Raw genomic sequence first — 47089 nt, forward strand, 5'->3', positions numbered from 1 at the left:
GCGCCGACGACCACGTGTTCATCTGAACGAGCACCGCACGGACTCAGGTTCGAGCCGCAGCCGTGCCGCCCGGATTGGGAATCGCTTCTTAGGAGTTTTCCCTGGGCGGGGCTGTGGCCTGCGGAGACGCGGGCCACAGGGTGTCTGCCCTGGGGAAGGAATCCTCAGTGGTTCTCACGTGTTCACGGTGCTTCCCGTGCTCATGTGTGCTGAATACGTGCCGGTGGACGCTGTCCGGCAAAGGCCATGGGTTACTTGAGGACCCGGCGAGCGGCCGGAGTGAGGTGCGGGCGTCCCGTCAGACCTTCTCGACTCGCACGGAGCGGCCCGCGAGGAGTTGAACCATGTCGTCGGTGTCGGAGGTGAAGACAGTTGTCTGAGCTCCCTGGGCGGCTTCCCGCCCGGCCACAGCCGCCAGAACGGCGTCGATGGCGTACTTGTGCCCGTGCAGGCCGGCTGTCTTCAGCATGTCGCGAGCCATGGCGATCACCTGGTCGTCCGTGTGCACAACGCGGATCCGGGACAGTGTCCAGTTCCACAGCGCCTGCCTCGACGCTTCGCGCGGGTCCCATGCCTCCAGGGTGGTGAGGGCCGAGGTGACGATCGGGATGTCGAGCCGAGGGGCCGTCTTGATCAGCACGGCCATCTCCCGATCGCCCTGGACCGCCTTGGAGAGAGCCTCGGAGTCGAACACGAAGACGCGCTGCCGTGGCCGGGACAACTTCGCTCGGACAGCGCGGCTCACGCGGCCTCGCCCGAAGCCGACCGCTGTTCGTCATGCCAGCCGTCGATGGCGGCGATGCGATCCAGTGCTGCCTGCTGCTCGTCGTCCGTCACGGTGCCGTGCTCTTCCTCGAGACGATCGGCCAACTCGCGCAGTCGGTCCATCGCGTCCTGATGAGCGGCGGCGGCCGCGATGTAGCCGGACACTCCGCGTGCGTCGACGCGCTCCTTGATCGATTCCACCAGCTCTTCCGGCACGGTGATGGTGATCTTCCGGGTTGCCATACTTCAAGTATGCCAGGCTCTGGGTGGCGCGGCCTGCTCTTCTCGGAGAAACCGGTTCCGAAGTGCAGGAACGTGCGAGATACCCACGACCCCGAACACGACGAAGGGCCGGCTCGGTAGGAAACCCCTCTGAGCCGGCCCTTCTCTTCTGTGCCCCGGCAGGGTTCGAACCTGCGACACCCGCTTGAAGGGAGGGGCTGGGGTGTCTGGCCGGTGACCTGCTGCTTCGCCGGCCGAGTCGGCGGGCACAGATGCACCCGCCGACCACCCCTGTTGCCCGTGACTGCCCCTGCACCTGGCACGGCTGTGGCACGCGGTGACTGTGCGTCCGCCCATCGACCCTGAGCCGGCCTCAGTCCGGGGGTCGGTCATCGACCGGAGGGCTATCTCTCGTGCTCCGGAAGGTTGAGACCGCTGAGCTTGTAACGTACCGAGACCTCATCGGCCTGTTGTTGGACCTGGTCCCGCAGTTGAGCCAAAGCCTCATTGAACCTGCTGTCGGATCCGGGGCCGAAACGTCTGCCGTTAGGGCCGCCCGCTTCGATGAAGTTCGTGAAGGCCTGACGCATGGCGCGTAACCAGATGCGCAGGTCGCTTCCTGGCTTCTTCAGCTGGGTCAGGTACTCGGACAATTGAGTGCGGCACTCGGCGGCCGATGCGAGGCAGGCTGTGGCCTCGGCCTGTGGGCGCGCGTGCCCGATCGTCAACACGCGTTTGTCAGTCAGGAAGTCCATGACCTCCTGGGCGATGGCCCTGTCCGACTTCGTGAACTCCCAGTTGACGCCAAAACCGAAAGCGCTGAACGCCGTTGGCCGGATGCCCATCCGTCCCCCTCCCGTCGATGGCCTATGTCTATCAACCTTGAAGCATCGATGCGGCACAACCACGATCACCAGCCAGGGTAGTCAGCATGAGCCGCTGCAGTCCCGGGAGAGGAAGATCCCGGCTAAGAAGCTTTCCGCTTTCCGAACGTGAGCGGTTGGTTCGGCCGGTAGAGGCATAAACAGCACCCGGCGACGGGAGTGATGCGGGCGGTTCGTTCCGTTCGTGTCGCTCGTGGAGGTGCCTGTGCCGTCGGTGATCGGTTTGCTGGAAGCCCGTGAGAAGAAGGTCCGCGAAGAAGTCGCCCGTCTTCGGGCGGAGGCCGAACGCGTGCAGGCCGCGCTGGATGCCGCCGAACACTCCCTGAACCGTCTTGCCGATGCCCGGGCGATGGTCGCCGAGGTCCTGGCCGCCGAGCAGACCGCCCCGGCCGCGGGTCCGCCAAAGCGGGTGGTGCCGGGCCGGATCGTGCCGCCGTGGTCCCCGGGCATCGACGCCGGGGTGCTGGCGGTGGAGTATCAGCGGATCCTGTCGATCCTCTCCGCGGCACCCGACGGCGGATTGCGCGTGCCGGAGATCCTCGGCCGGATCGGCGGCGAGGTGACTGCGTCGAGGCTGGAGGGCGTGCGGGCCAGAGTGCGACGCCTGGCCGACCGGGGCTGGGTGCGGGAGGTGACCCCGAATGTCTTCGGCCGCCTCACCACCGAGACGCCGGCTGTCGCGGGATGAGCCCAGTGCGCCGGCGGCCGCCCGCGAGCCGGCGGCTCATGAGCATCGTCATGGACCAGAACACCATCGCCTCATGCATCTGCGGCAAGGTCTCGTAGTCACGGACGAGACGGCGTGAACGCATCAGCCAGCTCAGGGTCCGCTCCACCACCCAGCGGCGCGGCAGGACGGTGAACCCCCGGGCGGCGTCGGAACGTCGGACGATGTCGAGGACGAGACCGAGCCGGTCGGCCGCCCAGCCGACCAGGCTCCCGGAGTAGCCGCCGTCGGCCCAGACCCGCTCCAGGGAGTAATAGGCTGTCCGTCCCCGCTCGAGCAGAGAGACGGCGGCGTCACGGTCCTGGACACTGGCCGCGGTGACGGAGACCGCCAGGAGCATGCCGAGGCAGTCGACCAAAAGATGCCTCTTGCGGCCCCCGACCCTCTTCCCGCCGTCCCATCCGGATGTGGTGCGGGAAATGTTCGCCGCCGCCCGCACCGACTGCGAGTCGATGATGCCCGCGGACGGATCGACACCACGGCCCTCTCGTTCACGGACCCGATCGCGGAGCCGGTCGTGGAGTTCGACGAGGAGACCGGTCCTCTGCCAGCGGCGGGCGAACGCATGGACGCGGCGGAACGGCGGGAAGTCCACCGGCAGATTCGCCCACTTCACACCGTTGTCGGTGACGTAGAAGACGGCATCGATCATCTGCCGGTTGGCAGTAGCCCTCCGGACGGCCGCCTCGTCCTTCCAGCCAGACCGGAACGGGGAAAGCCGCACGGACCACCGCCCACTCCGCGTCCGTCATGTCGGAGGCGTAGCGCGGAGCCCGCTCGGGCCGGTCAGCCGCGTTCCCGAACGTGTGGGCGAGGCAGTCACACCTGCGGGCGGCCGCAGTGGACTCGCTGCATGTCGGCAGGACAGACTGGGACAACAGGGCCTCCTGGTGCTTCGGTTCGGTCTCGCAACCTCCGAGCTACCAAGGGGCCCTTCTTCTATGCGCTGCAGCTGACGCTGTCACCCGAACAGGAACCGTGTTCGATGATCAGGACCGCTGACCGGTAAGCGGATGACTTCTTACTTACGTGGAGCGACTTCGTGTCGCACACTGGGCGCTTCGGTTGGCGGGCTTCGCCAACTGAAGCGCCCAGCGCGGAGCGTGTCCGTTACCGTCTCGGTCCTGCTGCGGCGTACAGCACGGTACCGGTCGCCAGCAGGACCCACGCGGTCGCGGCGGACGCCGTCGTAGCGGGGGAAATGATCATCCAGTTGCTCACCTCTCCCGCGATGCCGGGCGGAACCGGGACGAGGAGGGTGAACGCGAGCCAGCCGATCGGCAGGGTCCATGCGAACTGTGCCCCGCAGAGCACCGCCCCGAGCGCGGCCAGGCCGACCAAGCCCGCGCTGTCGCGGACGACGAGCGCGGCCGGGGCGAGCTTGGCTCCCGCCGCCTGGACCGCCAGCAGCGCCGCCCCGGCGACCGCGCCGGCCAACAGCACGTGCGCCGCCCGCCGGGGCATCCACCGGATCGCGGCCGTCCGATCCAGCGCGGCGTCCTGCCCACCGAGCCCGACGGAAGCGGCCGCCACGTTCGCGGTCAGGATCAGGACCGCGGTCCCCAGGCTCATCGGGCCCGCGCCGTCCTGGTTGAAGGTCCACGCCGCCAGCGCGACGAGCGCGACCGCTGCGGCCGAGGTGGGCACCTGTCGTGAACGGGCGTACAGGATCAGCCACCTCATTGCGACGCCTTCCCCGCCAACACCTCGGTGTACCCCGTGCAGGAGAGGGCGGCGGCGTGCACCTCGGCCATCCGCGAGCGTTGCTCGGCCGGTGACAGCGCCATCAGCCGCTGCCAGACGATGTCGGCGTCCGCCTGTGTACGCTGCGAGTACGCGTAGGAGTCCGGCGTCTGCAGCGGTTTGAACTGGTGATCGCCCAGGGCCCAGCTCGCGGCGATGCTCTGTACGGGGATGTCGACCTGCCCCCCGCCCTCCCAAGGGGTACGCGGTGCGCAGTTCGGTACCAGGCCCTCGGCGACCAGGAGGCGGGTCAGTTCCGCCCCCGTCGCATGGGCGATCAGCGGGTCGTCGAAGTCGACCAGCACCGCGTCGCCGGAGAGTTGGCGGTCGTCGCCGAGCGCGCGCAGCTGGGTGTCCTCCCGCACCGAGTCCGGTGCCTTGTCGCCCAAGGCGTCGTGCAGCACGCGCAGCGTGTCCTTGCCGCGCGACGCGAGTTCGGGCAGGTGTGAGCGGTTTGCCTGCGTCACGCACACCGGCCCGTCGCAGACCAGGGTGGCGGCGGCCTTGTCGATGACGTAGGTGTCGCGCGGAGTGGCCGGGAGGATCAGCAGGGCCAGGGCCGCGCCGGCCAGGACGGGGGCCACCGCGAGCAGTCGGCCTCGGAGGGTCGCGGCCGACAGCAGTGCGAAACCGGTGGCGAGCAGGCCGAGCAGCCAGAGCGTCTGGCCGAGGTGCACGGAACCGGACAGGGTCAGCAGCATCTCCCGCGGCTCCGCAGTCGCCGGAAACAGCAGAGCGAGCCGGTTCGGCGCGACGCTCGACGGCAGTGCCTCATCATTGTTCTGCCGCAGGGAGAGGGTCGTCAGCAAGAGGAACACTGTCAGGGCCGGCGGGGTGAGCGCAGAAGGCACGGCCCGCGCGAGGCCCATGCCGAACACGGCCCCCGCGACGAGGGACAACGCCGCCACCAGCGAGATCGGCAGCCAGCCGAGACTCGTGTAGGCGGTGGCGCCGAGGGCCACCTGGACTCCGCCCACGAGGACCAGGAGGCCGAAGCCGGACGCCAGCACGAGTGCCGTTGCGCCGGCCGGCAGCGCCGTACGGCGCCAGGCCGGCAGCGGCGTGGTCGTCAGCAGTTCGGTCATCCGCGAGCGGGAGTCGCGCAGCCCGTACACCGCCCCCAGGCCCACCACGAGCGGCCACCAGAAGCTCAGCAGGTACCGGGTCCACAGGGCCATGGAGGTCCACTGGGCCGTCCATCCCGCGTCACCCTGCCACCAGATCCCGTCGATCAGTAGGAGGACCGCCAGGCTGCCTGCCAGGACGACGGCGCCGGGCCACGGGGCGATGGAGCGCTTCAGCTCGATGCGCAGGACACGTGCGTTCACCAGGTGCCTCCCGGCTGCTCGGAGCCCTGGAGCAGCGCCGAGTAGCCGCGCTCCAGGGGGCTGCCGCCCGGGTGTTCGGGGCCGCCCGCCGCGGCCAGGTCGTCCGGCGTGCCCTGGAAGACGAGGCGGCCGTCGGCGAAGAGCACCACGTCGGAGCAGGCGGCCGCGACGTCCTCGACCAGATGGGTGGAGACGACCACACACGTGTCGCGGCCCAGTCCCTGCAACAGCTCGCGGAAGCGCAACCGCTGCGCCGGGTCCAGGCCGACTGTCGGCTCGTCCAACAGCAGCACCGCGGGATCGTTGACGATGGCCTGAGCGATGCCGGCCCGCCGCACCATGCCCCCGGACAGGGTCTTCATCCGATGGTCGGCGCGGTCCGCCAGGCCCACCCGTTCCACGGCCCGCTGGACGGCCGCGGGGACGGCTGCCTTCGGAACCTCCTTCAACCAGGCCATGTACTCGACGAACTCACGCACTGTGAAGCGCTTGTAGTAGCTGAAATCCTGCGGCAGGTAGCCGATCCGGCGGCGCAGGGCCCGGTAGTCAGCCATCGCGCCCACGCAGGTGCCGAGCATCTCCAGTTCGCCCTCGGTGGGGCGCAGCACGGTGGCCAGCGTCCGGATCAGGGTGGTCTTTCCCGCTCCGTTGGGTCCCAGGAGGCCGTGGGTGCCGATGCCCAGGCAGAGGTCGAGTCCGTCGACGGCCATCTTCTTGCGTCCGACGCGTACTCTCAGGCCGCTGGCCCGGATCTCCCAGGCGTAGGTTTTCGGCGCGGTGTCGGCCGCGTTTGTGGTGGGCATAGCGCGGTGGTCCCTTTCGAAGGTCGACGATGGTTTCACAGCGTTGAGTACGCGTTTCTGCGGGCGATCACGGCGCCGATGCCGAGCGCGAGGAGCAGCCCCCACACGGGCAGTTGGTCGGGCTGGAAAACAATTCGCAGGGCAAGGGGGGCGTGGCCGGTGACCCACGTGGGCGCCACGACGACGACGCCCCACGCGACCGCCAGCCCGGTGGCGGCGCGGGTCACGCCGACCAGGCTGCCCAGCGCCAGGGCGGTGGAGGTGAAGGCCAGGGAGGGCAACAGCCACTGCGCGGCCGTCATGGTTCCGGTCAGCCAGCCCTCCACCAGGAGCCCGGGCAGGACCACCACGAGAACCGCCGTGGTGCGCCTGAGGAGCAGGGGCAGGCCGGCTCGGGCGGTCGAGGCCGTCAGTTCGTACGCCGGGTCCAGGCCGCGCGACCACGATGCGGCGACACCACACAGCGGCAGCACGGGTGCGATCGCCAGCACGGGAGGGATGTCGCCGAAGAACGTAGGCGGCGCGAGCGAGTCCAGCAGCAGCGCCATCAGGGTAACCACGACGGTCATGGCCAGCCACGGGGCCATGGCCGGCGTCAGCCAGGCCGACAGCCACCTCGGGCGGTGTCGCCGCGAGGGTGTCCTGACGGCCGCGTCCAGCTGCGGTTCCAGACCGGCCCGGACGGTGTCGAGGAGCGTGGCGATGCCGGGCACCTCGGTGGCCACGGAGGCCGCCAGACGACTCCGGCACATCGCGCACGTCTCCAGATGGGCCTCCAACGCCCACACCGCGTCCACGGCCATCTCCGTATCACCACGTGCGTAGTCGTCGAGCAGCCGCATCGACGCGTGTTCCCCGCTCATGCCAGCGCCTCCCGCATCGCGATCCGGGCCCGGCGGGCGCGGGTCTTGACCGTGCCTTCGGGCAGTCTGAGCAGGACGGCGGTCTCCCGCACGGAGAACCCGTCCAGCACCATGGCCTGCAGGACCTCTCGAAGTTCCGGCGCCAGTCGCCGAAGAGCGTCACCGACGTCCCCGTCGACGGTCCCGGCCAGTGCCTCGTCCTCCGCCGCGGGCACCACCGCCCGCTCGGCGGCGGCGACCGGCGGCTCGGCATGGTGGGCACGGCGCCGGAACGCGTCGACGAGGCGGCGCGCCGCGATCGTCCACAACCATCCGACGGCCGTCCCGCCAACCGCGCTCCCGGCGAACGCGCCGGCCGCGCGCCACACCGCCAGATAGGTCTCCTGCATGACCTCGGCGACGATCTGCTCGTCCGCGCAGCGGCGGCGCAACCGCACAGCCAGCCACGGCGACGTGCGCCGGTACAACTCGTCGAACGCCCCGCGGTCACCTCTGGCCACCAGCCGGACGAGGCGCTCCTCGTCCAGCTCGTCCAGTGCTCTGACACGTGATCTCACACCAGCCAGACGCCCGATGGTGCGCACAGGTTCTACGTCTGACGTGGTGTGCGTCACAGTGCCACGCGTGGAGGATTCCGATCCCCGTGAACCCCGGTCGCCGGTTGCGATCCGGCTCGGCGGAGGCGTCCGGGTTGCTTGCGACCGCGTACCGGACGTCGGTGAGCCTGTTGCTGAAGCGAGCCGACCAGGGCAACGCCTGGCTTGCGGCCGGTCGGGCCATGGCCGAGGCGGAGCGGTCCGGGGACCCTGTCGTCCTCGCCGCCAGTGTCCGCGTTCACGCCCACGTGCTCGTGCGGGAGAAGCACACAGCCCAGGCCGTGAACATGGTCCGCCACACTGCCGACCAGCTCACCGGCTCCTACGACCAGCGCTCGCCCCGGTACCTGGCAGCGGTCGGCCTGCTGTTGCTCCGCGGGGCGACCGCCGCCAGCAGGAACGGCGACCGCGCCACCACCCAGGACTTCCTCACCGAGGCCCAGGAGGTGGCCCGCTACGTCGCCTTCGACCGGCCGGACGCCTGGGCGAACTTCAGCCCCACCAACGTCGCCCTGCACGAGGTCAGTGCGGCCGTCTCCTTCGGCGACGCCGGCATCGCTCTGCACACCGCGCGCCCGCTCATGCGGCGGCACATTCCCGTCCGCGAGCGCCGGGCCGCGCTCTGGGTCGAGGCCGCACGCGCCTACAGTCAGCAGGGCAGGCTCGCCGACGGCTACCAGGCCCTGCGCATCGCCGAGAGCTGCGCGGCACAGGATGTCCGCCGCCCGGCCGTACGCGAACTGGTCGCCGACATGGCAGCCCGCGACCGCCGCCGGGCACTGCCCGAGCTGCACCACGTCAGCCGCCAACGGGGAGTGCCCGCGTGAGTGATCAGCACGACAAGCCGTTCCTCCAGATCGTGGTCTGCGCGGCCGGGGTCGTTGCCGACGTCGGCCGACTGATCACCGCGGCACAGGAGCGTCACTGGGACGTCGGCGTCATCGCCACCCCCAAGGACTCGGCTTCCTGGAAACGGAGGCGGTCGAGGCCCAGACCGGCCGCCCCATCCGCTCGGCCTGGCGATCATCGGGCGAACCGCGCCCGACTCGGCCCGCGGATGCGATCGCGGTCGCCCCGGCCAGCTTCAACACGGTCAACAAGTGGGCCGCCGGGATCTCCGACAACCTCGCGCTGGGCATCCTGTGAAGCGCCCGCCATGGGCGTCCCGATCGCTGTACTGCCGTACCTGAACTCCGCGCAGGCCGCCCACCCGGCATACCGCCAGAGCCTGGACCGGCTACGAGAGATGGGTGTACTGATCGGCTCGTACGAGCCTCACCGGCCGAAGGCCGGCGGCGGGGCCGACCGCTACCGCTGGGAGGACTGGAGGGGCCTCGGCCACCTCAGGCTCACGCCGCACAAGCTGCGTCACATGGCGGCCTCCCTTGCCATTGCCAGCGGCGCGGACGTCAACGTCGTCCAGAGCATGCTCGGCCACAAGTCCGCGACCTTGACGCTGGACACGTACGGACACCTCTTCCCCGACCGCCTCGATGAGGTTTCGAAGAAGATGCACAAGCGCCGTGCCAAGCAGTTGGCCAAGGCGAAGACTGAGCTGGCGAAGGCGGAGAGGAAGGCCCGCAAGGCTGCCGAGGCGGTGGCGGTCCTGGAGGACGTCACAGCATGATGGGTGCCTGATCTGTGCCGAGGCACAGGAACCGATGGAGCCGGAACACCGCACCGGTGAGGGCTCGCCGCTCAGAACGGGAGGTCTGCGACGTCACCCGGCGCGAGATCCCATCCGGCCGACGACGACGTCGCGGTCGGCGCGTCGCACACCGCGAACGGGTTCCGTCGGACTTCCAGGCCCGTCGTGTCCTCGCCCCACGCGGAGAGGGCCTCGACGGCCCGCTCCTGGTACTGCCACAGGGCGCTGACGGCCAGCTTCTCTCTCAACAGCGGGGCCGTGGCCGTCCAATGGTGGCGCAGGTGAGGGTCGTCCAGCAGGGGGATGCAAGCGGCGAGGGCTGCTTCACGGACATGTGGATCGTGGTCGTCGAAGCAGGCGGAGACGGCGGAGAAGAGCAGCGGGCGGATCTCGCGGGTCCGGATGAACGGGGGGTGGTCCTCGGGTGGGAAACCGAAGCGGCGCATCGTCGCCTCGGCCTGGTCGTCGGCGGCGTCGGCCACTGAGTTCAGCCATCCCAGCAGTTCGGCGCGCAGCGGGCCGGGGAAGTCGTGGGGCCTCTTGTCGACGGGCAGGGCGGTGCGCGGGTCGAGGAGGATGGCGGCCACGTAGAGCGCGGCCGGGACCGTCGCGGCGTAGAGGGTGTTCTGGTGGTGCACCACGTGGTGCAGGTGGTCCAGGGCCTGGGATCTCGTGTGTTGGTCGTCGGCGAAGAGCGCGATGAGCTGCGCGGGGGTGTCCTCTGTCGTCCCGTAGGCGTGTTCCAGGGCGCCCCAGTCGGTCTTGGCCAGTACCGCGGCGGGCTCGGGCAGGATCGCCGGGCTCACGGATGCTCTCGCCTGGCCCGGTCCATCGCCTTGACCGTCGCGTTCTCGGCGAGCTGCTGGATCTCCTCGGGCACCTCGCGCTTGTCGAGGACGAAGAGCCGGTCCCCGACAAGCCTGGTGGCCGGCTTGGCTTTATCGAGCAGTAGTGACGTCGCATGTCGATGAGTTTGGGAGGTGCCTATTTCCACGGAGGGGTGATGTCGACGAGTTCGGGAGGCACCAGGGTTCTTGCCAGGGCAGCATCGAGGTGCTCCTGGTGAAAGGTCCTGGTCATGCCGCGGATGTCGAAGGTCGAGCTGTACGCGGCGATCCGGCGTGACCATCGCGACGGCATGTCGATGCGGGAGCTCGGAGGTGCCGCTACCGCCGACCACTGTTCCGTTGGTCCCCGAGGCCGGAGTACCGCCCGGGCGCCCGACGCCGCCGGACGACCACCTGATTCGGCCGGCCCCGAATGTACGGGGCAGGTGTCCTCGCCGTCAGGCGACGCCGTGGCGTTGGGCAGCCAGTCGGACCTCGGCGACCGCGCCCGGTTGTTCCAGCAGCATCGTTCCGGCTTCCTGCCCCAGGTGGTGAATGCGCAGGCGGGGACCGTCGACGATCACCCGGAGCTCGGGCCAGGGGTGCTTCCAGAGCAGCTCGGCGCGTTCCCACATCTCCACGCCGCGTGAGGTGACACGGAGGTGGTACTGCGCCCCTTCATGGGGCGAGGGCGGGGTGTGCTCGGTGTACGGGGGCCGCACCGCGTAGGTGCCGATCACGCGTTCCCCGGGTTCCAGCCGGGCAGCGCGGATGCCGTCGATACGGCCGATCTTTGATCCGGCCCAGCCCGCGAGTCCGGTCGCGGGCAGGGCGAGTGCCAGTACCTGCCACCAGGGCAGCACCCCCGCACCGAGACCGATCACCGTCGCGCCCGCGATGCCCGCGGACACGGTGGCCCGGACTGTCCTAGTGCGCCGTATGACGGCGTTGTCCTCGTCCATCCCCGTTCCCCCTGGTCCCTGGCCGCCCACGGGGTCGGCTCAGGGCGTCGTCGTCGCTGTCACCCTACTGCGGGCGGCCATGGCGCCGCCTGGCGGCTCTCTCAACTGATCGCTTGTGAGGGGCGGTAAGCGGAAGCTGCCCTACCGTGAATGACTGTACGGAGGGCCCCAAGGCCGTGCTCCCACCTTCGACGGCCAGACACAACAGTGCCGTCGTTTGTCATCGACATCCGCAAGCTGGGTGATCACCAACCGCCTCCGGAACCGGTCAACAAACGCTGTTCCTAGAGATCAATGAAGCCACCGGCTTCCAGCCGAGGCAGCGGCCCGCCTCCAGAGCGGCACGCCGGACGTCCTTGAGGTCGCCCATCTCCGCCAGGTCGTCGCTGCTCAGGATCAACTGTCCGTGATAGCCCTGGTACTCGGGCTTGAGGGCGGCCTGCAGCAGCGACTGGAGGTGGTCGATCAGCTTCTCGTACCGGTGCCGGGCCAGCTCATCCTTGTCGGGCATCCTGCACAGCTCCCCACCATCCGCGCGCACGGCATGTGTGCCATATGTGTGCTGCAAGCACAGGAGCCCTCCCATCCGCTGGACGGAAGGGCCCCTGACCTGGTGTTTCTCTGTGCCCCCGGCAGGATTCGAACCTGCGACACCCGCTTTAGGAGTTTTCCCTGGGCGGGGCGTTGACCTGCGGAAACGTCGATCTTGGGGTGTCTGGCCGGGGAAAACACCCCTTTGGGGTTCTCGTGGGTTCGCGAGGTTTCCCGGCCTCATGTGTGCTGAATCCGTTCCGGGCCGACTGCGGGGGGAGGCCTCTTGCCGCAGGTCGTGGGCGGGTGCGGCGCGGCCAGGGGGAAGCGCACTCTGCGCTATGAGGGGAAGGACGGGCCGCTCGGTCGCGAACTCCCGAGAGGCGCGGCAGACGGCACGCAGAGCATGCCCCGGCTCTGGGGCGGCCTGCCGCGCGCGGCGCAGGCGGGCGGCGAGTTCGCCGAAGCCGTCGATGGCGACGGCGCTCACGAAGGCGTCCTTGCCGTTGAAGTGGCTGTACAGCACCGGCTGGCTGTACTCGACGCGTTCAGCCAGCCGTCGCGTCGTCACCGCCTCCCGGCCTTCGGCCTCCGCGAGTTCGCGCGCGGCTGTGATGATCAGCTGATGACGGTGGGCGCGTTCACGTTCACAGCGCTCGTTGATGGCGGACACGACAACGCCCTAGCAAGGCTAGTCAAGCTGTCGAGGCTAGAACTATCGTCGCTGTCACTTCTGGCGTCGCCAGGAATCGCTGCGGGCGCTGCCACCGGGAGGGGAAGCAACCCATGCTCACCAACGTCGCCACCGTGCTCGCCGGACTGATCGGCGCAGGCATCATCTTCGTCGGCGCACGAGCCTTTTGGGCACCGCAGGCCGCGGTTGGCTTCGGCATCCCCGGCACGCCGACCGGGGACCGGAACTTCCAGGCCTGGCTGTCCGTCAAGGCCGTGCGCGACATGGCCTCGGGGCTCTTCATCTTCATCCTGCTGGCTGGAGCGACACCCCACTTGCTGGGCTGGTTCATGCTGGCCGCCACCGGCATACCCGTCGGCGACGCGCTGATCGTGCTGCGCAACAACGGGCCCAAGGCGGCCGTTTACGGCATTCACGGGACCACCGCCGTGGTGATGCCGGCGATCAGCGTGCTCCTGCTCGTTGCGTAACCGCCTGTCACGCCGCTTGGGCCGGGTAGTGCGTCCACCGACGGACGGGCGGGTCCAGGGTGAAACCGGTCTTCGGTTCGGCGCGGGTGTTGAGGCAATGACGCGGATGGAGCACAGCAGTTCGCGGGCCGCGCTGATCTGTCAACACATGACCAGTGACCGTGACCGGGCCATAGCCGACCGGTTCGGGGCCATGATCCGCAGCGGTGGGGGGGAGGCCTGTCCGGCTCCAGCGGATCGGGTGATGCGCCGACGTGGTGACGTCGGGAGGAGCTCGGGGCGAGCGTGCTGCGGCACGTGCAGGAGCCCGCCGGGGAGTGGGGTGATGGCGGATCCGGAGGAGGACGACTACTGCGTGGTGCAGCGGACCGGGTCTGCTCGGTGGGGTATGACCCACCTGCGGCGCCTGCCATGCCTTCGTGTTGCGCGAGCGCGGACGCCCTCGTCGTAGGTCCCGCTACCCTTGCGGGCACGCTGGCCCGACGATCATGACGGCCGGCTTCGCAAGCGACACCGGTACCCGCTCGACGTACCCGAGTACGTGCATCCCGGGGCCGGTTGGGAGGAGGTCCCGTGAAAGAGAAACCACCTGTGCCCGCCGAATCGCCTGTGCCCGCCGAACCGCCTGAGCGGTCCCGGCAGTCGGGGCGAATACCTGAGGGAGAGGCCGCGGACACGGGAAGAGCGCAGAGGGCGGGAACACCACCGAAGGGCAGGTCGCGCGCGACGACGGACACGCGGCCCGGCGAAGCCCCCAGCCTCGTGTACGCGGGCGCCCACGGCCTCTGGTTCACCGACCTGCGCCGCGGATCACCCTCCATCGTGGGCACCGCCGTCCTCTGGGCGGCGCTCGCCACCGGCGTGCTCAGCATGACGCTCCTCAGCGACGGTGTGGGCGTCAATCTGTTACTCGTCGCCCTGCCGGCCACGCTCACCGCGTACTTCGCCGCGCGCCAGGCAGGCCGGGTGCAGGCCCGCTCCTGGACGCTCGCCTGGGGCCTCGGAGGGATCGCCCTCTTGCTGGTTCCGGCGCTGCGCGCCGCCCAGTGGCCTTCTCTCCTCGCCGTGGCCACCGCCATCGGTCTCGCATCGCTCGCCCTCCACGGCTCGCGGACCTGGGCCGGCGTCGTCCTCAGCCCCTTCGGGCTGGTCGACTCGTTGTTCAAGGGCGCCGGGTGGGGCTGGCGAGGAGTGCGCGCCCGGGCCGGTAACGCCTCCGGCAACGTGGGTTCCGCGCTGCGCGCCCTTGTGGTGACGGCCGTGCTCCTCCTCGTCTTCGGCGCACTGTTCGCCGGGGCCGACGCGGCCTTCGCCGACCTGCTGAGCAGGCTGGCCCCGGACACGTCCGTCGGCGACGGCCCCTGGCGGCTGGTGCTGTTCGCCCTCGGGCTCCTCGGTGCCCTCGCGGCGGCACACAGCGCCGCCGCCCCTCTGTGGTGGGACAGTTTCAAGACCGGTCCGGGCCACGCCCGCGGCCGGGGCGAATGGGCGCTTCCCCTGCTCCTGCTGTGCGTGCTGTTCGCCGTCTTCAACGCCATCCAGCTCGCCGTCCTGTTCGGCGGATACAAGGCCGTCCTGGACAAGACCGGCCAGACCTACTCCGAGTACGCGCGGCAGGGCTTCTGGCAGCTCCTCATCGCCACGCTGCTCACCCTCCTGGTCATCGTCCTCGCACTGCGCTGGGCACCACGCGGCGGGCCCGGTGACCGGAACCTGGTGCGGGGAGTCCTCGGCACCCTGTGCGCACTCACCCTGATCGTGGTCGCTTCGGCGGTACGGCGCATGGACATGTACGTCGAGGCGTACGGGCTGACCCGGCTGCGGATCTCCGTCGTGACCGTGGAGCTGTGGCTCGGCCTGGTCATCCTGCTGATCATGGCCGCCGGAGTCTGGGGCGCACGCTGGCTGCCCCGCGCTGCCGCCGCGTCGGCCGCTGCCGGGGCCCTCGCCTTCGGCCTGGCCGCTCCCGACGGGCTGATCGCCGAGAACAACGTGCGGCGATACGAGAAGATCCACAAGTTCGACCTGGACTACGCGCGTGGCCTCTCGGCGGACGCGGTCCCGGCTCTGGACAGACTGGAAGAGCCCATGCGGTCCTGCGTCCTCGGCCCCCTGGCGGAGAAACTCGGTCCGGCAACGGCGTCCTGGTACGAGATCAGCTGGGGAGAGGTTCACGCCCGGCGGATCCTCGAGGAACGGCCGCCGGTGACGACCGGCCCGGGAACCTGCAGCAGCAGCGGGGAGAGCCTCGAGTACTACCGCTGACCGGGAGGCCCCGTTCCGCCGGGGCGGGCGGCCGGCCGGGCCGGCCGCGGTGTCCGGGATCTTCGGGCCCCTCACCCGCCGCCGGCCCGGGTGTCGGTTGTGCTGATGACGTCGCCGCGCCGACGGCTGCCGACCTTCCCGCCCTTCTCTGCGACGGCCTTCAGCGCCGCGAGCTCGGTCACTTCTTCGAGTGGCACACGGTCGACCTATAGTTTGGCCTCATGAGCCGTTGGAGCGAGTTGACCGGGGAGACGTCCGGAGAGGATTACGCCGCACGGTTCGCGGCCCTGGCCCGTAGCGGGGAGGACGTGCACGGTGAGGCACGGTTCTGCGCAGCTCTCGTGCCTGCCGGAGCGCGGGTGCTGGACGCGGGGTGCGGCACCGGACGGGTCATGATCCGGCTTGCGGAGCTCGGGTACGACTGTGTCGGGGTGGATCTCGACGCGTCGATGCTGGCAGTGGCGCAGCAGCAGGCGCCGGAACTGCCCTGGTTCCAGGTCGATCTGGCCGGATTCGAGCCGGACCTGCTCGGCATCGCAGCGGACTTCGATCTTGTGGTCGCTGCAGGGAACGTTTTCCCGTTGCTCGCCGCCGGCACCGAGGCCATGGTGGTCAAGCGCCTGGCCGCGGTCCTGCGTCCGGGCGGTCTGATGGTCACCGGCTTCGGCCTGGACGAAGCCCACCTGCCCGTGCCGCCCAGCATCACGCTGCCGGAGTACGACGACTGCTGCGCCGCAGCCGGCCTCACCCTCGTCGACCGCTTCGCCACCTGGGACGCCGCCCCTTACGACGGCGGCGGCTATGCCGTCAGCGTCCACCGCCGGTGAGGATGTGCGGGACATCTTGATCACCCGCGCCCACCAGGGGGCCGGCAGCTTCTCCGAGCAGTCCGCGAGCAGTTCCCTTGGTCACTCGGGTGATGGGTCCGGTGGCTCACGCCGGCCGTCGGGCGCCCGGAGGGTGATGTTCCGGTGCTGGAGCGGGTGCGCCTGAGCGAGGAGTGGCGCGGGTTCGGGCTGGGGCCGGTCCTGGCGGCGGAGACGATCCGGCGGCTGTCCGCGGGATGCTGTGCTGTGGTCACGGATCCGGGCATGGCCGACGACTGGTACTGGCCGGACGAGGCGGAGGGCCGGCCCGTGCTGCGGCGCGGGGACGCCGGGGGGAGGCTCGCCGTCCTGTGCGGGAGCATCGGGCTCCGGCCCTTCCGGGACGGCGTCCACCTTCTCGATCTCTCCCGGCGCGGGCCGGCCGAACCGCACGTGCCGGGGCGCGAACACCTGCGGGCCCTGTCGCACGGCTACTACGAGGCCGGCCGCGCCGAGGAATGACCGGGGCGCTGTCACGTTGTTGGACATGGGGTCTCTTCCTCGACCACGTGGCGAGGGACCGCCTGTACGCGCTGTTCCACCTGATCGCGTTCCGCGGGCTGCGACGGGGCGAGGCGTGCGGGCAGAAGTGGACCGACACCCACCTGGACGCCGGTCTCATCACCGTCGCCAAGCAACTCGTCGTGGACGGCTGGGAGGTGTACGAGGACGACCCCAAGACCGATGCCGGCGCGCGGACCATCGCGCTGGACTCCGACACATCCCGGCCCTCGAGCGGCACCGCGCCCAGCAGGACATGGACCGCGAGGAATGGGGGAGCGCCCGGGTGGAGACCGGCCGCGTCTTCACCCAGGAGAACGGCGAGATGCTCCACCCCGTCAACGTCACCCGACGGTTCGTCGAACTGTACGAGGAGATCGGCCTCCCACCGGTCCGGCTCCACGACCTCCGCCACGGGGCCGCGACGCCGGCCCACGCGGCCGGGGCCGACCCGAAGGACATCCAGGAGATGCTCGGCCACTCCTCGATCACCATTACGGCCGACACGTACACGAGCCTGCTGCCCGAGGCGGATCTGGCGATCGCCGAGGCCGCGGCCCGGCTCGTCCCGCGTGCCCGCGCCGCCTCCGAGAGCACCGCTCCCGAAACGGAGCCAGAGCCCGATGACGCGGAGAAGCCCGGTCCGGAGTCCGTGCCGGATGACGCTGATCCGTTGGGGGAGATTTCGGAGATCAACTCTCCGACCGCTCACGCACCGCTCACGCACCGCTCACGCAAACGGCCCCGGACGAGGAGTCCGAGGCCGAATAGAGCGCCTCCCCTGGGGGAGAAGCCCCAGGTCAGAGCGGTAAGGCGTTGTGCCCCCGGCAGGATTCGAACCTGCGACACCCGCTTTAGGAGTTTTCCCCGGGCTGGGCTGTGACCTGCGGAGATGCGGGCCGCAATGTGTCTGACCAGGGGAAACGCCCCTCCGTAGTTCTCACGGGTTCACGGGGTTTCCCGTCCTCATGTGTGCTGAATCCGTTCGGGGGACCTGTCTGGCGGGCGTCGAATCGAGCGCGTGCCTGTCGGTCGGCGCGGTACGGATTCCTTCTCTTCCCCCTGGGTGATGACGTCACCCGACGCAGCGAGAGTGTCCGCCGCAACAAGCGCGGGTCACCAACTGCTCTTGCTCACGCCGGAGAGTTCGCCCGCGTAGGCCATCTCGCGTACGCGGATGCGGGACAGGCCGAAGGCGCGCAGGTGGCTGCGGGGGCGTCCGTCCACAGCGTCGCGGTTGCGGAGGCGGGTGGTGCTGGCGTCGCGGGGCTGTCGGCGCAGTTCCCTCTGGGCGGCGGCGCGTTCGTCGTCGGATGTCTGGGGGTGAGATGATCGCCTTCAGTTCGGCGCGGTGCGCGGCATGCATGTCGCTGCAGGCAAACCCACGCATCGGCAGCACCACCCGAAAACAGCCAAGTCGACCCGGACGGTGTCGGTTCCCTCGTTCACCGCCGAGGGCTACGGCAGCAGCTCGTGCTCCTTGCGCATGAGGGTCCCGAGCACCTGATCTTCTTCAGCCGGAACGGCACGCCACCGACCACGAACAACATCAGGCGTCGTCTGCGTGCGGTGCTGGACGAGGCTGGAATCGCGGGCGTGACACCGCATTCATTCCGGTGCACCGTGGCCACGGTGATCGATTGCGCGGGCGGCGTCGACCTCGCGGCAGAGATGCTCAGGCACATGTCCTCGAAGATCATCAAGCAGCACTACATCGAGCCCGACGAGACCGTGAATCCGGTGACGGTGGAGATTCTGGAGTCCCTTGCGCCGCGGCAACCAGAAGCCTGATCTCGAGGGTTTGCTGATCTGCGGCGAGACCGAGGAGTAGACGGGTCCTCGATGTAGCGCCACCATCGTGTCGTGACGGGGAGCGCCTACGTCGTTGTGGCGGGCCTGCGCTCGCTCGACCTCGCCTCAGTGAGACCGTGCTGTCGCTCGAACTCATCAAGCCAGGTCAGGCAGTTGACCGCCCAGGCGATCTCCGACTCGGCGCGCTGCAGATCGCCACCGTAGGCCATCTCGCGCAGCGCAAGCACGAGTTCCTTCTGGACCTCGGTCGGTGCGTCTGCGATGCGCTGCTCGATTCGAGGGTGCTGCCGACTCCTCATGACGTCGACGAAGTCTTGGATGTTCTTGCGACGTGCCTCGAAGTGTGCGAGATGAGTCTCGAAATGGCGTCGGATGTCCTTGACGTCGTTGTGGTCGCCGAAGATCAGCTTCAGGCGCTCACTGTCCCGGTTCGGCGGGTACGTCGGCGGCTCGCTCGCCCACTGGCGGACGGCTGAGCGGCCCTCGTCGGTGATGGAGTAGACGCGCTTCTCGAGCTTCGAGCCGACGGTGACCGCCTCCGAGGTGATCAGGCCCTTCGTCTCGAGCTCCTTCAGGCGTGGGTAGATCTGGCTGTGTGCCGCGCCCCAGAACCAGCTGAGGCCAAGATCCATCTGCCTGACGAGGTCGTACCCGGAGCCCGGCCCGGTGGAGAGCCACCCAAGGATCGCGTAGTTCAACGACATAGGGACGAATGCTACCTGCCGAAGTCTATACCTCGCGACATGTAAGAACTTTCATGAAAGGACTTGCATGATTCGGTCGAGTCGGCCTAGGTTGCGGCTCATGTCACAGACGCCCGTCTCACTCGTTGTTGGTGGTACTTCAGGCATTGGAGCCGGGGTCTCTCGGCTCCTGTCGGCTCGCGGCAACACGGTTGTCGTCTCCGGCTCGCGGTCCGAAGCCGACGCCGCGCCGCTGCTCGCAGATCTCGATCGCGCCATCTACCTGCAAGCCGACATGCAGGAGCCCGAGAGCCCGGCGAAGCTGATCGCCGCGATTCAGGCTGCACACGGCCGCCTGGACGACGTCATCTACTCGGCCGGCGCGACCGTGAAGATCCCGCACGCCGATCTGGAGGCGGTCACCGACGACGTCTGGGAACGGATCCTCGGCATGAACGTGGTGGCCCCGTGGCGCCTGGTGAAGGCAGCGGCTCCGGCCCTGCGCGCCAGCGGCAACGGCACACTGACGTTCGTCGGCGCGCTGGCCGGCGTGGACGTCGGTGGCAGCAGCATCCCGTACGCCGTCTCGAAGGCGGCCCTGCACCACATGGTGAAGCTGCTCGGCGGCGTCCTCGGCCCGGAGGTCCGCATCAACGCTGTCGCGCCGGGTCTCATCGAGACCCCCTGGACGAGCGGTGATGCGTGGGATGCCCTCTACGACCACGTCCGCGAGGTCGCCCCGCTCAAGCGGGTGGGTCGCCCGGAGGACGTCGCCGAGCTCATCGTCGCCCTGATGAAGGCCGGCTACACCACTGGCCAGACCGTCGTCGCCGACGGTGGCCTCTCGCTCATCCCCTGAAGAAGTCTTAAGAAGGAACGCCCATGTCTACAGCCAGCACCGAGCACTCCGTCACCCTCGGGCGGGGCGTCGAGCCCGATCCCAGCACCCGGCGCTTCCGTCGCATCGTTACCGGCGTGAACGAGGCCGGGAAGTCTGTGATCGTCTCCGACGGCGAGACGTCCTCGATCCAGACGGTCGCCAACACCCCGACGTTCGTTGTCACCAACCTGTGGCAGCACACGGAGGTCCCGGTGAACAACGACGGCCCGGTCGACGACGGTGTCGGCGGCGCGGTGAGCCTTGACCCGCCGCCGGGCGGCTCGGTCTTCCGCATGGTCGAGTTCCCGCCGGACAGCCACTGGCGCGACCGCGAGGACGGCCCGGCCGACCAGGTCCACGCCACCCCCTCGCTCGACTACGCGATCGTCATGGAGGGCGAGATCTGGGCAGTGCTCGATGGCGAAGAGACCCTCATGCGACCCGGCGAAGTACTGATCCAGCGCGGCACCCGCCACGCCTGGTCGAACCGATCCGACCAGCAGGCCGTGGTCGCCTTCGTCCTCATCGGCGGCACCGTACCGGCCGGCCACTGAGAGACCACAGAGACAAGGAGAACAACGTCATGGCACAGGTTGTCGGCACCATCAGCCTTTCTCACTCACCTCTGTGGAACCTCGCGCCGGACCCGGCGACGGGCGAGCCGGGCGCGGAGTTCGTCGAGTCCGTCGAGCACGCCCGGGGGATCCTCGACTCGCTGCGTCCGGACGCCGTTGTGATCTTCGGGCCCGACCACGCCCGCGGCGTGTTCTACGACCTGCTCCCTCCCTTCACGATCGGGATCGAGCGTGTCGAAGGTGTCGGCGACTACTGCACCCCGAAGGGTGAACTCCCGCTCGCGACCGGTCTCGCCAAGGCCATCTTCGAGGGTGTCACCAAGCGTGGCTTCGACCCGGCCATCTCGCTCGACATGCGCATCGACCACGGCCTCACCCAGGTCTACGCGCGGCTGGTTCCCCACCTCGACATCCCGATCGTTCCGGTCATCGTGAACTCCGGCTGCCCGCCGCTCCCGTCCTTCGAGCGCAGCTACGACTTCGGCAATGCGGTCGGTGAGGCGATCGCGGAGAGCACGGGTTTCGAGCGCGTCGTCACCATCGGCTCGGGTGGCATGTCGCACTGGCCGGCCTCCATCGACGCCTACGACGAGACCATCACCCCGGAGTGGCGCGACTTCCTGATCCACGGTCGCCCTCGCGTCGACGAGGTCGAGGCCGGCCGCGTCGCGAGGGCGCAGGCACTCGCTGACGGCAACGCCACCGGCGAGGTCGCCGATGGATGGGACACCGCGCTCCTGAGGCGGCTGGCAGCCGACCCGGCCACGCTGCGCACTCTGGACGGCGAGGACGTCGTGGGCCTCGCCGGCCCGGGCGCCTGCGAGTTGCGCACCTGGGCGGCCGCGAGCGCGGCTTGGGGTGGTGAGCTGGCGTGGACGGCGTACGAGTCGGTACCGAAGTGGATCACCGGCATGGGCGTCGTTGCCAGCCTTGCTCCCGTGAAGGCGGCGATCTGACCGTGATGGGCACTACCGACTACAGGACCGACCCGTTCTTCGGCCTCGAGGACGTATGGCTTCCCACCGCAGAGGGCGAGATCACTCATCTGCATGACGTTGGGGAAGGGACTCCGGTCGTCTTCCTCCACGGTTCCGGCACCGGTGTCTCCGCCGCCGCCAACTGGTGGTTGACGCTTCCGGCGGTGCAGGGCGATGTCCGTGCGATCGCACCGGACATCATCGGGTTCGGGGCGACCGTGCAGGCACCCGACGCGACCTACGGAATCCGTGAGTGGGGAGCCCACACGCTCCGCGTACTCGACGCGCTCGGCATCGAGAAGGCCTGGCTGGTCGGCAACTCGCTCGGCGGGTGGATCGCCCTCCAGCTTGCCATCGAGCACCCCGACCGGGTACTCGGTGTGATCTCGATGGGCACGGGAGGAAGCGCCCCGACCGCGGCCATCAAGGCGCACGCCACGCCGAACACGGAGCTCGCCGCCCTACGCCGCTCGTTCGAAGGCTTCGTGACCGATCCCCACCTCGTCACCGACGCCATGGTCGCCGCCCGCCAGGTGGTTGCCGAGTACGAGGTCGCGTCGGGGCGTCTGGACCACGTCATCGAAGCCAGGGAGCGCGACCGTGCGGCACTGCCGTTGGACGGCGACGCGCTCGCCAGGCTCGAGCTGCCGGTACTGCTGGTGCACGGTCTGGCCGATCACGTGATCCCGCCGGCTCGCACCTGGGAACTGGTCAACGTCATCCCGACAGCCGATGCGGTGCTCCTTCAGGGATGCGGCCATTGGTCTCAGATCGAGCGGGCCGACGCGTTCGCACAGCTGGTCACGGATTTCATCGCGGGGCGGTGGCGGAGCAGGGACTCCCGAGCGGCAAACATGTAACGACTTACATGGAAACTCTTGCAGAGTAACGGGGGGCGCATTAGCGTTCGGCGGGAGTCACGCCAAGGCATTCGGGGATTGCCCGGACTACTCACCAGGCGCCGCAGAAGGCGCTGGATCGGACTTTCGGAGGACTCAATGAAGATCCTGGTCGACCTGGACAAGTGCCAGGGGTACGGCAACTGCGTGATGGCTGCGCCGGAGGTGTTCGATCTCTCCGAAGCGGGCAAGGTCGTCGTCCTCGACACCGACACGTCCGACGTGGCCTCCCTGCGGCAGGGCGTACGCGAGTGCCCGGCGCATGCGCTGGAGCTGGCGGAATGACCCGGCCGGCGGATCGGCCCGTGGTCGTTGTCGGTGGGTCGCTGGGTGGTGTCCGCGTCGTCCAGGCGTTGCGCGACCAAGGCTACCGAGGGCGAGTCGTCCTGATCGGCGCCGAGACCGAGCTGCCGTACGATCGTCCGCCGCTCTCGAAGGAACTGCTGCGCTCCGGTGACGGACCCAACCTCCTGATCACCGCTGACCAGCTTGCGGCGCTCGACATCGAGGTGCGCCTCGGCGTCCGGGCGACGGCCCTCGACTCAGCGGCCAAGACGGTGACCTTGAGCAGCGGAGACGAGCTCGGCTTCAGCTCACTTGTGATCGCGACAGGCAGTACTCCGCGGTACTTCCCCGAGTGGGGAAACTTCGCCGGCGTGCACCAGTTGCGTACGTTCGCGGACTGCGCCGGATTGCGCGAAGAGCTGCGGCCAGGCACGCGACTCGTCATCGTCGGTGCCGGCTTCATCGGCGCCGAGGTGGCCTACAGCGCCCGGCAGCTCGGCGTCGAGGTGGTGATCCTCGACAACACCGAGGCCCCGCTGGCCCAAGCGATCGGATCGTTCTTCGGCGACATGACCAGGGCCATCCATGAGGACGCCGGCGTCGAACTCCACCACGGGATCACGGTCGTCGGCTTCGAAGGTGACGCGCGGGTGCGCGGCGTGCGGCTCGCCGACGGTTCCTTCATCGAGGCCGACACCGTCCTGGTCTGCATCGGCGCGCGACCCGCCGTCGACTGGCTCCAGGGCTCGGGGCTCGAACTGGAGAACGGCGTGGTGTGCGACGCCACGCTGACCGCAGCCCCGGACGTCTACTCCATCGGTGACGTCTCGAACTTCCACAACATGCTGCTCGACGAGCGCATGCGCGTGGAGCACTGGACGAACGTGGGAGAGCAGGCCGCGTACGTCGCCAAGGTGATCGCCACCGGTAAGAAGGGCGACGGCTTCGGCTCGCTCCCGTTCGTCTGGTCCGAGCAGTTCGGCATCAAGATCGAAGTCGTCGGCCGCCCCCGACCCACCGACGCGGTCCGCATCGTCGAGGGCTCCCGCGAGGACCGGCAGTTCCTCGCGGTCTACGAGCGCGACGGCAGGGAGGTAGCGGCCATCGCCTTCAACTCGCCGCGGAGCATGTTCCAGCTCCGTCGCCGCTTCCTCGCAGAACTCAACGCAGCCCGTGCCTCGGTCACGGTCGGCTGAAGCCCAACACCACTCTCCATTCGGCACCGCCGCCGGGGCATGGAAGGAACAGGAAAGAAATGACCGCAGTACAGCACGGCAAGGACGGCGTCGACGCCTTCCTCACCAACGTGGCCACCGACCTTGACAACGGTGTGCTTCCGATTCGCGCGTTCTCCGACCCCGAGCTGCACCAGCTCGAGCTCGAGCGCGTTTTCGCCAAGAGCTGGGTGTACGTCGGCCACGTGACCGAGATTCCCCACCCGGGCGACTATGTCCTCCGCTACGTCGGCAAGGACCAGTTCATCCTGGCCCGCGACGAGAACGGCGAGATCAACCTCCTGTTCAACAGCTGCATGCACCGGGCTACCGCCGTCTGCCACGCGGAAAAGGGCAACAGCTCCCACTTCCGCTGCCCGTACCACGGCTGGATCTACAAGAACAACGGCGACTGGAACGGCGCTCCCCACCGCGTGAACGCGTACCCGCGCACCATGGACCCCAAGCAGTGGGGCCTGCGCAAAGCGCCTCACCTCGACACATACCAGGGCCTCATCTTCGTCAATCTCGACCCCGACGCCATCACGCTGAAGGAGTACCTCGGCGACATGGCGTGGTACCTCGATGTCACGTTCGGGCTCAACTCCAGCGGCATGCGAGTCGTCGGCGATCCCCAGCGGTGGATCGCTGGTGCCAACTGGAAGTCCGGCGCCGAGAACTTCGGCGGCGACGCCTATCACGTCCCGCACCTGCACCGTTCGGGTGAAGAGACGGGCGTGTTCCCCCGCATCGACGCCGCCCTCTCGGGTCAGTTCCACATCGCCGTCGACGGCGGCCACAGCATCGTGGCCAGCCGCGGCTTCCTCCCGGAACCGTGGGTGCTCGGCGGCTGGCCGCCGGAGGTCGCCGCCATCTTCGAGCTTGACAAGCTCAGCCCCGACCAGCGGGAGTTCGTCGAGAACGGCTGGTGCGCCACCGTGTTCACGATCTTCCCGAACCTCTCGATCATCCACGCTCCCGGCGTGTATGACGCCCAGTCGACCCCGCCTGTGCTCATGACCGCGCTGCGGCAGTGGCAGCCGTTCGCCCACGACAGAACAGAGATCTGGAACTGGCCGATGGAGTGGATCGACGCTCCAGCCGAGTTCAACCGCCTGTCCTACGACACCGCGATCAACTCGTTCGGTCCGGCCGGCATGTTCGAGCAGGACGACACCGTGGCCTGGGAGGGCCCCGCCGACGTCGGTACGTCGGTGTTCGCCCGCCAGACCATGAAGCTCAACTACCAGCTCGGCCAGGGCACCCCCGGCGGATTCGGCCTGGTGGAGGACTGGAAATTCCCCGGGGTCGCGACCAAGACCTCATACGACGAGTACAACCAGCTTCGTTTCTGGAAGCACTGGCAGAAGGTGGTGTCGGGACAGTGACCATGCAGTCCTTCGAAGTAACAACGGGCGTGACCCTTCCTCCACTGGTGGGCCTGCAGACCGAGCGCGAGGTGACCCGGCTGCTCTACACCGAGGCCGAACTGCTCGACCAGACCCGCTACGTCGACTGGTTCAACACATGCCTGGCCGAGGGCTTGGAGTACCTCGTCCCGGTCCGCACCACACGTGAGCGCAAGCCGGGAGCATCGGAGTTCGCCACCGACAGCTACCACATGCGCGAGACCTACAACACGATGAAGGCCCGCGTGAACCGGCTCCTCACCGAGCACGCCTGGGCCGAGGACCCCGCCTCGCGTACACGTCGCGTCGTGAGCAACATTCGCATCGAGGAGACCGGCCCCGACGAACTCCTCGTCAAGAGCTACCTGAACCTCTACCGCTCCCAGTGGGACACCGCAGACTACGACCTCCTCGTGGCTGAGCGCGTCGACACGGTGAAGAAGGTGGCCGGCCAGTGGAAGATCGCCCGGCGCGAGGTCTTCTTCACCCACACGGTCCTCGGGACCCCGAACCTCGGAGTGTTCCTGTGAGCGCACAGAACGTCACGACGGGGACGAGCGACGAGGTCGTGTCCGAGGGGCCGGTCATCACGATCGTCAACGAGTTCGCCGACATCAGGATCCAGAAGGTGTACACCCGCAACGGGGAGCGCCTTCGCGTCGTGTCGTACCGGCGCGGGACGGAGATCCTGCTGGACGCGATTCAGCTCGAGAGCCTCACCTGGCAGTCGCCTGACGATTTCTCCCGGCTGCTCACCGCATCCGTCGGCCCCGACACCACCGGCTTCGACTCGTCCCTCGGCTAAGTCCTGGTTAGGAACGTCATGACCAAACACCTCATCACCCATCTGCGCTACGCCGCGCTGGCGACGCCGGACCTCCAGCAGCAGCTCGACTTCTACACCAACGTCTGGGGTCTGAAGGAGGTCGACAACGACAGCGGCCTCCACTTTCTCGCCGCCGAGGGATCGCCGGAGAACTATGTGATCCGCCTCCGCCAGGGCGACAAGCGGATGGACCTCGTCTCCTTCGGCGCCGCGAACCCGGCCGACGTCGATGAACTCGCCGGCCGCCTCATCGCCAAGGGCGTGAAGCTCATCCACGAGCCGCGCGCCCTCGACACCCCCGGCGGCGGATACGGCATCCGGTTCTTCGACGGTGACGGCCGCACCGTCGAGGTCTCCGCCGACGTGGCCACCCGCAAGCACCGCAAGATCGAGGAGCGCGAGGGCATCCCGGTCAAGTTGTCGCACTTCGTCGTCAACTCTCCGAGCCCCGAGGCAACGGTGAAGTGGTACATCGACCACCTCGACTTCCGCCTCTCCGACTCACTCAGCCTCCCGCACATGGGGGAGATGATGTGGTTCCTGCGCTGCAACCCGCAGCACCACAGCTTCGCGGTCGGCCGGGCGCCGCACGTCGCGTGGCACCACGCCTCCTTCGAGCTGCGTGATGTCGACACCTTCATGTTCGGCACCGGCCGTGTCCTGCGCGCCGGCGGCGAGAAGGTCTGGGGGACCGGCCGCCACCACGCGGGCGACAACACCTACACCTACTTCATGGACCGCGGTGGCAACTGCGTCGAGTACACCACCGAGTTGGAGATCATCCAGGACGAGGACCTCTGGCATCCGTCCGTCTACGACCTCAGCGTGCCCGAGAACATCGACCTCTGGGGCACCTCCGACCCGTTCACCGAGCTCGTTTCGAAAAAGCAGTTCAACGACCCCGACAAGAGCCTTTTCATGGCTCCTCCCGTCTGATGTGAGTTCTCCGACGAAGCCGGTCCAGCGGGCACGCGTGTGCGACACCACAACAATCAGAACGGGAACACCTCATGTCTTTGCTCGCCAACCACGTCGTCCTTCTGTCCGGCGGCGGCTCCGGAATGGGCCGCGGAGTGGCACGCCACTTCCTCAGCGAGGGCGCCCAGCTCGCGATCCTCGAAATCGTCCCGGAGAAGGTCGAGTCACTGAAGGAGGAGTTCGGCGACGAGGTGCTCGTCATCCAGGGCGACGCCACCAAGTTGGCCGACCTCGATGCCACCAAGCACGCCGTGCTCGAGCGCTTCGGCCGGATCGACTCCTACGTCGGCTGCCAGGGCGTCTTCGACGGCAACATCCCGCTGAAGGACATGCCTGTCGAAAAGATCGAGAGCACCTTCGACGAGCTCTTCCACATCAACGTGATGTCCTACATCCTCGCGGCCCGCGTCTTCGTCGACGAGCTCGAGAAGACCGAAGGCTCCATCGTCCTGACCGCATCCGTCGCCGCGTTCATGGCCGATGGCGGTGGGCTCTTCTACACCGCCACGAAGGGCGCCGTTCGCAGCGTCATCGGTCAGCTGGGCCTGGAGTTCGCTCCGAAGGTGCGGGTCAACGGCATCGCGCCGGCGGGGTTTGCCGGGAGCGAGCTGCGCGGCCCCAAGGCCCTGGCCCTGGACGGTCAAAAGCAGTCCGACATCCCGAAGGAGGCCTTCCTCAACCTGTTCCAGGAGGTCAGCCTTCTGCAGGAGCTCCCGACGCCGGAGGATCACGGTCCGTTCTACGCCCTCCTCGCCTCGAAGACGAACAAAATCGCCACGGGCCAGGTCTTCGTCGTGGATCAGGGCGCGCTCAACCGCCCCTTCCTCAGCGCGCCGCACCGCCCCACCAGCGGCGGCATCGGCTGAGACCCCAAGGAGCATCGAATGTTTCAGTACTTCCCGACCAACTACGTCTGGAACCTGTCGGTCAACATCGCCTTGACGTGCGGCGCCAAAATCGGCGAGATCGACCAAATCTGCAAGCCGCTTATCGAGGTCTCCAAGCAGGGCGACGACACCGGAACCACACAGTTCTTCAAGTCCTGGGTGGAGAAGGCCGACTCGATGGTCAAGCGGGCCGAGGACGACCTCAGGCGTGGCCGCACGCTCGGCGCCGGCGCGCTGTTCAACCGCGCGTGGATCTACTACCTCGTGGCCGAGCGCATGCAGAGCCCTGACTACCCCGAGCGACAGGGCGCCTACGACAAGATGGTCGACACGTTCGCCAAGGCGGTCGAGTACGCCCAACTGCCCGTCGAGTCCGTCGAGATCCCCTACGAGGGGACGTCCTTCCCCGCGCTGTTCATCCCCGCCGAAGGCGTCAACGGCCCGGCCCGCACCATGATCTTCTGCAATGGCCTGGACAGCATGAAGGAGATGCTCTTCGGCACCGGCATCGCCCACGAGTTCGCTCGACGCGGCATCAGCACCCTGATCGTGGACCAGCCCGGCACCGGCGGCGCCATCCGCCGGCGCGGCCTTTACGGCCGCTATGACAGTGAGGTCTGGGCAGGCGCCGCGGTCGACTACCTGCAGACCAGGCGGGACGTCGATGGCGACAAGATCGGCATGATGGGCGTCTCCCTCGGCGGCTACTTCGCACCCCGCGCGGTGGCCTTCGAGAAGCGGCTCAAGCTGTGCGCCGTGTGGGGAGCGAACTACAACTGGGGCGAGCTGCAGAAGCGGCGCCTCCAGCGCGAGGGTGAGAACCCGGTGCCGCACTACTGGCAGCACGTCCAGTGGGTGTTCGGCAAGGACTCGCTGGAGGAGTTCATGGCCTGGGCGCCGAACATGACGCTGGAGGGCGTGGTCGACAAGATCTCCGTCCCCTTCCTCGTCACCCACGGGGAGGACGACAAGCAGATCCCCATGGAGTTCGCGACACCGCAGTACGAGAACGCCGTCAACAGCTCCTTCCGGGAGTTCCACCTCTTCACCATCGACGAGGGCGGCTCGGCCCACGCCGGCGCAGACAATGAGGCCATCGGCGCCTCGTTCATCCCGGACTGGGTCAACGAACACCTCTGAGACCGCGAAGGTCCCGGCGATCACCGCCGAGTCCGTGGTCCGGGCCGCGGACCGGCTCATGACGGCGACCTCCTCGGGCCAGCCCTGTGAGCCGGTCCGCCACCCGATCGGGCGCGACGACGTGCGCGGCTTACGCCGTCCAGTCCCGCATCACTGCGGGGCGGATTGCCGCCGACGCGACCGTCGTCGGCCGCAAGATCGGGCTCACCTCCGAGGCGGTGCAGGCACAGCTCGGAGTCGACCAACCCGACTTCGGCGTCCTTTTCAACGACATGGAGTACGTCGGCGGCGACACGCTTCCGGCAGATGCCGTGCTCCAGCCTCGGGCGGAAGCGGAGATCGCCTTCATTCTGAAGGAAGACCTTTCCGAGGGGGCCTTGGACTACGACCAAGTCAGGGCCGCGATCGACTATGCCGTAGCTGCGATCGAAATCTGCGGCAGCCGCATCGCGGGATGGGACATCAGCTTCGGCGACACCGTCGCTGACAACGCCTCGGCAGGTGCGTTCGTTCTAGGGCCTCAGCGCAAGCGTCTCGACGAGTTCGAGCCCCTCGAGGCCACGATGACGATGAGCATCGACGGCCAGGAGGTCTCGACCGGCACGGGCGCAGCCTGTATGGGCGACCCGATCAATGCCCTCGTGTGGCTGGCCCGCCAGGCCCGTGACCTCGGGGAGCCACTCCAGGCCGGCCAGGTCATTCTCTCCGGCGCGCTCGGTCCCATGCGGCCGATCGCGCCCGGCAACGTCGTGCGCAGCACGGTGGCGGGCCTCGGCTCCGTCACCTTCACAGTAGGAGAGCAGTCGTGACGAAGACGAAGGTCGCGATCATCGGCTCGGGCAACATCGGCACCGACCTGATGATCAAGGTGATGCGCACCAGCCAGCACCTCGAGATGGGTGTCGTGGTCGGAATCGACGCTGAGTCCGACGGCCTCGCGCGCGCCGCGCGCTTCGGCTTCGCGACGACCCACGAAGGCGTCGACGGCCTGATGGCGATGCCGGAGTTCGCGGACGTCGAGATCGTCTTCGACGCCACGTCGGCGAAGGCGCACGAGTACAACGCCAGCAAACTGCAGCCGTTCGGCAAACGGCTGATCGATCTGACGCCGGCCGCGATCGGCCCCTACGTCATCCCGGCGGTCAACCTCGACGAGCACATCGACGCGCCGAACGTGAACATGGTGACGTGCGGCGGCCAGGCGACGATCCCGATCGTCGCCGCGATCTCTCGCGTCGTCCCGGTGGCGTACGCCGAGATCGTGGCCTCCATCGCCTCGAAGTCGGCCGGCCCCGGCACCCGGGCCAACATCGACGAGTTCACCGAGACCACCTCGGCGGCGATCGCCCAGGTCGGCGGGGCCCGGCGCGGCAAGGCGATCATCATCCTCAACCCTGCCGAACCGCCGCTGATCATGCGCGACACCGTGTTCGCGCTGGTCAACGCCCCGGGCCCCAGCACCCTTGAGGAGATCTGCCAGTCGGTGGAGAAGATGGCGGGCGACGTGGCCGCCTACGTGCCGGGCTACCGCCTCAAGCAGCAGGTGCAGGTCACCGAGATCCCGGCCGACCAGCCGGTCGAGAGCCTGCTCGAAGCAGGCGCCGAACGCCCGACCCACCAGGTGTCAGTGTTCCTCGAGGTGGAGGGCGCCGCGCACTACCTCCCGGCATACGCCGGCAACCTCGACATCATGACCTCTGCCGCGCTGCAGATGGCTGAGCGGATCGCGGCCGCGAAGGGCGACAACAACTGATGAGCACTCCCCTCTTCATCCAAGACGTCACGCTGCGCGACGGTATGCACGCCGTCCGCCACCGGATCACCCCCGAGGACGTGCAGCGCATCGTCCTCGCTCTCGACGAGGCCGGCGTCGACGCCATCGAGGTCGCCCACGGTGACGGCCTCGCCGGCTCGTCGGTCAACTACGGCCCGGGCTCCCACACCGACTGGCAGTGGATCGAGGCGGCAGCCGCCGTACTCAAGCGGGCGCGGCTCACCACACTCCTCCTTCCCGGCGTCGGCACCATCCACGAACTCAAGCACGCCTACTCGCTGGGTGTCCGGTCCGTGCGCGTCGCGACCCACTGCACGGAGGCCGACGTCTCCGCGCAGCACATCGCCGCGGCCCGCGGGATGGGCATGGACGTCTCCGGATTCCTGATGCTCTCGCACATGGCGCCCCCGGAGGAGTTGGCGAAGCAGGCGAAGCTGATGGAGTCCTATGGCGCCCACTGCGTCTACGTCACCGACTCCGGCGGTCGGCTGACGATGAACGACGTCGCCGCCCGGGTAAAGGCATACCGCGACGTGCTCGACCCGCAGACCGAGATCGGCATCCACGCCCACGAGAACCTCTCGCTCTCGGTCGCCAACTCCGTCGTCGCCGTCGAGAACGGCGTCTACCGTGTCGACGCCTCACTCGCCGGCCACGGCGCGGGCGCGGGCAACTGCCCGATCGAGCCCTTCATCGCGGTCGCCGACCTGATGGACTTCAAGCACGGCTGCGACCTGTTCAAGCTGCAGGACGCCGCCGACGGCATCGTCCGGCCACTGCAGGACCGCCCGGTGCGGGTCGACCGGGAGACACTGACCCTCGGCTACGCCGGCGTCTACTCGTCCTTCCTGCGGCACGCGGAGAACGCCGCCCAGCAGTACGGCGTCGACGTCCGCGACATCCTCATGGAGTGCGGTCGCCGCCGGCTGGTCGGCGGCCAGGAGGACATGATCATCGACATCGCTCTCAACCTGCTCGCCCAGCAGGAATGATCCCGCCTCCACCTGAACCGCTCCGGATCTGATGGGGCATCTCCAGCGAACGCTGACGGTTCAGACGGCCGGTCAGCGGCTGGCGCGGATCATCACGGTGAGGACCGGCGAGGCCGGTGACGGTTGGCTCTGGCCGATGTCTTCGTACCCCCACGACTTGTAGAGCGCGTGGACCTTTCCGTCGCCGGCGGCCGGGTTGACCATGAGTGTGACGTACGGCTCGCCGCGCGCGGCGAGGAGCGCGTCGTGGATGCGGCGGGCGGTGCCGGTCTTCCGCCAGGCCGGCCGGACGCCGATCTCCTTCAGGGCCATGGCAGGGAGCTCGGTGTACTCCTCCGCCGGGGCCGGGCTGGTGCGCTGCCAGTAGCGGTCGCCGTGCGCGATGGTGTTGCCGTAGGCGTAGCCGACCGGATGTCCGTTCGTATACGCGAGGACGGCCGTGAACCCCGGGTCGGTGCCGTGCCGGTCCAAGCGCTCGCCGAACGCGGTGACCGCGTAGTTCGGCAGGTGGAGCAGCGGGGCGCGCACGTCGGCGTACACGTCGAGGAGGTCGCCGCGGACGGTGTCGAGGGTGGTGAACCTGCGCAGTTCGATGGCGGGCGCCGTGGTCATGCGGCCATCCTCCAGGCGGCGGCGTGCTCGGTCCAGGTCTGCACGCTGGGGCTGCCCGGCGCGATGGCACGCAGCGCGGCCCCGAACTCCTGCAGCATGCGTGTGACCCGAGCGTGCTGGGTGGCGGCGTCGGCGGGGACCTTCATCGCGGTGGCCGTGGCGGATTCGGGGGCGCCCTGCGCGAGCTGGGCGTGTGCGAGCCGGGTCGTGGTGATGGCCAGGGACCGCACCATGTGAGGCCGGAGGGCGGACAGGCAGCGGTGGGCGTGGTACTCGGCGGTCGGGTAGTCGCCGAGTGCCAAGTGCGCGGAGAGGGCCAGGGCGTCCAGCTCGGCCTGGTCGTAGAAGGCGAGCATCCACACCGGCCGGTAGTCGGCGGGGTCGGCGCGCAGCATGGCGTCCTGCGCCTGCTCGAACGCGCGCCGGGTTCCGGTGCGGTCCTGCGCCGCGCCGTGGATGGCCCCCTGCCGGGCCAGGCCGAGGGACGCGAACAGGGGGTCACGGCGTGTGAGGTGCAGGTTGCGGGCGACGTCGTTGGCGGCGAGCGCGTCGGCGGGACGGCCCATGTGCCGGTACATGGTTCCCGCGTGACTCCAGATGCGGAACTTGATCGCCTGATCGCCGGACATCTCGGCGAGGGCTTGGGCCTCACGCATGTGCGCCTTGGCGATGTCGTAGCGCCGGCCGTCGATGGCGGCCCACATCGCCGACGAACGGAACGCCGCTGCGGAGGCGTAGAGGCTGCTGCGTACACGCTGGCTGGCGCTGCCGGCGTTCTGGAGGTTCAGTGCCTCGTCGGCGAGCGCGGCGGCCCGCTGCTCGATGCCGAGTTGGCCGCCGTGGCGGTGGTCGCTGGCGATGATTTCGGCGAAGCGCTTCTGCAGACGGTCGACGTCGCTCATGCCGATACGGCGCGGCGATGCGGTGCCGGGAGCGGCGGCTGCCGCGGCAGCCGCCGCTGCGATGCCGCCGACGAGGGTACGGCGCTTCATGTCGGGGTCCTCCTGCTGCGGTGGGGCTGGGGTGGACGGAGTCCGGCCCCGTGGGACGAACCCTAGAGCGATGGCGGGCAGACCGCTGACGTCTTCAAGTGCCTTGCGAGTAGCCGATTTTGGCCACATGACCCGGCCTGCCTTCCAGGCCCGGACTGATGAGCCGTCGAGGCCACCAGGTCGCCCGGTCAGCTGCTCTAAGGCCTTGTTCACAGCGTCAGAAAGGCTGTTGGAGCTGTAGCCGTGTTCGGCCATCCACGCCTCAAGAACGGTGTTGCGCGTGGTGTCCATGTCCGCACGGTAGCTCTCACGCCCCCACACTCACCAGGTAAACAGAAGGTCAAATCGCCCTAGGTCCTTCCGCGGGAGGGACGGCTGATCGCCCTAATCGCCTTGCTCGAAAAGGGAGTTGTCTTGTTGTCGGTCGCCCGCCACGCCCCACCGTACGGGCGGCTGCTGACGGCCCGGCCCGCCCCTGAGGTTCCCCCGCAGGGGTGGGCCGGGCGCAGAGACAACCCGAAGGCTCCCCCTGATGACGAGTCTCACCAAGCAAGTTCACGTCGCCTCTGTGGGTCATCCCGCCTATAGCCAGACCTTCCCCTGCGAGCCGTCCACGGCCGAGATCGGCCGCCGGCTCCTCCGGGACGTCCTCGGCATATGGCATCTCGACAACCTCGCCGACCAGGCCGCGCTGATCGTCACAGAGCTGATCGCGAACGCCGCCAGGCACACTCCGTGCCACGAGATCCGCCTGTTGGTCGAGCGGCCGAGCGCGACACGGCTGCGTGTCGGGGTGTTGGACCGGGCGCCGGCGCGCTTGCCGGCTCTCAGCCAGGCCGATGGCGATGACGAGTCGGGCCGCGGGTTGCTCCTCATCGACGCAGTCGCCGACTGCTGGGGATACGACCTGCACGGCTCGGGCAGGCGCCCATGGGGCAAAGAAGTCTGGGCCGAACTCCGCGTCAAGGACGGCGCGTGAAGACCCCGGCCACGGCGAGCCCGCCGCTCCCGCACGTCGCCCACCTCCGCCCCGCCAGCAGATGGCCATGGACTGTGCCCTCTGCGCCCGCCCGCTGGGAGCGAGTGGCCGGGTGCTGGGTGAGGTACGCCACCGGGGCCTGCCGTTCCGGCTCTGGGCCTGCATACCCGACTGCCAAAGGGTCGGATCGGCCATCCCGACCACCTGAGAGAAGGAGACATTCTCCCGTGGAGTGGCCATGGCTCACCGGTGATTGCCGGCTCGGCTGTGAGCGCACCGGAGTCCTGGTGATCTGGCTCGGCCCGGTGCAGTGGGATGGGCAGCACGCCCTCTTCTGCGCGTGCGAGCCGTGCCTCGACCGCCTCAAGGCTCAGGCACTCGCCTACTTCATGGAGCGGCAGCCGGCGTCCGCTTGATCAGACTGCCGGCACACGACTTCCCGGCGTGAGGCAAGCAGCCCGCGAGGACTTCCTGCGCGGGGCACGTCCCCTCGTGCCGGGAGGCCAGGAACCGTCCAGGGAGCCAGCCGTTCGGCAGCTCTCCGCTTGATGGGGCCTGGTGTGCACCAAAGTCCAGCAACACACCAGCAATTACGAGGAGTTGGAGCATGACCCGTAACACCGTAGTTCCCAGCCTTACCGAAGTGCGTCCCCAGATCCCGGGGGCATCGGACGGCTTCGATTTGGACGTCTCCCTCGTCGAGATCGCCGACCCGGCGGGCCTGGTCAACCTGACCGACGACAACTGCGGGTCCACCTGTGGCGCCTGCACCACCAACGTCGCCTGACCCGGACCGCAGGTCACCCTGGTCTGGTGCCGCCGCGTCCCGGCGCGGCGGCACCAGCCGCCCGTCCCCTCGCCCTACGGAGGTAGTGGTGGTTGCTCAGCCCGCAGCGTTCCGAACCGGCTCCACCGCTCTCATGCGCGCCGTGGCCCGGCCGTCCCTGCCGGTTCCTCCGTGCCCTGCCCTCGATGACCGCTCGCCCAGCGGTTCGGCGGCCTGCGTGGCGTGGCTGCGCGCGATCTGGGCGAACACGGACATCACCGAAGCACTGCAACACTCCAGCCCGGTTCTGGCCGCGCAAGTACGGGCCCTGTACAGGGCCGAGCGTCCTCTCCTACGGGATGTGCGGCGCGCGGCGCTGTCTGTGGCCCGTTACCTGCTGCGGGCCCAGCACCGGGCGACGCCCTTCGGTCTGTTCGCCGGCGTGGCCACCGCGGAGTTCGGCCCGCAGGCACGTGCAGACTGGGGCGAGAAGCACGTGGCCGTCGGCCGCGCGGGGGCAGAGTGGTTGGCCGCCGTGGTCGAACGGTTGGAGACGTGCCCGGACCTCCTCGACCTGCTGCCCGTCGTCGTCAACAACACCGTGACGAGCCGGGGAGACCGGCTGATCGTGCCGTTCCAGCCCGACGTCCAGGACGACCGGACTCGCGCGGTCGAGGCGTCCCTGGCCCTGACCGAACCGGTGCGCGCGGTCCTGGCCGCGACCCGGGCGCCGATCCGGTTCGGCACCCTCGTGGACAAGCTCCGGGCGGAGTTCCCCGAGGCCGGACTGGAGAAGGCGCGTCGCCTGCTGGAGGAACTGATCCAGCGGCGGGTGCTGATCACGAGCCTGCACGCGCCGAGCACCGAGACCGACGCCCTCCGGTACCTGCTCAGCCAACTCGACGCGGTCGACGCCCGAAGCCTTGCCCTGGTCGCGGAGACGGTACGCGAGCTGCATGCGGTCCAGGCGGACCTGGAGGAGTGCGCCACGCACGCCGGCAGGGACAGCGTCGCGGCACGGATGCGGACTCTTGTTCCTGGCCTGCGCCGCCATCCCATCGCGTTCGACCTGCGCCTGGACGCACAGATCGTGCTACCGGACGAAGTAGCCCGGGAGATCGAGCGCGCCGCCCTCATCCTGACCCGGGTGAGCACCCGCCCGTACGGGACCGCCGCGTGGGACGAGTACCACCAGCGGTTCTACGAGCGGTACGGCATCGGCACGATGGTGCCGCTCGCGGAGGTCGTGGCGGACAGCGGCACGGGATATCCCGATGGCTACCCGGGCACTCCGGTCGGCGTGCGTCAGCCTCGCGTCTCCGCTCGGGATGACGCCCTCGTACGGCTGGCGCAGGCCGCCGCGCTCGACGGACTCGACGAGGTGGTCCTCACCGACGAACTGATCGCGGCCCTGGACGTGGGGCCCGATGAACCCCGGGTGCCACCGCACTTGGAGGTGGGGGTGCGGGTGCACTCAGCCAGTCTGGGGGACTTGCAGCATGGGCAATTCCGGCTGGAGGTCGTGAGCGTGTCCCGAGGCGCCGGAGTGTCCACGGGGCGGTTCCTCAGCGTGCTGGCCTCCACCGACCGCGAGGTCCTGGCCGCAGAGCTCGCCGATCTCCCGGCCGCGGACGGCAACACCGTGCCCGCACAGCTCTCCTTCCCGCCGCTACTTCCCGAGAGTGCCCACGTCACCCGCGCTCCACAGGTCCTCCCCACTGTGGTCAGCCTCCAGGAGCACCGCGCCCCGGCGGACGCCGTCCTTACCCCGGAGGATTTGGCAGTGGGGTGCGACGGCCGTCGCATGTACCTCGCCGTCCCGGAGCGAGGCCACCGTGTTGAGGCCATCGGGATCAACGCGCTGAACCTGCACACGCACACGCCGCCGCTGGCGCGCTTCCTCACGGAGCTGTCCCGCGCCCAGTGCGCGCAGGTCACCGTGTTCGACTGGGGCGCCGCAGCAGCGATGCCGTTCCTGCCGCGCCTGCGGTACGGGCGCATCGTGCTGGCCCCGGCACGCTGGCGGCTGGAGACAGCCGACCTGCCAGGCCGCGCTCGCCCCCGGGCCGAGTGGGACGCCGCCGTCATCGACTGGCGAGCCCGGCGACGGCTGCCGCGCCGCGTCCACCTCGTCGAGGACGACCGACGTCTCTTCCTTGACCTCGACGAAGCCGGCCACCGGACGCTCCTGCGCCAACACCTCGACCGTACCCGCCTGGCCGTGCTCACCGAGGCCCCGGAACCGGAGGCGTACGGCTGGTGCGACGGGCGAACCCACGAGGTCGTAGTGCCCCTCAAGGCGACCCGGCCGCCGGCGTGGCCGCCCACGCCCGCCCCAACCCGAGCCCGTTCCCTCTCCCCGGCACAGATCCAGACCCCGGCCTCCTCCCCGGCGCTTTTGGCCACCCTGTATGGAGACCCCCGCCGCCAAGACACCCTGCTGTCCCAGCACCTTCCTGGCCTCCTCGAACAACTCGGCAACCCACCGTGGTGGTTCATCCGCTTCCGCGACCCGGACCAGCACCTCCGCCTACGCATCGCCCTCCCCGACCCGGGAGCTTTCGCCCGGACGGCCCGCACGGTGAGCGCGTGGGCCGACGAACTGCGCGGCGCCGGCCTGCTGGCCGACCTGCGCTACCCCACCTCCTACCGCGAGATGGGTCGCTGGGGCTCCGGCGCCGCATGGGACGCGGCCGAGGAGGTGTTCCGGGCGGACTCGCGCGCCGTCCTGGCCCAGCTCGCGCAGCCGCAGCGCCCCAACCAGCGCACGCTGGTGGCGGCCCACACCGTCGCCGTCGCCTCCGCGTTCCTCGGCAGCGCCGAAGCGGCAATGAGGTGGCTGATCGACCACATCCCGCCGACCGCCCCCGTGCCCATTCCGCGCCCGCAGTTCACCGAGGCCGTACGGCTTGCCGACCCCCGCGACGACTGGGCGGCGCTGCGCGGTGTCCCGGGAGGGGACGCCATCGTGTCGGGATGGGCAGACCGGGATACGGCGCTCGCCGCATACCGGCCGCACCTGCCGGGCCCGGACACCCAGGGCATCGCCGTCGACGACGTCCTGACTTCCCTGCTGCATGTCCATTTCGTGCGGCACGTCGCGGTCAACTTCCCCGAGGAAGAGGTGTGCCTCTATCTGGCGCGTGCCACCGCCTGGCCTGGACCGCCCGCACCACCAAGAGGCCGTCGTGACCGCCCGTCCCGCTCTCGACCTGGTCGACGCCGTTGCATCTCAGCTTGCCGACCCCGATACGGCGTTCCGCAGGCCCCGGGCAGCATCCTCCTACCGGCAGCACCTCGCCTACGGCCCTCCCGGCATCGCGCTCCTGCACATCGAGCGGGCAGCGGCCGGTCTGGGATCGTGGCAGCGCGCCCACGACTGGCTCGCCGCCGCCTCGCAGAAGCCGTTGACCAGCGGCCCCGACAGTCACCCCTTCTATGGAATGCCTGCCTTCGCCCACGCCCTGGCCTGCGCCGCCAACCACCTACCCGGCTCCTACCATCGCGCCCTGAACACGATGGACCGACAGATCGAGGTCGACGTCGCGCGCCGTCTCGACGCCGCACACCGCCGCATCGACGCTGGACGCCTGCCGCGGCTCGCCGAGTTCGACACCATCCGGGGCCTCACCGGATACGGTGCCTACCTCCTGCGCCGCAACCCCGGCAGCTCCACGACGCACGCCGTTCTCGACTACTGCGTGCGCCTCACCGAACCGATCACCCACCACGGCGAGACCCTGCCGGGTTGGTGGACGGAGACTGGGCCTTCGGGCAGCCCGGACGACCGATTCCCCGGCGGGCACGCCAACACCGGCATGGCCCACGGCATCGGCGGCGTGCTCGCGCTCCTGGCCCTCGCCGCCCGGAGCGGCGCCTTCACCGACGGGCATCACGCGGCACTGCGCACCATCCTGGCGTGGCTGGATCGCTGGCAGCAGGAGACCGGCCGCGGACCGGCCTGGCCCTACTGGATCACCCGGGACGAGTTGCGGACCGGTCGCCTCGCTCCGTCCGCGCCCCGGCGGCCGTCCTGGTGCTACGGAACCGCCGGCCTTGCCCGCGCCCAGCAACTCGCCGCGCTCGCCCTCGGCGATACCGGCCGCCAGGTCGACGCGGAGAACGCCCTCGTGGTCGCCCTCACCGATCCCGACCAGCTGAAGGCCACAACCGACACCGGTCTGTGCCACGGCTTCGCCGGCCTTGCCCACATTGCCGCCCGTACGGCCGACGACGCCCACCCCTCGACCGTGGGCCGACTCCGCGCCGTGATCCCGGCGTTCCTGACTGCGGTCCATCCACCGGGCACCGACCCCGATCTCGCCGCCACGGCGCTCATTCAGGACGAGGAACGGGGCCCCGGTCTGCTTGACGGCGCCGCCGGCAGAGCCTTGGCGCTCCTCGCGTCCAGCACCGCCGCACCGCCCCGGCCCGCCTGGGACACCTGCCTGCTCATCGCCTGATCCGCCGACCGAAGGACCCCTATGCCCTCTGACCGCTGGCAGCAGCACAACATCACCTTCGCCGACCGCGGGAGCGCCCGCCGCGCCATTGCCGAACGCCTCGGTCCCGCCCTGATCGCGGCCGAGGCCGACGGGCAGCTCACCGGCTGGTGGTTCATGAACAAGCAGCCCTGGCCACTGCGGTACCGCGCTGAGGAGCCCTCACCGGTCATCGAGTTGCTACTGAGCGATCTCGTCGACGACGGCGTAGCCGTGTCGTGGCTGCCCTGCATCTACGAGCCCGAGGTCGACACGTTCGGCGGCCCGGACGTCATGGACGTCACCCACGAACTGTTCCACAGCGACTCGCGCCACCTGCTCACCTACCAGCCGGGCCCGGAACACCTGGGACGCAGGGAGACCGCCGTCCTGCTGACGAGCGCCATGATGCGGGGTGCCGGACTCGACTGGTTCGAACAGGGCGACGTGTGGGCAAAGGTCGCTGCCCTCCGCCCGACCGCCAGCCCTCCACCACCCGAACGAGCCGCCGAACTGGCCTCGGCCATACGGAAGTTAATGACCGCCGATGTCCGCGGCCTCTGCCGCCAGGGAGGCCCGATGCCCGCGCACGACGCATGGGTGAGCGCCTTCGAACGGGCGGGAGCCACGCTCGCCGACCTCGCCAACCGAGGCGCTCTCACCCGCGGCCTGCGAGCCATCCTCGCCCATCACGTGATCTTCCACGCCAACCGTGCCGGTCTCCCCCGGGACGACCAAAGCGCCCTGTCCCACATCGCACGAGAGGTCATCATGGGAACGAGTGACAGCACCGCGTCGCCCGCCGAGGCAACGGCCGACGCCGATAGCGTCGGCGCGGTGAACACCGACACGATCGCCACCCCCACGGCGGACGCCGAGCGCCTCCGCAACGCCCTGGTCGACCAGCTTCGCGCGGACGGACATGCCCGTACGAGCGCCGTCGAGAACGCGTTGCGGACCGTGCCGCGCCACGTGTTCGTGCCCGATGCTTCGCTCGAAGACGCCTACGCCAACGCCCCGGTGCACATCAAGTACGACACCGACGGCACGTCCATCTCCTGCGCCTCCCAGCCGAGTGTCGTCGCCCTCATGCTGGACCAGCTCGGCGCCCAGTCCGGCGAGAACATCCTCGAACTCGGCGCAGGCACCGGCTACAACGCCGGTCTGCTTGCCCATCTGGTCGGCGAGAGCGGACACGTGACCACCCTCGACGTCGACGACGACCTCGTGGAGGGCACCCGCGCGCACCTCGCCGCCGCCGGCATCGCCAACGTCGAGGCCGTGACTCGCGACGGAGCCCTCGGCCACGCCGAAGGAGCGCCGTACGACCGGATCATCGCCACCGTGGGCGCCCACGGAGTGCCGCACGCCTGGCTGCAGCAGCTCGCCCCCAGCGGCCGGCTGCTCATCCCCCAGCGCCTCAAGGGCACGGTCTCTCGCTCCATCGCCTACGAGCGGCGCGACGGCCGATGGGTGTCCCTCGGCAGCGAGATGAACACCTTCATGCCACTCCGGCGGGGCATCGCTGACGACGACCGTCGTGTCGTCCCACTCAGCGCGGACGGTACCGTCCGGCTTCAGGTCCCCGCCGGCCAGAACGTCGACGCCGACGCCCTTGCCGGTGTCCTGGACCAGCCGCGTACCGAGGAGTGGACTGGCATGACGGTCCGCGCCATGGAGTCGCCGGAGTGGATGGAACTGTTCGTCACCTGCTCCCTTCCCTCTGGCCTGATCCGGATGCTGTTCCCCCACAGCGCCAAGGGCACTCTGCTCACCGAGGATCCATACCCCTCGTCGACGGCGGCCGTCGACAAGGGAGCCGTCACGTACCTGGCGCGCCGCTTGTCGCAGGATAAGACCCCCGAGAGCGGCAAGCTCTGGGAGTTCGGCGTCATCGGCCACGGCCCCGGCAGCGACGGACTGGCCACGAAGGTCGCCGACGCCATCCGTACCTGGGACCGGGAGTACCGCGGCCGTGAGGCCACGTTCGAGATCCAGCCCCTTGACGCCTCCGCCATCGAGCAGCGCCCCGGCCTCTTCGCCCTCGACACCCCGCTGAACCGCATCGTTGTCGACTGGCAGTGACGCCCCGCACGTAGTGGACGGTGCCCGTCGGCGTACGGCTGGCGGGCACCGTCACCTCAACAGTTCCCACTCACGCCCGGGGGGCCCATGGACCCGCACGGACCCACAGCCCAGCGCTTTCCGCTCGTCGCCCGATTCCGGCCCGCCTGCCTGCCCCTGCCCGAGCGCGTGCGCGCGCTCGTCGACCTGGCCGACAGCGCGGTGAAGAAGACTGAGCAGGGCCTCGCCTCGGCCGTCTACAACCAGGCGGCGCTCCTCGCCTCCGATCTCGGCCTTCCCGACCTCGCGCGCGAGATGTGCCACCAACACGCCGCCGCCTACCTCCATGCCTGCCCCTTGCCCGGCATGAGCGCGATCCGAGGACTGGAACCGGTCGTCAACCTCGCCCGCCTCCAGATCCGCGCCGGCCGCGTGGACGAAGGCCGCCGACGACTGCTCGACCTGTACGAGGCAGTCGAGGCGGGCACAGCTGCTCGGTTCGAGGGCATCGCGGTACCGGCGGACCTCACCGAGACCGACGAGGACCGCCACGAGGTCCGTGCGTGGCTGTGGCGCGTACTCCTCGCCGACGGCACACGCACCCTCACCACCGAGGGACGATGGGCGGAGGCCCTGGCTCACATCGAAGCTCACCGTGGCGTGGGCAGGCGGATGCTCGACGGGCGCCAAGTCGCCGTACTCGCCGTTCTTGTCGCGGGTGACACGGCAGAGGCCGCTGTTCTCCTCGCCGACACGATGCCCGGGGACACGTGGGAGCAGGCCGTCACGGCATGTCTGGCCACTCTGTTCCGCCGCGACGCCGGGCTGCCGGTCGACGGTCATCTGACCGACCTGGTGACCACCTACTTTGAGCGGAAGACCGAACCTGGGATGACCGTCTTCGATGTCAGGCTCGGGCTCACCGTTCTCGACGCGATCGGCTCCACCCAGGCGCCCGGTGCGCGCCGCATCGTCGAGGAACTGCACCGTAGGACGACGGATGCCGAAGACGGCTACGCGGCCCGCGAGAACCTGGCGAACCCCCTGTTCACCGCGCTCGCCACAGACCGGCAGGAGCAGGACTGCCGCGCTCTGGTGCGTGCTTGTGCCCTTGGCACAGGGGCCATTTCGGACAAGCTGCAAGCCGAACTGACAATGGCTGTGCGCGCCAGCGACAGTGTGATCCGCGAAAGCCTCGCATGCTCAGAGCAGTTGGCTCCCTGAGTGCTGCCCCGGAAGGTTGTCAGTCCTCGTTCATAGGATCACGGCATGTCCGATGCCTTCACCGTCCTGTGGACCCATGACACATGCCGTGCTCTGCGCAAGGAGGGGCGCACGGGCGAGCGCCCGCCGGTTGCTTTCAGCGGTGTGCATTCTTCCCTGCCTGCCTGGTCAGGTGCCCGTGCTGGGGACGAGGTGTACGCGCTGCACGTCAACCGGGGCGTCGTGTTCGTGGTGAGCCGGATGCGGGTGATCGACAGGGAACGGCGTGACTGCTGCGGCACCGCCCCGGCAACATGGCAGGACCCGGCCTTTTCCGGGCACGGCGACTGGTCGATGCTCGGTGCCAACGGTTGCGGCGCAGCGGCAGTGCACGTGGACGCGACGCCCGTACGCTTCGACATGCCGATCCCCGGCGATCTCCTGGCAGGGCTTACCTGGCGAAACCGCCGAGGCCAAACCCGTGGTCTGAAGTACGTGATGGACGGCCGTCTCGAGCGTTCGATCAGCCTCCAGGGGTTCTACCGCCTGACCTCCGAGTCGGCCGGCGAATTGGCGAAGATCGTCGACACCCCTGCCCCTTGACGCTGACGCCTGTGGACGAGCAGGCGACCGGATCACCCGCGCTGGGGCCATTCCTCCTGTAGCACCGATCCGTTTTTCGTCGCCCAGCACGTTGCAGTCGTCGGCTCCCCGGCTGTGCGTGAGGTCGTGATCAGTGACGCCGGTCTTGTGTCGACTGCGGGGGCAGGGCGGTTGCTGCCGGGTGGAGCGGGGCACTGGGGCGCTGTGCTGTGCTGCGGGCCTGTGCGGCGCGGGCGCGTGCGCTCGGTACCGGTCTGGTGCTGAGGCGTTGGATGCGCCAGGTCAGGACCCGCGCAGGGCGGTGGGCGTCGGCCAGGGCACGCTGGTCGGCGGCTTGCTGGAGAAGCCGTTCCGGGTCGTGGCCGGCTGCTTCGGCTTTGGTGAGAGCGCTGGTCAGGGCGTTGAAGGCGGGGTCTTCGATGATGTGCTCGGCGTGGTCGGGCACGGCCCGACGGATGTGGTGGATGTGCCGGTCCACCGTCTGCTGGGGAGGCCGACGCTGGGCGAGGGTGGCCAATGGTGCTGCTGCGGCCTGGTCGTAGGCGGCCTGGAGGTGCAGCAGCGTCTGGTGGGCGGCGGCAACCTGCTGGTTGTGGTGCCGAAGCCGGTGCCAGCGGGCGGCGGCGATGACGACGAGGACCGCGACGTCCAGGAACATCGCCAGGGTGTTGCCGTCCCGGGGAGCGGGCTCGCGGAGCATCGCCCGCACGGCGCCGCGCAGGGCGCGGGCGTGGTGGTGTTCCGCCTGGACGCGGGAGCGGGTGGCGCGCTCGAACGCGGCTGCTGCCTCCTGGAGTCGGGGGCGCAAAGCGTGGGGTGCGAGGAAGGGGAGGACGTCGAGAACTTCGCCGAAGGCGGCGAGGTGGGCCTGGGCGGCTTCGCCGTCGGCTTGGTCGAGGTGGCGAGGGATGCGTTCCGCGGAGGCGGCGGCCTGGTGCCAAGGGCTGGCCCTGTGCCGGTCCGGTCGGCCGCTGGACTGCGGGGCAGTGCTCTCCAGGCGTTTTTGGATCTTGGGGAAGGATAGGTCTGGGGCGAGTTCGGAGCCGGAGAACCAGACGGGCTCGTTGTCAGCAGTGGTGGTGTCTTTGCTGGCGACCTTATAGCCGCGTACGTCGCCGGAAGGGAAGTACACGACTTCGACCAGCATGCCGTCGGTGTGGCTGAGCAGGCGGATGAACTCCTCGGTGCTGGTGGTGGCGGCCACTGCGGTGCGGACGATGGTGCGTAGGCGTTCACGAGCCGGCTTGTCCTGGCCTTGGCGGCGGGCCTTTTCCTGTTCGGCGCGGGTGGGGCGCTTGGCGGCGGTGCGGTCTCCGCGGGTGACTTGGAAGAGGCCGTATTCCTTTTCGATGGTGGCGAGTTCGCGGTCGGCGGTGAGGTAGTCGTTCCAGTGGCGCGCGGTGCGCAGGTCGCCGCGGACCTTGGTGGCGGCGATGTGGATGTGGTCGGGTGCGTGGCGGACGGCGACCCAACGGCAGCCGTCCGGGTCGTCCTGGGGCGCGATGCCGGTGGCGGCCACAACGCGGCGGGCGATGTCGGCCCACTCCTCGTCGCTGAGGTGGCGGTCGGTTGTGGCGGCGCGGAGGGAACAGTGCCAGACGTGCCGCTCGGGGGCTCGGCCGAGTCGGCGGGCTTGCTTGACGCGGAGGTCGAGGTCGGCCACGAGGAGCTTCTTTGTGGCGGTGAAGTCGTCGGTGCGGCCGGGGTCGGGGGCGAAGCCGTCCCAGGAGGCGACGAGGTGGGGGTCGGTGTGGTCTTTGGCCTTCTTGGTGTCGAACAGGTAGCGGATCAGGCCGGCTGTGTCCTTGCCGCTGCTGATCTTGGCGATCACCGGGCCGCCTTCTTGGTGACGGTCTGGTTCGCCGCTGCCGCGATCGCGCTGATGGCAGCGCGGACCGCGCCCAGGGTGCGTTCGGTCTGGGCCAGGGTGGCGGTATCCCCAGGATGTGGATGACCGCCGGAGTTGAGCTTCCGAGCGATCTGATTGGCGTTGTTGCCGATCTTGGCGACCTGCTCACGCAGGGCGGTCAGCTCGTCGATGTAGTCGTCGAGCGGCGTGCGCTGGCCGGGTAGGGCGAGGTCGCCGTGGATGTGGGCCATGACGACGGCGCCGACGTAGTGGGCGCCGGCGATGTTGAGCGACCGGGCCTTGGTGAGGATGGAGGTCTTCTCTTCGACGCTGTAGCGCACATCGACGCGTTCCTTGCGCTGGGTGTCTTTGCGCTTTCGGCGACGGGCGATGCGGTGAAGGGCGGCGGCTTCGGAGGCGCGCGGCAGGAAGACGGCCGCGGCCTTGGCGGGCTGTTCCCCCTCGGGTGCCCCCTGGCGCCCGAGGATCTCCGCCACCCCTGGGGCGGAGCCCCCATTGGACCGGCCCTTGGACGGTCCAACGGCATACCTTGCTGCTGTTCGGTGGGCCGGCCTGGAGGGTTCCCTGCGGTGGCCGGAGGGGGCGTCGTCTGTGGGGTTGTCGTGCACAGTGTGCTCCGGTGGCAGGTGGGCAGGGCTTCGTCACGTCCGTCCCGTGGCTGGTCAGGACAGGTACGGACAGGCATGCAGGTACGGATCGATCCGTTGCGGCGAGGAAGTCCGTCCCCGCGCTGACCTGCGCGGGGACGGATGGGACGGACTGAGACGGTCCCAGAGGGAGGCGAGTCAGCGGGCGCGCTTGAGGCCGGTGGTGCCGGGCAGGCCCACGGGTAGCGACCCGGTCGGAGGGGCAGGCGGTTTGCTCTGGGTTGGACGTGCGGGCGCGGACTCGTGTCCATCTGCGCTGGCTGGCCGGGCGGTGGTGGGGTCGGGGCAGTAGCGGGCCCAGGCGTCGAGGAACTGGTTGCGGGCGTATGCCTTGGCCTGGCGGCCCTGTTCGAAGTGGGAGTTGGCCGGGCGGATGTCGAAGTCCCTGAGTAGCGCCGACAAATGGTAGGCATTCAGCCCTTTGGTGCCGTAGTCCGGCCATGGAGATTCGGCGTCTGCCAGTAGCGCGGCGAGCAGGTCCTGCGAGCGCAGGGCCTCTTTGTTTCCTTCCTGTTCGAAGACGCGGCGGATGTCACGCAGCAGCCGTGTCTTCAGGGTCGTCTGCTCGTCTTGGACGGCCTCGTGCTGAGCCATCGCCAGGCAGGCGGTACGGGCGCTGGTGGGCCAGTGGCCGCCGGCCAGGTCGGCGACGATGATCAGCGGCTCCCAGGTGTCCGCAGCCCGGTCCTCGACCGGCATCGCCGGCACCAGACCGGCAGCCGCGCCACGCAGCGGGGTCAGCCACGCGGTCAGTGCGTTGTGGCAAACCGGATCTCGTTCGAGGTGTGCGGCGCGGGTGGCCATCTGGACGGAGGTTCGGGTGCGGCCACGGGCATGAAAGAACGG

General features: G+C 69.2%; 50 protein-coding genes and 6 pseudogenes. 33 read left to right on the forward strand and 23 right to left on the reverse strand.

Annotated elements, in window-relative coordinates; all coding sequences use genetic code 11:
* Positions 1 to 298 precede the first annotated feature (298 nt).
* The 3 genes from ACFYQA_RS32675 to ACFYQA_RS32685 form a co-directional block, all read right to left on the reverse strand.
* Positions 299 to 745: a hypothetical protein gene (locus ACFYQA_RS32675; RefSeq protein ID WP_388925772.1), complete on the reverse strand. Its 447-nt coding sequence runs from the start codon at positions 743 to 745 to the stop codon at positions 299 to 301.
* Complete coding sequence (locus ACFYQA_RS32680) at positions 742 to 1008, reverse strand: hypothetical protein (RefSeq protein ID WP_355244376.1); 267 nt, start codon at positions 1006 to 1008, stop codon at positions 742 to 744. Before ACFYQA_RS32680 ends, ACFYQA_RS32675 begins: the two co-directional genes overlap by 4 nt.
* Positions 1009 to 1391: 383 nt before the next feature.
* Positions 1392 to 1832 carry a DUF6650 family protein gene (locus ACFYQA_RS32685; protein WP_388925775.1) on the reverse strand — a complete coding sequence of 147 codons (441 nt, stop codon included), beginning with the start codon at positions 1830 to 1832 and terminating at the stop codon, positions 1392 to 1394.
* Between the two features lie 253 nt (positions 1833 to 2085).
* Between ACFYQA_RS32685 and ACFYQA_RS32690 the strand changes: the two genes are divergently transcribed.
* Entirely contained in the window at positions 2086 to 2559 is a 474-nt protein-coding gene (locus ACFYQA_RS32690; protein ID WP_388925778.1) for a hypothetical protein, read from the forward strand.
* Here ACFYQA_RS32690 and ACFYQA_RS32695 read toward each other — a convergent pair.
* The 6 genes from ACFYQA_RS32695 to ACFYQA_RS32720 all read right to left on the reverse strand — a co-directional run bounded on the left by ACFYQA_RS32695 (position 2528) and on the right by ACFYQA_RS32720 (position 7892).
* Positions 2528 to 3250 (reverse strand): IS5 family transposase, encoded by a 723-nt coding sequence (locus ACFYQA_RS32695; RefSeq protein WP_388925781.1) that lies wholly within the window; start codon positions 3248 to 3250, stop codon positions 2528 to 2530. The genes ACFYQA_RS32690 and ACFYQA_RS32695 overlap by 32 nt on opposite strands.
* A 458-nt stretch (positions 3251 to 3708) precedes the next feature.
* The gene (locus ACFYQA_RS32700) at positions 3709 to 4281 is read right to left on the reverse strand and encodes a hypothetical protein (RefSeq protein ID WP_381369712.1); all 573 of its coding nucleotides are present in this window, start codon (positions 4279 to 4281) and stop codon (positions 3709 to 3711) included.
* Positions 4278 to 5669 carry a hypothetical protein gene (locus ACFYQA_RS32705; RefSeq protein ID WP_388925784.1) on the reverse strand — a complete coding sequence of 464 codons (1392 nt, stop codon included), beginning with the start codon at positions 5667 to 5669 and terminating at the stop codon, positions 4278 to 4280. Before ACFYQA_RS32705 ends, ACFYQA_RS32700 begins: the two co-directional genes overlap by 4 nt.
* Positions 5666 to 6472 carry an ABC transporter ATP-binding protein gene (locus ACFYQA_RS32710; protein ID WP_055593274.1) on the reverse strand — a complete coding sequence of 269 codons (807 nt, stop codon included), beginning with the start codon at positions 6470 to 6472 and terminating at the stop codon, positions 5666 to 5668. The genes ACFYQA_RS32705 and ACFYQA_RS32710 overlap by 4 nt, the downstream gene beginning before the upstream one ends.
* Positions 6473 to 6507: 35 nt before the next feature.
* Positions 6508 to 7335, reverse strand: coding sequence for a zf-HC2 domain-containing protein (locus ACFYQA_RS32715; protein WP_388925787.1), 828 nt, complete (start codon positions 7333 to 7335; stop codon positions 6508 to 6510).
* On the reverse strand, positions 7332 to 7892 hold the full coding sequence (locus ACFYQA_RS32720) for an RNA polymerase sigma factor (protein WP_055593282.1): 561 nt from the start codon (positions 7890 to 7892) through the stop codon (positions 7332 to 7334). Before ACFYQA_RS32720 ends, ACFYQA_RS32715 begins: the two co-directional genes overlap by 4 nt.
* A gap of 110 nt (positions 7893 to 8002) precedes the next feature.
* On the opposite strand from ACFYQA_RS32720, the pseudogene ACFYQA_RS32725 reads away from it, so the two are divergent.
* The 3 pseudogenes from ACFYQA_RS32725 to ACFYQA_RS32735 all read left to right on the forward strand — a co-directional run.
* Positions 8003 to 8758, forward strand: a pseudogene (locus tag ACFYQA_RS32725) (transcriptional regulator); the annotation flags it as partial.
* A pseudogene (locus ACFYQA_RS32730) lies at positions 8755 to 9255 on the forward strand (flavoprotein); the annotation flags it as partial. The pseudogenes ACFYQA_RS32725 and ACFYQA_RS32730, both read left to right, overlap by 4 nt.
* Before the next feature lie 30 nt (positions 9256 to 9285).
* A pseudogene (locus ACFYQA_RS32735) lies at positions 9286 to 9558 on the forward strand (tyrosine-type recombinase/integrase); the annotation flags it as partial.
* A gap of 71 nt (positions 9559 to 9629) precedes the next feature.
* On the opposite strand, the gene ACFYQA_RS32740 reads toward ACFYQA_RS32735, so the two are convergent.
* The 6 genes and pseudogenes from ACFYQA_RS32740 to ACFYQA_RS32765 form a co-directional block, all read right to left on the reverse strand.
* Positions 9630 to 10385: a hypothetical protein gene (locus ACFYQA_RS32740; protein WP_388925789.1), complete on the reverse strand. Its 756-nt coding sequence runs from the start codon at positions 10383 to 10385 to the stop codon at positions 9630 to 9632.
* Entirely contained in the window at positions 10382 to 10573 is a 192-nt protein-coding gene (locus ACFYQA_RS32745; RefSeq protein ID WP_388925792.1) for a hypothetical protein, read from the reverse strand. The genes ACFYQA_RS32740 and ACFYQA_RS32745 overlap by 4 nt, the downstream gene beginning before the upstream one ends.
* Positions 10564 to 10719, reverse strand: coding sequence for a hypothetical protein (locus ACFYQA_RS32750; protein WP_388925795.1), 156 nt, complete (start codon positions 10717 to 10719; stop codon positions 10564 to 10566). Before ACFYQA_RS32750 ends, ACFYQA_RS32745 begins: the two co-directional genes overlap by 10 nt.
* A 145-nt stretch (positions 10720 to 10864) precedes the next feature.
* Positions 10865 to 11368 carry a hypothetical protein gene (locus ACFYQA_RS32755; RefSeq protein ID WP_388925798.1) on the reverse strand — a complete coding sequence of 168 codons (504 nt, stop codon included), beginning with the start codon at positions 11366 to 11368 and terminating at the stop codon, positions 10865 to 10867.
* Positions 11369 to 11636: 268 nt separating this feature from the next.
* Entirely contained in the window at positions 11637 to 11879 is a 243-nt protein-coding gene (locus ACFYQA_RS32760) for a hypothetical protein (RefSeq protein ID WP_388925860.1), read from the reverse strand.
* 369 nt (positions 11880 to 12248) lie between these two features.
* Positions 12249 to 12572 (reverse strand): annotated as a pseudogene (locus ACFYQA_RS32765) (TetR/AcrR family transcriptional regulator); the annotation flags it as partial.
* Positions 12573 to 12685: 113 nt separating this feature from the next.
* Between ACFYQA_RS32765 and ACFYQA_RS32770 the strand changes: the two are divergent.
* Together ACFYQA_RS32770 and ACFYQA_RS32775 are read left to right on the forward strand one after the other, a co-directional pair.
* Positions 12686 to 13063, forward strand: a complete 378-nt coding sequence (locus ACFYQA_RS32770) for a DUF4267 domain-containing protein (RefSeq protein ID WP_388925800.1) — start codon at positions 12686 to 12688, stop codon at positions 13061 to 13063.
* Between the two features lie 762 nt (positions 13064 to 13825).
* A complete protein-coding gene (locus ACFYQA_RS32775; protein ID WP_388925803.1) occupies positions 13826 to 15328 on the forward strand; it encodes a DUF4173 domain-containing protein in 1503 nt (500 codons plus the stop codon).
* A gap of 71 nt (positions 15329 to 15399) precedes the next feature.
* On the opposite strand, the gene ACFYQA_RS32780 is transcribed toward ACFYQA_RS32775, so the two are convergent.
* Positions 15400 to 15525, reverse strand: coding sequence for a hypothetical protein (locus ACFYQA_RS32780; RefSeq protein ID WP_388925806.1), 126 nt, complete (start codon positions 15523 to 15525; stop codon positions 15400 to 15402).
* Positions 15526 to 15549: 24 nt separating this feature from the next.
* On the opposite strand from ACFYQA_RS32780, the gene ACFYQA_RS32785 reads away from it, so the two are divergent.
* The 3 genes from ACFYQA_RS32785 to ACFYQA_RS32795 all read left to right on the forward strand — a co-directional run bounded on the left by ACFYQA_RS32785 (position 15550) and on the right by ACFYQA_RS32795 (position 17578).
* The gene (locus tag ACFYQA_RS32785; protein ID WP_388925808.1) at positions 15550 to 16155 is read left to right on the forward strand and encodes a class I SAM-dependent methyltransferase; all 606 of its coding nucleotides are present in this window, start codon (positions 15550 to 15552) and stop codon (positions 16153 to 16155) included.
* 144 nt (positions 16156 to 16299) lie between these two features.
* Positions 16300 to 16656: a hypothetical protein gene (locus ACFYQA_RS32790; RefSeq protein WP_388925811.1), complete on the forward strand. Its 357-nt coding sequence runs from the start codon at positions 16300 to 16302 to the stop codon at positions 16654 to 16656.
* Between the two features lie 295 nt (positions 16657 to 16951).
* A complete protein-coding gene (locus ACFYQA_RS32795; protein WP_388925814.1) occupies positions 16952 to 17578 on the forward strand; it encodes a tyrosine-type recombinase/integrase in 627 nt (208 codons plus the stop codon).
* A gap of 233 nt (positions 17579 to 17811) precedes the next feature.
* Here the strand turns inward: ACFYQA_RS32795 and rpsN are convergent.
* A pseudogene (rpsN, locus tag ACFYQA_RS32800) lies at positions 17812 to 18085 on the reverse strand (30S ribosomal protein S14).
* Positions 18086 to 18168: 83 nt separating this feature from the next.
* Between rpsN and ACFYQA_RS32805 the strand changes: the two are divergent.
* Complete coding sequence (locus tag ACFYQA_RS32805; protein ID WP_360034802.1) at positions 18169 to 18486, forward strand: tyrosine-type recombinase/integrase; 318 nt, start codon at positions 18169 to 18171, stop codon at positions 18484 to 18486.
* An 86-nt stretch (positions 18487 to 18572) separates the two neighbouring features.
* Here ACFYQA_RS32805 and ACFYQA_RS32810 read toward each other — a convergent pair whose 3' ends face one another.
* Complete coding sequence (locus ACFYQA_RS32810) at positions 18573 to 19211, reverse strand: PadR family transcriptional regulator (protein WP_388925817.1); 639 nt, start codon at positions 19209 to 19211, stop codon at positions 18573 to 18575.
* Between the two features lie 100 nt (positions 19212 to 19311).
* Here ACFYQA_RS32810 and ACFYQA_RS32815 point away from each other — a divergent pair, with 100 nt between their 5' ends.
* The 15 genes from ACFYQA_RS32815 to dmpG all read left to right on the forward strand — a co-directional run bounded on the left by ACFYQA_RS32815 (position 19312) and on the right by dmpG (position 32026).
* The gene (locus ACFYQA_RS32815; RefSeq protein WP_360034808.1) at positions 19312 to 20049 is read left to right on the forward strand and encodes an SDR family oxidoreductase; all 738 of its coding nucleotides are present in this window, start codon (positions 19312 to 19314) and stop codon (positions 20047 to 20049) included.
* Positions 20050 to 20072: 23 nt separating this feature from the next.
* Positions 20073 to 20624 carry a cupin domain-containing protein gene (locus ACFYQA_RS32820; RefSeq protein WP_360034811.1) on the forward strand — a complete coding sequence of 184 codons (552 nt, stop codon included), beginning with the start codon at positions 20073 to 20075 and terminating at the stop codon, positions 20622 to 20624.
* A gap of 29 nt (positions 20625 to 20653) precedes the next feature.
* A complete protein-coding gene (locus ACFYQA_RS32825; protein WP_388925821.1) occupies positions 20654 to 21601 on the forward strand; it encodes a hypothetical protein in 948 nt (315 codons plus the stop codon).
* A gap of 5 nt (positions 21602 to 21606) precedes the next feature.
* On the forward strand, positions 21607 to 22482 hold the full coding sequence (locus ACFYQA_RS32830) for an alpha/beta fold hydrolase (RefSeq protein WP_388925823.1): 876 nt from the start codon (positions 21607 to 21609) through the stop codon (positions 22480 to 22482).
* Between the two features lie 138 nt (positions 22483 to 22620).
* A complete protein-coding gene (locus ACFYQA_RS32835; protein WP_360034820.1) occupies positions 22621 to 22806 on the forward strand; it encodes a ferredoxin in 186 nt (61 codons plus the stop codon).
* A 20-nt stretch (positions 22807 to 22826) separates the two neighbouring features.
* Positions 22827 to 24002 (forward strand): FAD-dependent oxidoreductase, encoded by a 1176-nt coding sequence (locus tag ACFYQA_RS32840; RefSeq protein ID WP_360034823.1) that lies wholly within the window; start codon positions 22827 to 22829, stop codon positions 24000 to 24002.
* A gap of 59 nt (positions 24003 to 24061) precedes the next feature.
* A complete protein-coding gene (locus ACFYQA_RS32845; RefSeq protein WP_388925826.1) occupies positions 24062 to 25408 on the forward strand; it encodes a Rieske 2Fe-2S domain-containing protein in 1347 nt (448 codons plus the stop codon).
* A 2-nt stretch (positions 25409 to 25410) separates the two neighbouring features.
* Positions 25411 to 25959 carry an aromatic-ring-hydroxylating dioxygenase subunit beta gene (locus ACFYQA_RS32850; protein WP_360034856.1) on the forward strand — a complete coding sequence of 183 codons (549 nt, stop codon included), beginning with the start codon at positions 25411 to 25413 and terminating at the stop codon, positions 25957 to 25959.
* Positions 25956 to 26234 (forward strand): dihydrodiol dehydrogenase, encoded by a 279-nt coding sequence (locus ACFYQA_RS32855; RefSeq protein WP_360034829.1) that lies wholly within the window; start codon positions 25956 to 25958, stop codon positions 26232 to 26234. The genes ACFYQA_RS32850 and ACFYQA_RS32855 overlap by 4 nt, the downstream gene beginning before the upstream one ends.
* An 18-nt stretch (positions 26235 to 26252) precedes the next feature.
* Positions 26253 to 27191 carry a VOC family protein gene (locus ACFYQA_RS32860; RefSeq protein ID WP_360034832.1) on the forward strand — a complete coding sequence of 313 codons (939 nt, stop codon included), beginning with the start codon at positions 26253 to 26255 and terminating at the stop codon, positions 27189 to 27191.
* 74 nt (positions 27192 to 27265) lie between these two features.
* Positions 27266 to 28099 (forward strand): SDR family oxidoreductase, encoded by an 834-nt coding sequence (locus tag ACFYQA_RS32865; protein ID WP_360034835.1) that lies wholly within the window; start codon positions 27266 to 27268, stop codon positions 28097 to 28099.
* 18 nt (positions 28100 to 28117) lie between these two features.
* Positions 28118 to 29260 (forward strand): prolyl oligopeptidase family serine peptidase, encoded by a 1143-nt coding sequence (locus ACFYQA_RS32870; protein ID WP_360034838.1) that lies wholly within the window; start codon positions 28118 to 28120, stop codon positions 29258 to 29260.
* Between the two features lie 86 nt (positions 29261 to 29346).
* Positions 29347 to 30069, forward strand: coding sequence for a fumarylacetoacetate hydrolase family protein (locus tag ACFYQA_RS32875; protein ID WP_360034841.1), 723 nt, complete (start codon positions 29347 to 29349; stop codon positions 30067 to 30069).
* Entirely contained in the window at positions 30066 to 31013 is a 948-nt protein-coding gene (locus tag ACFYQA_RS32880) for an acetaldehyde dehydrogenase (acetylating) (protein ID WP_360034844.1), read from the forward strand. The genes ACFYQA_RS32875 and ACFYQA_RS32880 overlap by 4 nt, the downstream gene beginning before the upstream one ends.
* Complete coding sequence (gene dmpG / locus ACFYQA_RS32885) at positions 31013 to 32026, forward strand: 4-hydroxy-2-oxovalerate aldolase (RefSeq protein WP_388925832.1); 1014 nt, start codon at positions 31013 to 31015, stop codon at positions 32024 to 32026. The genes ACFYQA_RS32880 and dmpG overlap by 1 nt, the downstream gene beginning before the upstream one ends.
* A 72-nt stretch (positions 32027 to 32098) precedes the next feature.
* Here dmpG and ACFYQA_RS32890 read toward each other — a convergent pair whose 3' ends face one another.
* Both ACFYQA_RS32890 and ACFYQA_RS32895 read right to left on the reverse strand, forming a co-directional pair.
* Positions 32099 to 32638, reverse strand: coding sequence for a GNAT family N-acetyltransferase (locus ACFYQA_RS32890; protein ID WP_360034850.1), 540 nt, complete (start codon positions 32636 to 32638; stop codon positions 32099 to 32101).
* Positions 32635 to 33921, reverse strand: coding sequence for an XRE family transcriptional regulator (locus ACFYQA_RS32895; protein ID WP_388925835.1), 1287 nt, complete (start codon positions 33919 to 33921; stop codon positions 32635 to 32637). The genes ACFYQA_RS32890 and ACFYQA_RS32895 overlap by 4 nt, the downstream gene beginning before the upstream one ends.
* A gap of 241 nt (positions 33922 to 34162) precedes the next feature.
* On the opposite strand from ACFYQA_RS32895, the gene ACFYQA_RS32900 reads away from it, so the two are divergent.
* From ACFYQA_RS32900 to ACFYQA_RS32935, 8 genes and pseudogenes are all read left to right on the forward strand, one after another.
* Positions 34163 to 34609: an ATP-binding protein gene (locus ACFYQA_RS32900; RefSeq protein ID WP_360031171.1), complete on the forward strand. Its 447-nt coding sequence runs from the start codon at positions 34163 to 34165 to the stop codon at positions 34607 to 34609.
* 227 nt (positions 34610 to 34836) lie between these two features.
* Entirely contained in the window at positions 34837 to 35025 is a 189-nt protein-coding gene (locus tag ACFYQA_RS32905; protein ID WP_388220674.1) for a hypothetical protein, read from the forward strand.
* Between the two features lie 191 nt (positions 35026 to 35216).
* Positions 35217 to 35396, forward strand: a complete 180-nt coding sequence (locus ACFYQA_RS32910; protein ID WP_360031175.1) for an FxLD family lanthipeptide — start codon at positions 35217 to 35219, stop codon at positions 35394 to 35396.
* 217 nt (positions 35397 to 35613) lie between these two features.
* Positions 35614 to 38567 (forward strand): annotated as a pseudogene (locus ACFYQA_RS32915) (lantibiotic dehydratase).
* Entirely contained in the window at positions 38564 to 39838 is a 1275-nt protein-coding gene (locus tag ACFYQA_RS32920; RefSeq protein ID WP_388925839.1) for a lanthionine synthetase C family protein, read from the forward strand. Before ACFYQA_RS32915 ends, ACFYQA_RS32920 begins: the two are co-directional and overlap by 4 nt.
* Before the next feature lie 21 nt (positions 39839 to 39859).
* On the forward strand, positions 39860 to 41941 hold the full coding sequence (gene fxlM / locus ACFYQA_RS32925; protein ID WP_388925842.1) for a methyltransferase, FxLD system: 2082 nt from the start codon (positions 39860 to 39862) through the stop codon (positions 41939 to 41941).
* Between the two features lie 87 nt (positions 41942 to 42028).
* Positions 42029 to 43144, forward strand: a complete 1116-nt coding sequence (locus tag ACFYQA_RS32930) for a hypothetical protein (RefSeq protein ID WP_388925845.1) — start codon at positions 42029 to 42031, stop codon at positions 43142 to 43144.
* A gap of 45 nt (positions 43145 to 43189) precedes the next feature.
* A complete protein-coding gene (locus ACFYQA_RS32935) occupies positions 43190 to 43726 on the forward strand; it encodes a hypothetical protein (protein ID WP_388925848.1) in 537 nt (178 codons plus the stop codon).
* Between the two features lie 130 nt (positions 43727 to 43856).
* On the opposite strand, the gene ACFYQA_RS32940 is transcribed toward ACFYQA_RS32935, so the two are convergent.
* The 3 genes from ACFYQA_RS32940 to ACFYQA_RS32950 all read right to left on the reverse strand — a co-directional run.
* Positions 43857 to 45557, reverse strand: coding sequence for a relaxase/mobilization nuclease domain-containing protein (locus ACFYQA_RS32940; RefSeq protein ID WP_388925851.1), 1701 nt, complete (start codon positions 45555 to 45557; stop codon positions 43857 to 43859).
* Positions 45554 to 46072: a plasmid mobilization relaxosome protein MobC gene (mobC, locus tag ACFYQA_RS32945; RefSeq protein ID WP_388925854.1), complete on the reverse strand. Its 519-nt coding sequence runs from the start codon at positions 46070 to 46072 to the stop codon at positions 45554 to 45556. Before mobC ends, ACFYQA_RS32940 begins: the two co-directional genes overlap by 4 nt.
* Before the next feature lie 309 nt (positions 46073 to 46381).
* Positions 46382 to 47089, reverse strand: a 708-nt coding sequence (locus tag ACFYQA_RS32950; protein ID WP_388925857.1) for a DUF3631 domain-containing protein, incomplete at its 5' end; no start/stop codon positions are given.

Source organism: Streptomyces sp. NPDC005774, from assembly GCF_042871645.1.
GTDB classification, from domain to species: Bacteria; Actinomycetota; Actinomycetes; order Streptomycetales; family Streptomycetaceae; genus Streptomyces; species Streptomyces pratens.

What these genes read in the sequence shown, in the direction of transcription:
- ACFYQA_RS32680 (WP_355244376.1), bottom strand. Translation starts at nt 1,008, where the DNA reads ATGGCAACCCGGAAGATCACCATCACCGTGCCGGAAGAGCTGGTGGAA.
- ACFYQA_RS32685 (WP_388925775.1), bottom strand. Translation starts at nt 1,832, where the DNA reads ATGGGCATCCGGCCAACGGCGTTCAGCGCTTTCGGTTTTGGCGTCAAC.
- ACFYQA_RS32695 (WP_388925781.1), bottom strand. Translation starts at nt 3,250, where the DNA reads ATGATCGATGCCGTCTTCTACGTCACCGACAACGGTGTGAAGTGGGCG.
- ACFYQA_RS32700 (WP_381369712.1), bottom strand. Translation starts at nt 4,281, where the DNA reads ATGAGGTGGCTGATCCTGTACGCCCGTTCACGACAGGTGCCCACCTCG.
- ACFYQA_RS32710 (WP_055593274.1), bottom strand. Translation starts at nt 6,472, where the DNA reads ATGCCCACCACAAACGCGGCCGACACCGCGCCGAAAACCTACGCCTGG.
- ACFYQA_RS32715 (WP_388925787.1), bottom strand. Translation starts at nt 7,335, where the DNA reads ATGAGCGGGGAACACGCGTCGATGCGGCTGCTCGACGACTACGCACGT.
- ACFYQA_RS32750 (WP_388925795.1), bottom strand. Translation starts at nt 10,719, where the DNA reads ATGCCGTCGCGATGGTCACGCCGGATCGCCGCGTACAGCTCGACCTTC.
- ACFYQA_RS32755 (WP_388925798.1), bottom strand. Translation starts at nt 11,368, where the DNA reads ATGGACGAGGACAACGCCGTCATACGGCGCACTAGGACAGTCCGGGCC.
- ACFYQA_RS32760 (WP_388925860.1), bottom strand. Translation starts at nt 11,879, where the DNA reads ATGCCCGACAAGGATGAGCTGGCCCGGCACCGGTACGAGAAGCTGATC.
- ACFYQA_RS32770 (WP_388925800.1), top strand. Translation starts at nt 12,686, where the DNA reads ATGCTCACCAACGTCGCCACCGTGCTCGCCGGACTGATCGGCGCAGGC.
- ACFYQA_RS32785 (WP_388925808.1), top strand. Translation starts at nt 15,550, where the DNA reads ATGAGCCGTTGGAGCGAGTTGACCGGGGAGACGTCCGGAGAGGATTAC.
- ACFYQA_RS32795 (WP_388925814.1), top strand. Translation starts at nt 16,952, where the DNA reads ATGGACCGCGAGGAATGGGGGAGCGCCCGGGTGGAGACCGGCCGCGTC.
- ACFYQA_RS32810 (WP_388925817.1), bottom strand. Translation starts at nt 19,211, where the DNA reads ATGTCGTTGAACTACGCGATCCTTGGGTGGCTCTCCACCGGGCCGGGC.
- ACFYQA_RS32815 (WP_360034808.1), top strand. Translation starts at nt 19,312, where the DNA reads ATGTCACAGACGCCCGTCTCACTCGTTGTTGGTGGTACTTCAGGCATT.
- ACFYQA_RS32820 (WP_360034811.1), top strand. Translation starts at nt 20,073, where the DNA reads ATGTCTACAGCCAGCACCGAGCACTCCGTCACCCTCGGGCGGGGCGTC.
- ACFYQA_RS32825 (WP_388925821.1), top strand. Translation starts at nt 20,654, where the DNA reads ATGGCACAGGTTGTCGGCACCATCAGCCTTTCTCACTCACCTCTGTGG.
- ACFYQA_RS32830 (WP_388925823.1), top strand. Translation starts at nt 21,607, where the DNA reads ATGGGCACTACCGACTACAGGACCGACCCGTTCTTCGGCCTCGAGGAC.
- ACFYQA_RS32835 (WP_360034820.1), top strand. Translation starts at nt 22,621, where the DNA reads ATGAAGATCCTGGTCGACCTGGACAAGTGCCAGGGGTACGGCAACTGC.
- ACFYQA_RS32845 (WP_388925826.1), top strand. Translation starts at nt 24,062, where the DNA reads ATGACCGCAGTACAGCACGGCAAGGACGGCGTCGACGCCTTCCTCACC.
- ACFYQA_RS32850 (WP_360034856.1), top strand. Translation starts at nt 25,411, where the DNA reads ATGCAGTCCTTCGAAGTAACAACGGGCGTGACCCTTCCTCCACTGGTG.
- ACFYQA_RS32860 (WP_360034832.1), top strand. Translation starts at nt 26,253, where the DNA reads ATGACCAAACACCTCATCACCCATCTGCGCTACGCCGCGCTGGCGACG.
- ACFYQA_RS32865 (WP_360034835.1), top strand. Translation starts at nt 27,266, where the DNA reads ATGTCTTTGCTCGCCAACCACGTCGTCCTTCTGTCCGGCGGCGGCTCC.
- ACFYQA_RS32870 (WP_360034838.1), top strand. Translation starts at nt 28,118, where the DNA reads ATGTTTCAGTACTTCCCGACCAACTACGTCTGGAACCTGTCGGTCAAC.
- dmpG (WP_388925832.1), top strand. Translation starts at nt 31,013, where the DNA reads ATGAGCACTCCCCTCTTCATCCAAGACGTCACGCTGCGCGACGGTATG.
- ACFYQA_RS32890 (WP_360034850.1), bottom strand. Translation starts at nt 32,638, where the DNA reads ATGACCACGGCGCCCGCCATCGAACTGCGCAGGTTCACCACCCTCGAC.
- ACFYQA_RS32895 (WP_388925835.1), bottom strand. Translation starts at nt 33,921, where the DNA reads ATGGACACCACGCGCAACACCGTTCTTGAGGCGTGGATGGCCGAACAC.
- ACFYQA_RS32900 (WP_360031171.1), top strand. Translation starts at nt 34,163, where the DNA reads ATGACGAGTCTCACCAAGCAAGTTCACGTCGCCTCTGTGGGTCATCCC.
- ACFYQA_RS32910 (WP_360031175.1), top strand. Translation starts at nt 35,217, where the DNA reads ATGACCCGTAACACCGTAGTTCCCAGCCTTACCGAAGTGCGTCCCCAG.
- fxlM (WP_388925842.1), top strand. Translation starts at nt 39,860, where the DNA reads ATGCCCTCTGACCGCTGGCAGCAGCACAACATCACCTTCGCCGACCGC.
- ACFYQA_RS32930 (WP_388925845.1), top strand. Translation starts at nt 42,029, where the DNA reads ATGGACCCGCACGGACCCACAGCCCAGCGCTTTCCGCTCGTCGCCCGA.
- ACFYQA_RS32935 (WP_388925848.1), top strand. Translation starts at nt 43,190, where the DNA reads ATGTCCGATGCCTTCACCGTCCTGTGGACCCATGACACATGCCGTGCT.